The following is a 56,023-nucleotide window of genomic DNA, read 5'->3' as shown; positions in this document are numbered from 1 at the left end:
ATCTGGAGACCGAGCAGTCGGTGCTGACGCGGGCGTCCGACCGCCGGCAGGTCGCCAGCCTGCGGGACCTCGACAAGGCGAAGGTCTGCACGCTGGGGACGTCCACGTCGGAGCAGCGCCTGCGCGAGGCGGGCGCGAACCCGATCGGTCGCAACCGGATCAGCCAGTGCGTCCAGGCGCTCTACGACGGCGAGGTCGACGCCGTCACCACCGACGCGGCGATCCTGGCCGGCTTCGTGGGCCCGCGTCCGCCCGGCGAGCTGCCGCCGGCGACGAAGCTGCTGCGGCGTACGGAGCTGCGGCACTGGGACATCGGCGCGGACGCGGCGGAGAAGTGGGGGGTGAACACGGGGCCCAACCCGGCGATGCGGGACCTCGTCAACCTCTCCCTCTACCAGTCTGCGAAGGGCCCGGACGGCGACCGGTGGAAGGCGGCGTTCGACCGCTATCTGGCCTCGGAGCAGCAGCACAGCAACCCGCAGCAGGTGGCGGTCGGCCGGCAGCCGGAGCCCGAGGAGAAGGTGGAGGTGCGGCAGTGGCCGTGGGAGAGATGGGCGCTGCCGTCTCCGAGCCGGCCGCCGTCGGGCGTCCGGACCGCCGCCCGGGCACGAAGCAGGCGCAACAGGCGCAGCAGTGGCTGCTGACGCTGCTGCCCGCGTTCCCGGTGCTGCTGCTCGTGCTGCGGCTGTGGCGGCTCAGCCGGCAGGACATGCCGACGATGCTGCTGCTGGTGCAGTACGTCAGCCCGCTCGGGCTGCTCAGCGCCCTGCTGATCGCGCTGGTGTGGGCGTTCCCGCTCGTCGTGCTGGTGCTGGCCGCCCTCGGCCGGCTGCTCCAGGTCAGCGCGCCTGACCGGTTCGACCCCGAACGCTCGCTGCTCGCCTACGGCACCGTGCGTACCCCCGGTTGGGTCCTGGTGGCGGCGATCGCGCTGGCGGCCCTCACCTGGCAGTTGCGGTTCCTGCCGCTGCTGCTGATGCTCGCCCTCTGGCTGCTGGCGCTGCGGACCCGGCTGCGCCACCCGGACCGGCCCCGCCGGCTCCTGGTCACCGGCCTGGTGCTGCCCGTCGTCGCGGGGGCCGCGAGCTACGCCTGCCTGGCGCCGGCCGTCGTGGCCGCCGGCCGGCAGGGGGAGCTGGCCACGGCCCTGCTGCTGGTCGTGCCGCCGGTGGGGGCGGCGGTGCTCACCGGCCCGGTGCCGCGCCCGGTCGCCCCGGCGCTGACCCGCACCCTGGCGTACGCGGTGGCGGCGGTGGTGCCGCTGGTGATGGGGGTGGTCTTTCTCCGGGTCCCGCTGCTGCCCGCCGTCGCCGTGGAGGTCGGCGCCGAGTCGGGCCCGGCCCGGGAGGTGGTACGCGGCCAGGCGGTCACCGTCACCGACCGGATGACGATCGTGCTCGACGGGCGGGGCGAGGTGCGCTTCCTGCCCAACGACCTGGTACGCGGCCAGCGGCTCTGCCCCGACCCCGGGCGGATCCCGGTCAGCCGGGTCGACGTGTACGGCTGGCACGTGGAGGAGACGGCGCTGGACTGGATGATCCCCCGACAGCCGGTGGGCCGGCCGGACCCGCGCTGCCTCGGCCGCCTGCCGGCCCCCGGTCCCGCCGCCCCGCCCACGCCGCCCTCCCCGGGCCCCCGCTGACGGAGTCGACCAACGCGGGCCGCGCGTCCGCGCCGCGGCGACGCAGCGTGACGCGACGCCACCGCAGGCGGCGAACCAGGGAAGAGGTGGCGGCGGCGGTCAGCCCCGCCGGGCGGTGCGGCCCTTGAGGCGGCGGCCCAGCTCGCGGGCGATCTCCCGGTCGGCGTCGCGCGCGGCCAGCGCCTGCCGCTTGTCGTACGACTTCCGGCCCTTGGCCAGGGCGAGTTCGACCTTCGCCCAGCCGCCCGCGAAGTACATCGACAGCGGCACCAGGGTCAGCCCGCCCTCGCGGGTCTTCTCCAGGATCCGGGCGATCTCCACCCGACGCAGCAGCAGCTTGCGGGTCCGTCGGGGCGCGTGGTTGGTCCAGCTGCCGAAGCCGTACTCGGCGATGTGCAGGCCGTGCAGCATGAGCTCGCCGTCGTGTTCCTGGGCGAACGCGTCGACCAGCGACGCCCGGCCCTCGCGCAGCGACTTGACCTCCGTGCCGGCCAGCACGATGCCCGCCTCGTAGGTTTTCAGGATCGTGTAGTCGTGCCGCGCCTTCTTGTTCGAGGCGATCAGCGTGCGCTCGGTCTGCCGGCCCGCGTTCACCCGGTGGAGGATATCCGCCCGGCGCCCCGGGTGACGGGCCTGGTCGCCGTGTTCAGAGCCGGCGGGCCTCCCCGGCCAGGCCGGCGAGCAGGCGGGCGACCGTGGGCGGGTGGTGCCGCCCGGCGGCGGTGGCCGCGTACACCCGGCGGGCCGGGGCGTCGTCGGCGTGCAGGCGCAGCAGGGCCAGGTCGGCCGGGGCGGCCCGGACCGCCAGCGCCGGCACCAGCGCGACCCCGAGACCGGCCGCCACGCAACCCAGCTTGCCGGTCCAGTCGGCGGCGACGATGTCCACCCGGGGCCGGAAGCCGGGCGGCATGGTGGCGCGCATCAACGGGTCCTCGCCGTTGGGCGACCCGGCGACGAACGGGTCGTCGGCCAGCTCCGCCAGGCGCACCGTGCGGCGCCGGGCCAGCCGGTGCTGCCGGGCGACCGCCACCAGCAGGCGCTCGTCGAGCAGGTGGTGCAGGTCGAAGCGCCCGGGGTCCAGCGGGCGGTCGGGCGGCGCGCTCACCACGGCGACGTCGGCGTCGCCGGCGAGCAGCCGCTCCAGCAGGTCCGGCGTCCGCCCCTCCACCACCGACAGGGCCACCCGCGGGTGCGCGTCCCGGAACCCGGCCAGCGCGCGCGGCACGAGGGCCGCCATCGCGGTCGGGAACGCGCCCACCCGCAGCCGGCCGCCGCCCAGCCCGCGCAGCGCGTCGAGGTCCCGGTGCGCGGTGGCCAGCCGCTCCAGCACCGCGTCGGCGTGCGGCAGCAGGCACCGCCCCGGCTCGGTCAGCGCGACGCCGCGCGGAAGGCGGTCGAACAGCACCACCCCGAGGTCGGCCTCCAGCGCGGCGACCTGCCGGGAGACCGCCGACTGCGTGTAGCGCAGCTCGCGGGCGGCGGCCGTGATCGAGCCGTGCCGGGCCACCGTCCGGAACACCTCCAGGGCCAGCGGTTGCATCCCGCGAGCGTACGCCGACCCATGCGCGTCTCGCATGGCGGCTATCGGAAAGATTCGTTGGTCGCATGGCGGCGCGCTGCCTACGGTTTCCGCATGACGAAGATCGCCGTACTCGGCACCGGGCGGATGGGGGCGTCGATCGCCCTGCGCCTGCTCGACGCCGGACACCAGGTGACGGTGTGGAACCGCACCGCCGCCCGCGCCACCCCGCTCGGGCAGGCCGGCGCGGACGTGGCCCGGACGCCGGCCGGGGCCGCCCGCGACGCCGAGGTCGCCATCACGATGCTCACCGACGCCGCCGCCGCCGAGGCGGTGCTGTTCGGGCCGGACGGGGCCGCCCCGGCCCTCCCACCGGGCGCCTGCCTCGTCGAGATGTCCACCATCGGCCCGGCCGCCGTCCACGCTCTGGCGGCGCGGCTGCCCGCCACCGTCGACCTCGTCGACGCCCCGGTGGGCGGGAGCGTGGCCGCCGCCCGCGCCGGCCGGCTGCGGGTGCTCGCCGGTGGCACCGACGCCGCCGTCGCCCGGGTCACCCCCGTCCTGGCGGCGCTCGGCGCCGTACGCCACTGCGGCGGCACCGGCAGCGGGGCCGCGCTGAAGCTCGTGCTCAACACCGCGCTGCTCGTGGCCCTCGGCGGGCTGGCCGACACCCTCGCGGTCGCCCGTGCCGTCGGCGTCGACCCGGCCGCCGCCCTCGACGCGCTGGCCGGCGGTCCGCTCGGCGGCGTGCTCGGGCGGGCCGCCGCCCGCGACGCCGACTTCCCGGTCGCCCTCGCCGGCAAGGACCTCGACCTGGCCCGCGCCGCGCTCGGCGCCACGGCCGCCCCGCTGGTCCGGGCGACCCGCACCGTGCTCGACGCCGCCCCCGACCCCACCACCGACATCGCCACCCTCGTCAGCCTGGAGCGCTCGTGAACCTCACCCTCGACAACCCGCCGGCCGTCGCCGCGCCGTTCGGCGACCGGTTCGCCCACGTGGCCCGCCTCGACCTGCCCGGCGGCGCCCTGCTGGTGCTCGCCGGCCAGGTCGCCGTCGACGACGCCGGTCGCCTGGTCGGGCCGGGCGACATCGTCGCGCAGTCCGAACGGATCTTCGAGATCGTCGGCGGCGTGCTGTCGGCCCACGGCGCGGGACTGGCGGACGTGCTGCACATCCGGACGTTCATGACCGACCTCGGCGACCTGCCCGGGTACGCCTCGGTCCGGCGCCGGCTCTTCACCGCCACGCCCCCGCCCGCCAGCACGACGGTGGAGGTGAACCGCCTCTTCCTGCCGGGCGCGCTGATCGAGGTGGAGATAACGGCCGCCGTCACCGGTCCGGGCGCCGCGGCCTGATCCATGCCGGCCCGGTCACATCCGGCGGTGGCCGGGCCGGCGGGCGTGGTCGCGGGCACCCCGGGTCGACCGTAGGGGCGGGACGTCGCCGGACCGGCCGGGCGGCGGCGCGGCCGCCCCGCGACACGCCGTTAGCACGCTCGTTCGACACGCCGACCACATGGAGACATCGCGCGATCGCAGCCAGTAGTCTCGGGCGGTCCTCGCCGGTCGGACGCGTCACGGCCACCCCGCCCGGCGGGGGCATCCGGTCAGCCCCGCCGCCCGAGGAGCGTCCGTGGAGTCGATGACCCGCCAGCGCCAGCCGTCCGGGGAGGACGACCACCCCGACGACGCCTCCGCCACCGCGCTGCTGCCGGAGCTGGAGGACGCGGACTGGATGCACCACGCGCGGGAGTTCGCCCACACCAGCTTCTGGGCGGTCGCCCGCCGACTGCCCCGGCTGGTCCGGGAGGCGGTCGCGCTGGCCTGGGCCACCAGCCGCCGGGACACCGTCGCCTCGATCGGCCTGAACGTCGCCGCCGGGGTGATGACCACCTTCGGGCTGCTCGCCACGACCAGCGTCCTGCGCGAGCTGTTCACCGCCGGGCCCACCCCGGACCGCGTCCGCGCCGCGCTGCCGGCGCTGACCCTGGCGGCGGCGGCCGTGGCGGCCCGGGGTGGGCTGACGATCGCGGCCGGCTGGGCGCAGGCCCGGCTGACCCCCCAGATCAACTACGAGGTCGAGCTGCGGCTCTTCGAGGCCACCACGGCGGTCGACCTGGCCGCGTTCGACGACGCCGGGTTCGCCGAGGAGATGGACCGGGCCCGGGACCGGGGCATGGGCGAGGCGGCCTACATCGTCGACCACACCGTCAACCTGGTCACCGGGGTGGTGGGGATGCTCGCCACCGCGGTGGCGGTGACGGTGATCCAGCCGGTGCTGCTGCCCTGCCTGCTGCTCGCGGCGGTGCCGCAGGCGGCCACCGCCGTCCGGATCGCCCGCCGGCAGTATCTGGCCATGCTGGCCAGGATCACCCGGCAGCGGCGGATGCGGATGCTGGCCCAACTGATGGCCAACCGGCACACGGCCGCCGAGGTCCGGTCCTACCAGATGCGCGACTTCCTGCTCGCCGAGTATCGCGCCATGATGACCGTCGAGACCCGCGCCCACCTGCGGCTCGTCCGCGCGCAGACCACCACCCGGGTGGCCGGCGCGACCGCCGCCGGCCTCGCCGCCTTCGGCGTCTACGCGGTCCTCGCCGCGCTGCTGCTGAACGGCATGGTCGCGCTCGCCGCCGCCGCGACCGCCCTGTTCGCCCTCCAGTCCGCCCGCACGAGCCTCAACGTCGCGGTCCTCGCCACGAACTCGCTCTACGAGGACGCCCTCTACTACCAGGACTACCGCGACGTCCTCGACCGGGCCGGGGCGCGGGTCCCGGCCGGCGGCGGGCGGGCGGTGGACGGGTTCGACGCGATCGAGCTGGACCGCGTCAGCCTGCGCTACCCGGACACCGAGCGGCCGGCCGTCGACGAGGTCAGCCTCACCGTGCGGCGCGGCCAGGTGGTCGCCCTGGTCGGGGAGAACGGCTCCGGCAAGACGACCCTGGCCAAGCTCATCGCCGGGCTCTACCGGCCGACCGGCGGCGCGGTCCGCTGGGACGGGGTCGACGCCCGCGAGCTGGATCCGCGGGCCACGGGCGGACACGTGGCGGTGATGACGCAGGACTGGTGGAGGTTCCCGTTCACCGCCCGGCAGAACATCCGCATCGGGCGGCACGACCGGGCGCCCGAGCGGCCGGGGCCCAGCGTGCACGACGCCGCGCGGGCGGCGGCCGCGCACGACATGATCGCGGGCCTGCCCTTCGGGTACGACACCCTGCTCGACCGCGAGTTCAAGGACGGCCAGGACCTCTCCGGCGGGCAGTGGCAGCGGCTCGTCGCCGCCCGGGGCCTCTACCGGCACGCCGCCCTGTTGATCTGCGACGAGCCGTCGGCCGCCCTGGACGCGCGGGCCGAACACGCGCTCTTCCAGCACCTGCGTCGCCGTCCCGACCGGGCCGTCGTGCTGATCACCCACCGGCTGGCCAACGTCCGGCACGCCGACCAGATCTTCGTGATGGAGCAGGGCCGGCTCGTTCAGCAGGGCACCCACGACGAGTTGATGTCGGCCGACGGCCTCTACCGGGAGCTGTTCGACCTGCAGGCCAGCGGCTACCTCGCCCGTTCCCCCGCGGCCGACGACGGCCTGCCCCGCTGACCGACCGCCCCGCGCTGACCGACCGCCCCGCGGGTGGCCGGGCGGTCCGCTGGCCGGCGGCCCGACGTCGGCGGCGAGGCGCGCCGGAGACCGACCGGCGGCCCGGGTGGCTCCGGTGTTGACTTCCAGCGCACTCGAATTCCTAACGTGGCCCGGACGCCCGGCGGACCCACGCCGGGCGCGGCGACACGAGGAGCACGAGCATGCGTTACCGCGTCCTGGGCGGCACCGGCATCGAGGTGAGCGTCCACGCCCTCGGCACGATGATGTTCGGCGCGGCCGGCAACCCCGACCACGACGACTGCGTCCGGATCATCCACGCCGCCCTCGACCGCGGCGTCAACCTGGTCGACACCGCCGACATGTACTCGGCCGGCGAGAGCGAACGCATCGTCGGCCGGGCGCTGCGGGGCCGCCGGGACGACGTCGTGCTCGCCACCAAGGTGCACTTCCCGATGGGGGAGGGGCGCAACCGGGGCGGCAACTCCCGACGCTGGATCCTGCGGGCCGTCGAGGACAGCCTCCGCCGGCTCGACACCGACTGGATCGACCTCTACCAGGTGCACCGCCCCGACCACACCACCGACATCGAGGAGACCCTCGGCGTCCTGAGCGACCTCGTCCGGGCCGGCACGATCCGGGCGTTCGGCTGCTCCACCTTCCCGGCCGAGGAGATCGTCGAGGCGCAGCACGTCGCCGAGCGGCGCGGCCTCGGCCGGTTCCGCACCGAGCAGCCGCCGTACTCGATCCTGGCCCGGGGCATCGAGGCCGACGTGCTGCCGGTCTGCCAGCGGTACGGCATGGGGGTGCTCGTCTGGAGCCCGCTCGCCTCGGGCTTCCTGTCCGGCCGCTACCGCCACGGCCGTCCCGTCGACCTGGCCGCCGGGCGGCCCGCGCTCACCCCGGCCCGGTTCGACCCGTCGATCCCCGGCAACGCCGCCAAGTACCAGGCGGTCGAGCGGCTGGTCGAGCTGGCCGGGGAGGTCGGCTGCTCGCTGCCGGAGCTGGCCGTGGCGTTCACCGTGGCCCACCCCGCGGTCACCTCGACGATCCTCGGGCCGCGGACGATGGAGCAGCTCGACGGCCTGCTGGCCGGCGCCGCGCTGACCCTCGACGACGCCGCGCTCGACCGGATCGACGAGATCGTCCCACCCGGCACCGACCTGTATGCCCCGGACGGCGTCTGGCGCCCGCCGGCGCTCACCGACCCGGCCCGCCGTCGCCGCCCGACCCCCGACCGGCCCGCCGCCTGACCGCCCAATCGCCTGGCGCGGATCATGCTCGGGGAGGCAGACTTCGGGGGTGGATCATCGGGCGATGGTGGGGCTGAGCAAGCGGATGTCCCTGGCGTTGCGGCACCAGCCCGCCCGGTTCGGCCTCGTGCCCGACGGGGCCGGCTGGGTGCCGGTCGACGACCTGCTCACCGCGCTGCGGGTCGACCGCGTCGACCTCGACGCCGTCGTCGCCGGCAACGACAAGCAGCGTTTCGCCGTCGAACGCGGCCCCGACGGTGTCGAGCGGATCCGGGCCAACCAGGGGCACTCCATCCCGGTCGACCTGGGGCTCACGCCGTGTCCGCCGCCGGCGCGGCTCTACCACGGCACCAGCAGCGTCGCCCTCGACTCCATCCGGGCGTCCGGCCTGCACCGGGGCGGCCGGCACCACGTCCACCTGTCACCGGACGTGGCGACCGCCCGGCAGGTGGGCGCCCGCCGGCGGGGAGCCGTGGTGATCCTGACGGTGGACGCGGCGGGGATGGCCCGCGACGGGCACGCCTTCTACCGCAGCGCCAACGGGGTCTGGCTCACCGACGCGGTCCCCGCCCGCTACCTCGCGGTCTGACCGGCCACGCCCCCGAGCCCGACCGGACCGGCGCCGGACGATACGGGCCGGGTCGGGCCGCGCGTCGTGCCGGCCCGGGTCAGGCAACGCGGTGCCGGCCGGGTAGGCCGCGCGGTGCCGGCCGGGTAGGCCGCGCGGCGCCGGTCCGGGTCAGGCTGCCCGCCGCGCGAGGAAGTCGGCGAGCACCCGGGTGTGGGTGGAGAAGGCCAGATCCGTCGGCTCGGTGAGCACCAGCCACTCGGTGGCCTCCTCGGTGGGTGCCGAGGGTGGCAGCGCCTCGGCCCGCTGCTCGGGCAGCTCCCCGAAGACCATCATCGTGCCGCCGGCCAGGGCGCTGTGCACCGCGAAGAGGCGGGCGTCGGCGGCGTCGGCGCGTAGGCCGGTCTCCTCCCACAGCTCCCGGACCAGGGCCTCCTGCCACTCCTCGCCGTACTCGATGAAGCCGCCCGGCAGCGCGAGCAGGCCGCGCGCCGGCTCGATGTCCCGGCGGACGACGACCACGCCGAGGCCCGCGTCCGTGCGGACCGGCAGCACCGCCACCGCGACGGGCAGCGGGTTGCGCCAGACGGTCTCACCGCAGGCCCCGCAGACCCGCGGCCACCCGGCCGCCGCCGGGTAGGCCACGCCGCAGAAGGAGCAGTGGGAGTACGCGGCGGCCGTCATGCCGAAGCACGTTACCCGCCCCGGAGCCGCCGGCAGCGGTCCCGCGGTCAGGGAGCGCCCGTGCGGAGGGCGTCGCGGGCGTCCATCAGGGCGAAGCCGAGCAGGTTCGCGCCCTGCCATGCCTGCGGATCCTCCGCGCGCGGATCGTCGGCGGCCAGCCCGATGCCCCAGACGCGGTCCACCGGGCTGGCCTCCACGAGCACCCGCTCGCCGGTGGCCAGCAGGAACGCCCGCAGGTCGTCGTGCTGACCGAACTTGGCGACGCTGCCCGCCACCACGATGTCGTAGCGCCGGGACGCCCAGGTCGCCTCGTCGAAACCGCGCACGCGGCGGCCGAGCGACTTGGCGCGGTGCGGGTGCCCGGCCGCCAGGACCTGGGCAGCGACGTCCGCGTCGCCGAACAGCACCGCCTTGTGCCACATCATCCAGTGCTCGGCGGTGGCATACGTCCGGCCGCCGTCGCGGAACGGCGCGGGCCACCACTGGCTCAGGCAGCCCGGCCCGACGCCGCCGTCGCGGCGCGGCCGGTGGCCCCAGAAGTGCAGGTAGCGGACCCTCTCGCCGGCCTGCGTGGCGGCGACGAGGGCGGCGACGGATCGCGGCGACATGCCGGAGAGTCTGCCCGACGGCTCCGACAGAACGCCGCACGTCTCTCCGGCGGCGTCCTCAGCGGTCGCCGCCGTCGTCGGGCGCGTCGCCGGGGCGCCCGCGTAGCCGCCGTTCGCGCATGCCTCGGGCGAGCTCGGTCGCGAGGGCCTGCAGGGGCGGCGTCCAGAACCGACGGAAGTGGTCGAGCCACTGGTCGACCTCCCGCAGGGGCCGGGGGTCGACGGCGTAGAGCCGTCGGGTCCCCTCCGCGCGCACGGTGGCGAAGCCGTTGTCCCGCAACACCTTGAGGTGCTGCGAGACGGCGGGCTGGGAGATCCCGAACTCGCGCCGGATCACGTCGCACAGCCCACCGGCGGTCATCTCACCGTCGGTGAGCAGTTCGAGGATGCGGCGCCGCACCGGGTCGCCGAGCACATCGAAGGCGTGCACCGGTCATTTATATCAACTTCAACTTAATTAGGCGAGACCTGATGTACGCGGGTCGGTGTCGGAGACACGACGCAGGTCGTACGCCCGTGCCGCCCTGACCGCGACAAACCGCGACACCCCGCGCCGGCGATCGTCGCCCCTGGCGTCGCCGGCCCCCGGCGACGATGTCGGACCCGTGGTCCATGATCCTCGTCGTGACGGCGACGCCGGGTCCATCCGGCGTCGGCGTGGTCACGGCGGCGCCGCGCGGCGGCGGACGGGAGGTTCGGACAGTGGCGGACGCGGAACAGGCCGCGTGGAGACGGCGCAGCACCGTGCGGGTGGTGCCGCCCGCACGGCCCCGCAAGCTGGCCAAGGTGCCCTTCGTGGAGCTGGCCGACGGGCGGTTGCAGGGCGTGGTGTCCAGCGGGTCGGACGTCGAGCGGGTCTACGTGTCCTCGATCGCGGCCGGCACCCACGCCTACCACTGCAGCACCAACAACAACCGCCCCTGCGGCGGGCTGCGCGGTGTCCTGTGCAAGCACCTGCACGCCCTCGTGGACGAGGCCGTCCTCCAGTACGGCGTCAACCGGGTCGCCCGCTACCTGCGGGTCGAGGCCGGCGACGGGGCGAGCACCGGCGGGGACCTGATCGCCGCCCTGGACGCGCGGCACGAGCCGACCCCCGCCGCGGTCGTGTTCAGCCGCTTCCTGCGCCACCTGTCCTATCTGGAACTTCCCGGCAGCACGGCGCCCCTGCCCGAGCTGCACTGGTTCCCGGCCACCGGGGCGGGCCGCTGATGCTCGGCACGCAGCTCGCCGTCCTGCGCGACGGCGCACCGACCGGTCTGACCGACGCCCTCGACCTCGTCGCCGGCCTCGACGACGCCCTGGTCCGCGGGTTCGCCCGGGTCAACGAGGAGGACGCGGCGGCGCTGGCCGCGCTGGCCGGAGCGCTCGCCCCCACGCCGCTCGGTGACCTGGTGGCCGAGGCGGTCGGCAAGGTGACCGCCGGTTCGGTGACCGAGGAGCATCTCGTCGCCCTCGCCGGTGCCCGGTGCGCGCTGCTCGGCGCGGCCCACGACGCGCTGCTCGGGCAGCTCGACACCGCCCTGGGCCGGGCGCGCGCCCCCTGGGCGCCGGGCCCGCCCGGGCCCGCGGCGGACGCGCCGCCGCCGCTCGCCGGCGTCCGCGCGTGGCTGCACGAGCTGGCGCTCGCGGGGTGGGGCGGCGTCGACCACGAACTCGTCGCCGCGGCCGCGACGCCGATCGAGGCCGCGCTCGCCGAGCCGGGCCTGCGTCGGCTGGCGGTGCTGCTCGACGGCCTGGCCGCCGAGCTGCGGGCCTGCGCGCCGGTCGCCACGATGGCGCATCCGCCGGTCCGGCGCTGGGCCGACCTGTGGGCGCGGGGCCTGCTGCTCGCCCAGGACGCGGCGGCCGTGACCGCCCCGCCGGCCGTCGAGGAGGTCTCCGGGCGGCTCCTGGTGCTCGGTGTCGACGTGCACGAGCACGACACCGCCGTGCAGGCCCAGGTGCACGGGATCCTCGAACCGGCCGACGGTGCGGCGCCCCGCCTGGTCCGCGCCACCGTCGGGGCGGTCAAGGTGGAGACGATCGTCGGGCCGGCGCTGTGGCGCCTGCTGGACGCCCACCCCGTGCTGTTGGCCGCGCTGGCCGAACGGCGGGGCCTGACGGTCAGCGGCCTTGCGCTGCGCGGCGCGGATCTGATCTGGCGTGACGACCGGGCGCGACTCGGCGAGGCAGCCGACCCGTTCGCCACCGCGCGGGTCCTGCTGCCGGCGGCGGTCGCGGCGGCGCCGGCGCCGCTGGACCGGCACCCGGTCGGGATCGCCGAGCCCGTCCTGCTCGAGGGCTACACCGTCCGCCACGACGACGGCGCGCTCACCGTCGAGCTCGACGGCCACCCGCTCGCCGTCGCGGTCGACCGGCTGCCCTCCTGCGGCCCGCTCACGCCCGACCTGATCGCGGCCTCGTCGGCGTGTCTCGGCCTGGTGCGGTGGGACGACGGCCGGTGGCTGCTCCAGCCGCTGGCGGTGCAGGCCACCGTCAAGCGCAAGCCGGTCGGCGCGCACACCGGCGACTGGGCGTGCGGAGTCACCGACCCGAAGGCCGCCAAGGCCGACGCCAAGGCGGGCGACGCCGTGGCGGTGCTGCGCGAGCGCGCGGGACGGTTGCTGCGCCGATGACCGACTCCCTCGCCCCCGCGGGCCATGCCGACGCCAACCGACGCCAGGTGCTCTACTGGCGCCTGCTCGCCCGGCTCTTCGACCCCGACGAGCAGCCCGCCCTGGAGTCGGCCAGCATGGCGGTCGTCGACGACCTCGGCCTGCCGGCCGCCCTGCTGGACCCGGCGGTGTCGGTGGACACCGTCGTCCAGCGCTTCCCGGCCCTCGCCGCCGAGCTGCGCGGCCTGCTCCGATCCGGGCAGGACGCGGGCGCGGGCCCACCGCCGGACGGCGGGCCCACCCCGCCCGGCCCCGCCGCCACGACGGACGCCGGGGCCGGCGCCGACACCGGATCGAGCGCCACGACGGGCACCGGGCCGGGCGTCGACCTCGGGTCCGGCGTCGACCCCGGTTCCGGCGTCGACCCCGGTTCCGGCGTCGACCCCGGTTCCGGCGTCGACCCCGGTTCCGGCGTCGACCTCGGGTCCGGCGTCGACCTCGGGCCCGGCGCCGACACCGGGTCGGGCGGTGCGGAATCGGGCGGCGACGGGCCGGCGGCCGGGCCGGGCGCCGCGGAGGTGCGCCGCGCCGCGCTGGTGTCGAAGCTGCTGCTCAACGTGTTCGCCACCGGCCACGGGGCGGTCGACGCCGGCCAACTGGCCCGGTGGCAGTCCGACGCGGGCTGGTTCGAGCAGGCGCTCGGCCTGGAGCCCGGGGAGCTGCGCCGGCAGGGCGGCACCGACGGCCTCGGCGGGGTGCTCGCCGGCCTGGAGGGCGACCTGGTCCGCCGGATGCACCTGCGGGAGGTGCTGGCCGACCCGGCGCTGGCCAGCCGGCTGACGCCGAGCATGTCGCTGATCGAGCAACTGCTGCGGGACAAGGCCAACCTCTCCGGCGTGGCCCTGGCCAACGCCAAGGCGCTCATCCGCCGCTTCGTCGACGAGGTCGCGGAGGTGCTGCGTACCCAGGTCGCGCAGACCAGCGTCGGCGTCGTCGACCGGTCCGTGCCGCCGAAGCGCGTGTACCGCAACCTCGACCTCGAACGCACCATCTGGCAGAACCTGACCAACTGGAGCCCGGAGGACGAGCGCCTCTACGTCGACCGGCTCTACTACCGGCAGACGGCCCGCCGGGTCACGCCGGCCCGGCTGATCGTGGTGGTGGACCAGTCGGGCTCCATGGTCGACTCGATGGTCAACTGCACCATCCTCGCGTCGATCTTCGCCGGGCTGCCCAAGGTGGACGTGCACCTGATCGCGTACGACACGCGGGCGCTGGACCTGACGCCGTGGGTGCACGACCCGTTCGAGGTGCTGCTGCGTACCAACCTGGGCGGCGGCAACGACGGCCCGGTCGCGATGGCGATGGCCCGCCCCAAGATCGTCGAGCCGAAGAACACGGTCATGGTGTGGATCTCGGACTTCTACGAGTTCGGCCGCTCCCAGCCGCTGTTCGACGGCATCGAGGCGGTGCACCGCTCCGGGGTGCGGTTCATCCCGGTCGGCTCGGTCAACAGCTCGGGCCAGCAGAGCGTCAACCCCTGGTTCCGGCAACGCTTCAAGGACCTGGGCACGCCGGTGATCTCCGGCCACATCCGCAAACTCGTCTTCGAGCTCAAGAGCTTCCTCACCTAGGAGAACGAACCCCTCATGTCCGAGATGCTGCGTGCCCCCGCCGAGGTCAAGTACGCCGAGGAACTCGACTACCTGGAGTCGGTCGACACCGACCCGAAGCCGTTCTCGTGGCGGCTGAGCCCGCGGATGGTGCGACTGTTCGTCCTCGGCTCGGAGCGGGCCGACGGGCTCGACCGGGAGATCCCGCAGAAGTGGTTCGGCGACCGTACGTTCGTCGAACGGAGCATCGTGACCCTGGCGTCGGACCGGGGCCTGCTGCTGATCGGCGACCCGGGCACCGGCAAGAGCTGGCTCGCCGAGCTGCTGGCCGCCGCAGTCTGCCGCAACTCGACGCTGGTGGTGCAGGGCACCGCCGGCACCACCGAGGACCACATCAAGTACTCGTGGAACGTGTCGATGGTGATCGCCAGGGGACAGTCCCGGGAGTCCATGATCCCGTCGCCGATCATGACGGCGATGGAGCAGGGCGTGGTCGGCCGGTTCGAGGAGTTGACCCGCTCCACCAGCGACGTGCAGGACGCGCTGATCTCGATCCTGTCGGAGAAGTACGTCTCCATCCCGGAGCTGGACCACGACAACATCGTCTTCGCCAAGCCCGGCTTCTCGATCATCGCCACCGCGAACAGCCGGGACCGGGGCGTGAACGACCTCTCGTCCGCGCTCAAGCGGCGGTTCAACTTCGTCCGGATCCCCGTGGTGACCAACAAGCGCAGCGAGGCGGAGATCGTCCGCTTCCGCACCGAGGAGCTGCTGCGCCGGCACCAGATCACGCTCGACGTGCCGCCCACCCTGCTGGACATCCTGTTGCAGAGCTTCGCCGACCTGCGTGCCGCCGCCTCCTCGGCGACCAGCGACGACGAGAAGCTGGAGTCGGCGCTGTCCACCGCCGAGCAGATCGGCGTCCTGGAGGACGCCATCCTGCACAGCCAGTTCTTCGGCGACCGCACCCTGCGCGCCGCGACGCTGGCCGGGTCGCTGGTCGGCTCCCTGGCCCGGCGCAGCCCGGAGGACCTCGCGATCCTCAACAAGTACCTGCACGGGGTGGTGGAACCGCGCGCCAAGCAGGACGGCGGCCCCTGGGAGGGCTTCCTCGACGGCGGCCGCCAGGCCATCGCCTCCCTGTCGTGACCGCGCCCACCGAGGCCGGGCCGTTCGGCGAGCTGCGCCAGCAGCTCGCCGCCGCCGCCACCGCCTTCGCCGACAGTCCGGGCGCCGTCGCCGACATCCTCGCCGGCATGGTCGACGACGTCGACCGCGCCCTCGGCGAGGAACTGGAGATCTTCCCGGTCTGCCACCACTCGCCGGCGTCCGCGCTGGCCATGGTCCGGCGGCTGCGCGTCAAGCAGCCGAAGGTGATCTACCTGGAGCTTTGCGAGGACCTCCAGCCGCTGCTGGGCGAGCTGCGCAACTGCCGCCTCCCGGTGGCGGTGCAGGCGTTCGCCTCGGAGCTGGAGGGCTTCCCGGCCGACTGGGGGCCGCTCAGCGTGGTCGCGCCGATCACCGAGGCCAGCGCCGAATACCAGGCCATCGCGTACGCGCTGGAGACGCCCGGGGTCGAGCTGGTCCTGGTGGACCGCTCCACCGACCACGTCTTCCAGTGGCTGCCCCGCCCTCCCGGCACGGCCGACGAGGCCCCGGTCGGCGGGGACGTCGAGCCGACCGCGCCGGCGGAGGAGGAGGCGGCCCTGCACGGGGACGCCGTCGGGGTCGAGATCGGGGACCTGCGGCCCCGCTTCGCGGAACTCGAGGCGTACCTGCTGCACCACGGCAAGGTGCGGCACTGGTCGGAGTGGTGGGACCAGTACGTCGAGCAGCCGCTCGCCGACGCCGACCACGACACCTACCGGCAGGTGATGGTGCTGATCGGCAGCCTGTTCCGGCGGCTGCGCCCGGCCGGGGCGGACCGGCGTGACCGCGACGAGGACCGGGAACGCTACATGTGGACCCGGATCCGGGAGCATCTGGCCAGTTCGGGTGCGGATCCGGCGGAGTGTCTCCACGTCTGCGGGGCGTTCCACGCCGCCAGCCGGGTCGAGCAGTTCGGGCTGCGCGCCGACGCCCCGTTCGAGATCACCCCGCGCACCGGCACCCGGTGGCACTACGGCCTGATCCCCTCCAGCCACTCCGCCATCGAGGCGCAGTTCGGGCTCGCGGCCGGTTCGGTGTCGATCGCCGCGGCGACCTGGACGAAGGCGGTCGCCCGGTCCGGGCTGTCGCCGTTCCAACTCGAGGGGCAGCGCGGCACCCGCACCCGCGCCGGGCGCCGCCGCGCCGCACCGGCCCCCGTGCCCGCGGCCCCGGTCGCCGACCGGCTCTCCGGCTACCTCGGGCGGCCACCGGCGGTGCAGGGCCTCGACGAGGCGGAGCTGCGGGGCTGGTGCGTCGACATCGTCCGGCTGGCCCGGCGCAACGGCTACCTGGCCAGCACCGCCGACGCCATCGCCGTCTTCGAGACCTCGATCCTCCTCGCCGGCCTGCGCAACCGGGCCCGCCCCACGCCGTACGACTTCGCCGACGCGGCGGTCACCTGCATCGAGAAGGACGTCGTCCCGGGCCGCCGGGACGTCCGCCGGCTCTGCGAGATCCTGTTCGGCGGCGACCGGATCGGCCAGGTGGGCTACGAGGCCCTTCCGCCGCTCGCCCGCGACGTCCACGACCGGCTCGCCCCGCTCGGGCTGGACCTGGAGAAGCGCCAGGTCCAGCGGGCGCTGCTGGACCTGCACGCCGACCCCAAGCTGGCGCCCTGCTCCGACCTGCTCTGGCGGCTGCGGCACCTGCTGCCCCCCGACGCGGTACGACCCATCATGGGCGAGCGCCGGTTGGGGCACCGCTCGATCCAGGAGAGCTGGGACCTGGCCCTCGGCCGCCACCAGCGGGCGCTGATCGAGCTGGGCTACGAGGGCGTCACCGTCGAGCAGGTGCTGGAGCAGCGGCTGCGGCGCGCAGTCCGGGGACCGGACGCCACGGCCTCGGTCGCGCTGGAGGCCGTCGAGGACGCCGTACGACTGCTCGACAGCCCGCGCCTGGTCGACGAGCTGGGCAACCGGGCGGTGGAGCTGCTCGCCGCCGAACGCACCGTCGACGACGCCCCCGAGGTGCTGCGCCGGATCCGGCGGCTGCTGGCCCACCATCGCGCCACCGGGCCACTGCCGGCCTGGTGCGAGGCGTTCGTGACCACCGGGTACGCCCACTACTGCACGCTGCTGCCCACGGCGTTCGTCGACGAGGGGAGCGGGGTCCGGCAGGTCGGCGCCATGCTCGGCTTCCTGTTCGGCATGGAGAGCCTGGCGCTCTCCCTGGGCTGCGACCGGTCCCAGCTCGAACTCGCCGTCGCGCAGTCCCACCCGGAGGCGCCGGCCAAGGTCGCGCTGCTCTGGGTCGCCCGGCACCAACTCGGCCTGCTGACTCTGGCCGAGCTGCGCCGGCGGTGCGCCGACCTGCTCGGCAACCCGCTGGTGGTGCCCGCCTTCCCGCAGTACCTCAGCGGCTTCGTGCAGGCCCTGGAGTCGGTGCCCGGGCTCGCCCCGTTCGTCGTGGAGGTGATGTCGTCCGCGTTCGCCCGGCTGCCCGACCCGGTTCTGCTGCCCTGGCTGCCCACGCTGATCACCACTCTGCGCGACCACGGCCCGGAACTGGTGCCGCTGCTGGTGCGGGAGGCGGGCCGTACCTTCCCCGCGTCGCTGCCCGCGCTGGACTCCTGGGTGCCGCCGTGGTCGGCGTCGGCGTCCCCGCCGGCGCCGGCGGTCCCCGCCGTCGCGTCCGGTCCGGTGGCCGCCCTGCTGTCCGGCCACCCGGAGGCCGTCGACGCCGTCGCCGCCCTGCTCGGCTGCGACGGCGGGTGGCGCGAGGAGGCCGCCGCACCCGCCACCCCGCCGGGCCTGACCGCCCTGCTGGCCACGCATCCGGCCACCGCCGACGCCGTGGCCGCGTTGCTCGCGGGCGAGCCGGGCTGACGGCGGGCCGGTGGGAGGTCCGAGCCGCACGACGGGCCGATGGCGCTCGTCGGCCCGCGGGCGCGGACCACCGCCGGCGAGCCGGATCTCGCGCGCGGGTTGTCGATCCGGGCTCGCCTCGTTCGTGTGGAGGGTGAGAGGCCGGCGGTGGCGCCGGCCGTCGACGCGAGGAGAGGCCATGAAGGAGTACCTGCTCAGCATCTACCAGCCCGGCGGCGAGGAACTGGTGGACCCGGACTTCCTGGCCGGGGTGATGCGCGAGCTGGGCGCGATCCGCGAGGAGCTGGAGGCGTCCGGGTGCTGGGTCTTCGGCCAGGGGCTGCACGCGCCGGACACGGCGACCGTGCTGCGGCCGTCCGACGGCGACGTGCTGATCACCGACGGGCCGTTCGTCGAGGGCAAGGAGTACCTCGGCGGCTTCACCATCATCCGGGCGCCCGACCTGGACGCCGCGCTGGCGTGGGGCCGCCGGTACGCGCTGGCCACCACCCTGCCGATCGAGGTGCGCCCCTTCCAGGGCGAGGACTGAGCGTGTCCGACGTGGAGGCGGCGTTCCGCACGGAGTACGGCCGTGCGGTCGCCGTCCTGGTCCGCCTCCTCGGCGACCTCGACCTCGCCGAGGAGGCGGTGCAGGAGGCGTTCACGGTGGCGGTGGCGCGGTGGCCCGAGACGGGGCCGCCGCCCAGCCCGGCCGGCTGGATCATCACGACCGCCCGGAACCGGGCGATCGACCGGCTGCGGCGGGAGGCGTCGCGGGCCGACCGACACGCCCAGGCCGTCCTGCTGCACACCCGCGACGTACCGGCCGGGGAGGGACCCGTGCGCGACGACCGGCTTCGCCTGATCTTCACCTGCTGCCACCCGGCGTTGGGTCAGGCCGCCCGGGTCGCGCTGACCCTGCGGCTGCTCGGCGGGATGGGCACCGCCGAGATCGCCCGGGCCTTCCTGGTTCCGGAGGCGACGATGGCCCAGCGGATCGTCCGGGCCAAGGCCAAGATCCGCGACGCCCGCATCCCGTACCGGGTGCCGGGGGACGCCGACCTGCCGGACCGGCTCTCCGCCGTGCTGGCCGTGCTCTACCTGATCTTCACCGAGGGGCACACCGCCAGCTCCGGGGACCGGCTGGTCCGCGACGACCTGTGCGCCGAGGCGATCCGGCTGGGCCGGCTGCTGGTGGAGTTGATGCCGGACGAGCCGGAGGCGCTGGGGCTGCTGGCGCTGATGCTGCTCACCGAGGCGCGCCGCCCCGCCCGCACCACCACCGACGGCGTGCTGGTCCCGCTGGGCGAGCAGGACCGCCGCCGGTGGGACGCCGGGCTCGTCGCGGAGGGGCAGGCCCTGGTCCGCCGCTGCCTGCGCCGCGACCGGCCCGGTCCGTACCAGATCCAGGCCGCGATCGCCGCCGTGCACAGCGACGCGCCCAGCGCCGCCGGCACCGACTGGGCCCAGATCCTCGCGCTGTACGACCAGCTCACCGCGTGTGCCCCCGGCCCGGTGGTGGCGCTGAACCGGGCCGTCGCGCTGGCCGAGGTGGCCGGGCCGGCGGTGGCGCTGGCCGCCGTCGACCGCCTCGACCTGGCCGGATACCACGTGTTCCACGCCGTCCGGGCCGACCTGTTGCGCCGACTGGGCCGGGCGGGGGAGGCGGCCGAGGCGTACCGGACGGCTGCGGAGCGGACGGACAACGCGGCCGAACGCGCCTTCCTGGCCGCGCGGGCGGTCTCGGCGCGATCAGGCGGATAGCGCCGCCCGACGGCGTTCGGCGGTCGTCACTTCGGCGGGGGAGCCACCAGGCATACCGCTGGCGACGAGGCGCCCCGGCTCGCCGGCGCGCTTCCGGCTCGCCGGCGCGCTTCCGCGCCGCCGGAGAGCGCTGCGGGGCCGCCGGAGAACGCTGCGGGGCCGCCGGCGGCCGACGGGCACCGCGGGCCGGTGGAGGCCTACCGGCACTGGCCGAGGCGGCCGGCCGGCGCCGGTGCCCGGCGTTTGCCCGCTCCCGGGGCCGGGAACGCGGGTCTTCCGGCAGCGCGGCGCCCCGGCGCGCCGCCCGACGAACGGATGCCGACGGCCCATGACGTACCGCCCGGCAGTCACCACCGCGGTGCCCGACCTGGCCGCCCTCACCCTCGGGGTCGAGGAGGAGTACCTGCTGCTCGATCCCCGGACGGGGGAGAGTCTTCCAGTCGCCGACCGGGTGCTCGCCGCACTGTCCGGGACGGCCCGGAACCAGAGCCGCCAGGAGTTCCGGCACAGCATGGTGGAGATGGTCACGCCGGTCACCGCCGACCTGACCGAGCTGCGCGCCCACCTGGTGGCGCTGCGCCGTTCGGCCGCCGACGCGGCCCGTGCCGCCGGGGCCCGGCTCGTCGCGGTCGGTGCCACCCCCGTGCACGAGCCGCACCGGACGGTGCCGGACAAACCTCGCTACCACGCCATGTCCCGCCGCTTCGGCCCGGTCGCGCACGATCCGGCGGTCTGCGGCTGCCACGTCCACGTCGGGCTGCCCGACCGCGAACTGGCCGTCCAGGTGTGCAACCACCTGCGCCCGTGGCTGCCGGTGGTGCAGGCGATCACCGCCAACTCGCCGCTGCACGACGGCCGCGACACCGGACACGCCAGCTGGCGCTCGATGCAACTGGAACGCTGGCCCAGCATCGGGCCGACCCCGCACTTCGACTCGGCCGCCGACTACGACGCGACGGTGGACGACCTGATCCGCGCCGGGATCATGCTCGACGCCGCGATGGTCTACTGGTACGCCCGCCCTTCCACCGCGTACCCCACCGTCGAGATCCGGGTGGGCGACGTCTGCCCTGGCGTGGACGACACGGTGCTCGTCGCCGGCCTGGTCCGGGCGCTCGTCGCGACACTGGCCGACGACGTCCGCGCCGGGGTTCCCGCCCCCCGGATCCGGGGCTGCCTGGTCTCCGCCGCGCACTGGCGGGCCGCCCACGACGGACTGGAGGGCGACCTGATCGACCTGCGCTCCGGCGGCGCCCGCCCCGCGTGGGACCTGGTCGACGAACTCGTCGCCACCGTCGCGCCCGCCCTGTCGCGCCACGGCGACCTCGACCACGTACGCGAACAGGTGGCCCGGGTGCGCCGGGACGGCACCGGCGCCGCCCGGCAGCGCCGGGTGATGGCCCGCACCGGCAACGACGTACGGGCCGTCCTGGACCACCTGGCCGCGGAGACCCTCGCCTGCTGACGCCGCCCGGACCCCGGGTGCCACCCCGCCACCCGTGGCGTTCCACCCGTGAGCGCACCGGCTGGGCTCAACCCCAGCCGGGGTTGGCCGCGGGGTGTGACGCTGCCGGGGTCGCCTCTACCGTGACCGGGTTGTGGGATCGGAGGGGTGCGGCCGAGGCGGGCCGGGGGGTGCCGGTCAGCGGATGTCGTGGGACTGGAGCCACAGCTCCAGCAGGCCGAGCTGCCACAGCTTGTTGCTGCCGGCGGCGGCCTGCGCCCGGTCCGGCACCGCGAGCAGCTCGTCGAGGTACTCGCGGCGGAACAGGCCGCGTTCCCGGGCGGCGGGGGCGGCGAGGGCCTCGGTGACGAGCTGCCGTACGGGGCCGTCGACGTTGCGCAGCGCCGGCACGGGGAAGTAGCCCTTCGGCCGGTCGACCACCTCGGCCGGCAGCACCTCCCGGGCGATCTCCTTCAGCACGCCCTTGCCGCCGCCGGCCACCTTGTGCTCGGGCGGGCAGGCCGCCGCGAGGGCGACCAGATCCTGGTCGAGAAAGGGCGTGCGCACCTCCAGCCCCCACGCCATGCTCATGCTGTCCACCCGCTTCACCGGGTCGTCGGGCAGCATCAGGTGGGTGTCCAGGCGCAGCACGGCGTCCAGCGCGGTGTCCGCCCCGCTCGCCGCCAGGTCGGCGGCGAGCAGTTCGCGGCTGGCGTCGCGGTCGCAGGCGTACGCGGGGCTGACGACCCGGCACAGTTCGGCGTGGTCCCGGTCGAAGAACGCGTCGGCGAAGGCGTCCGCCGCGCCGTCGCGGGGCACCCGGGCGAGGGGCTGGTGGTAGCCGTAGCCGGCGAAGACCTCGTCGGCGCCCTGCCCGGACTGGGCCACCTTGACGTGCCGCGCGACCTGTTCGGACAGCAGGTGGAAGGCGACCACGTCGTGGCTGCCCATCGGCTCGGTCATCGCGTGGACGGTCCGGCGTACCGCCGGGACCAGGTCGTCGTCGGCGAGCCGGATGCGGTGGTGGTCGGTGTCGAAGGCGCGGGCGACGAGGTCGGAGTAGTGGAACTCGTCGCCGACCTCGCCGCCGCGGCTGTCGAAGCCGATGCTGAACGTCTGGAGGTGGTGCTGCCCGGCCTCGGCCAGCAGCGCCACGATCATGCTGGAGTCCAGGCCGCCGGAGAGCAGCACGCCGACCGGAACGTCGGCGACGAGCCGCCGTCGGACCGCCGTGCGCAGCGCGCCGCCGATCGCGGCCCGCCAGTCTCGCGCGTCCATCCCGTCGTGGGCGGGGTCCCGGGCGTAGTCGGGCCGCCAGTAGACGTGCTCGCGGCTGCGCCCGTCGGCCTCCACGACCCGTACGGTGGCCGGCGGGAGCTTGCGCACGCCGCGCAGCACGGTGCGGGGCGCCGGCACGATCGAGTGCCAGGACAGGTAGTGGTGCAGCGCCACCGGGTCGATCGTGGTGTCCACGTCGCCGGCGCGCAGCAGCGCGGGCAGGGTGGAGGCGAACCGCAGCCGGCCGGGGGACTCGGCCAGGTACAGCGGCTTGATGCCGAGCCGGTCGCGGGCCAGCACCAGCCGACGCCGCTGCCGGTCCACGAGGACCACGGCGAACATGCCGACCAGGCGGTCGACGAAGCGTTCGCCCCACTGCGCGTACGCCGCCAGGATCACCTCGGTGTCGCTGGTGGAGTGGAAGGTGTGCCCGGCCGCCCGCAGTTCGTCGCGCAGTTGCGGGTAGTTGTAGACGCAGCCGTTGAAGACCAGCCCCAACCCGAGGTCCTCGCGCACCATCGGCTGGCCGCCCGCCGCGGAGAGGTCGATGATGGTGAGGCGGCGGTGCCCGAGGGTCACCCAGCCGTCGTTCCACAGGCCCTCGCCGTCGGGGCCCCGGGACCGCATCGCCTCGGTCATCCGGGTCACCGCGTCGGCGTCGGGGGGCGACCCGTCGAACCTCGCCTCGCCACTGATGCCGCACATCGTCAGCGGTCACCGGCTTTCGGGGGAACCGGACCCACCGTAACCACTCCCGTCGGCGTCGCAGGTGGCGGACCACCCGCTCGCAGGGGCCCGGTCCCGTCGCCAGGACGGGCGGCTGGGCTACCCGGCCCCGGGCGGGTCAAACCCCCGGGGAGTGGCCCAGGGCGGCCCGCGGGGCGGTGCCGGCGCCGTCGGCAGCCGGTCAGTCGCGCAGCGTACGCAGGATGCGGGCGAGCTGTGCCCGGTCGGCCGGCGCGAGGCCACCGAAGAGGTCCTCGGCGGCGGCCCGGCGGGCGGCGTGGATGGCCTTGCCGGCCCGCGTGCCCTCCTCGGTCGGGGCGACCAGGGTGGCGCGCCGGTCCGCGGGGTCGGGACGGCGTCGCACGAGGCCGCGCGCCTCCAGGTCGTCGACGACCTCGGTGGCCGAACGCGGGGCGATGCGCAGGTGCTCGGCGAGCGCGCCGGGCCGCAGCGCGCCGTGCCGGATGAGCACGCCGAGCGCCCGGGACTGGCCGGGCGTGACGTCCCACGGCGCGAGCGCCTCCCGGGTGCGGTGCCGCAGCCGCCGGGTCACCGCCCAGAACGCCTCGGCGAGGCCGTCCCCGGCGTCGTCGGTGTCTCCGGTCACGGGGAATACGGTAGCAGGAGGAGCTGTTGTTCCCTCATGTTGAGGTAACCTCAGCATCTCCGACGTGAGGGAGCACCCCTTGGAACCCCACCCCTCCGGCCGCGACCGCGGCCCCCGCAAGGTCAGCGCCGCCGAGAAGGCACAGGCCCGCCAGGTGTCGCTGCGGCGCATCGGCGGGCTGTTCGCCCGGCACCGCAGCGCGCTCGCCACGGTCACCGCGATCATCGTGGTGTCCTCGGTGCTCGCCATGGCTTCCCCCTTCCTGCTCCGCGCCGTGATCGACCGGGCCCTGCCGGAACGCGACCTGGCGCTGCTCGTCTGGCTGGTGGCCGGCATGGTCGCGGTCGCCGCGGTGACCTCGGTGCTCGGCGTCCTCCAGACCTGGATCTCCACCCGGGTCGGGCAGCAGGTCATGCACCGGCTGCGCACCGACGTCTTCACCCACCTGCAACGGCAGTCGCTGACGTTCTTCACCCGCACCCGCACCGGCGAGGTGCAGTCGCGGATCACCAACGACATCGGCGGTATGCAGAGCGTGGTCACCTCCACCGCCACCTCGATCGCGTCCAACCTGACCACCGTGGTGGCCACCGCCGCGGCGATGGTCGCGCTCTCCTGGCGGCTCTCGCTGGTCTCCCTCGTCGTGCTGCCGCCGGCGGTCTGGCTGACCCGCCGGGTCGCCCACCTGCGCCGCGAGATCACCGCGCGACGCCAGCGCGAACTCGCCGACCTCAACGTCACCGTCGAGGAGGGGCTGTCGGTCAGCGGCGTACACCTGGCGAAGACCCTCGGCACCGGCCCGGCGCTGGCCGCGCGCTTCACCGCCTCGTCGGCCCGCCTGGTCGACCTTGAGCTGCGCTCCGAACTCGCCGGCCGCTGGCGGATGGCCTCGATGAGCGTCGTCTTCGCCGCCATCCCGGCGGTCATCTACCTCAGCGCCGGCCTGCCCGGCGCCGCCGGCACGCTCAGCATCGGCACCCTGGTCGCCTTCACCGCGTTGCAGGGCGGGCTGTTCCGGCCGCTGATGGGCCTGCTCAACGTGGGCGTCTCGGTGACCGCCTCGTTGGCGCTGTTCGCCCGGATCTTCGAGTACCTGGACCTGCCGGTCGAGGTCGACGACCCCGCCGAGCCGGTCGACGTCGACCCGCGCCGGGTCCGGGGCGACCTGCGGTTCACCGACGTCACCTTCAGCTACCCGGGCAGCGACACCGCCGCCGTCGCCGGGATCACCCTCGACGTGCCGGCCGGCACCGGCCTCGCCCTGGTCGGCGAGACCGGCTCCGGCAAGAGCACCCTGGCCGCGCTGGTCAGCCGGCTGCACGACCCGACGAGCGGCCGGATCACCGTCGACGGCGTCGACCTGCGCGACCTGCGCCTGGCCGACCTGGCGGCGATCGTCGGCGTGGTCAGCCAGGAGACCTACCTGCTGCACACCACCGTGCGGGAGAACCTGCGCTACGCCCGCCCGGACGCCACCGACGCCGAGATCGAGGCCGCCGCCCGCGCCGCCCGGATCCACGACCTGATCGCCGGCCTGCCCGACGGGTACGACACGGTCGTCGGCTCGCGGGGGCACCGCTTCTCCGGCGGCGAGAAGCAGCGCCTCGCCATCGCCCGCACGCTGCTGCGCGATCCGCGCATCCTGATCCTCGACGAGGCCACCAGCGCGCTGGACACCGAGACCGAACGCGCGGTGCAGCGGGCGTTCGACGAGGTGGCCCGGGGCCGCACCACCATCACCATCGCCCACCGGCTCTCCACCGTGCGGGACGCGGACCGGATCGCCGTGCTCGACCACGGCCGTATCGTCGAGTCCGGCACCCACGACGACCTGCTGGAGCGCGCCGGCCGCTACGCGACGCTGGCCGCCTGACGGCCGGGGCTGCCGCCGGCGGTGTGCGTCGACCCCGACCCCGGGCCGCCCGCGCGGCCGCTGGACGATCACAATCAGGCGGTGCAGCGTCGGGGATGGACATGGGCCCTGCTCGTCCTCGTGGCCGTCGTCGCGGCGGCCGGGACCGCCTGGGTCTGGTTGCGGTACGACTTCGAGAAGGTCAACTGGGCCTGGGGCGTGATCGCCGGTGTCATCGCCGTCTACGTCGTGCTGGACCAGGTCCTCACCAACCGGCAGGCCGCCTCGGCAGCGGCGGCGGTCCACCGCCGGGCGGCCGCGGACGAACTCTTCGAACTGGTCCGGCGCGAGCCGGGCGACGAGGCGCTGCTGCGGGCGGTCGACGAGCCGTACCCGCTCCCGGTGACCTGGCGCACCGCCGCAGAGCGGCTCCTGCCGTCCTGGCGGGCCATCGGCCGATCCAGCGAGGCCGGTCCGATGGACCTCTCCGGCCGCCACGGGACACTGTGGAGCCGCTACCGGAGCATCCCGTCCGGGCGGTTGCTGGTGCTGGGGCCGGCCGGGTCCGGCAAGTCGGTCATCGCCCTGCGGATGGCGCGCGAGCTGCCGCCGAGCCGGGACCCCGAGGCGCCCGTGCCGGTGCTGCTGCCCGCCGCGTCGTGGGACCCGACCGTGGAGACGTTCCGCGACTGGCTGGTGGACCGCCTCGCCCGGCGGTACACGCAGCTCGCACCCCGCCATCCCCGTCGCGTGGCGGTGCTGCGCGACCTGGTCGAGACGGACCTCGTCGTGCCCGTCCTCGACGGCCTGGACGAGATGCCCGAGGAGCAGGTGACCGCCTGCCTCGAGGAACTCAACGAGCTGCCCACCCAGCGCTTCGTCCTGACCTGCCGGACGTCGGTGTACGAGAGGTACCTCGCCCAGGGCGAGAAGGTGCGCGGCGCCGCGGTGGTGGTGATCGATCCGCTGGTTCCGGACGAGGTGGCGGAGTACCTGGTCGACGCCGCGCCCCTGCACCAGGCCGGCAACTGGTCGACCGTCGCCGCGCGCATCGACGGCGACACGGAGCTGAGCGGGGCGCTGTCCACGCCGTTGATGGTGGCGATGGCCCGTAGCGCGTTCGACCAGCCCGGCACCGACCCCCGCGACCTCGTGCCGCTGGCGGCCAGGCGGGGGCGGGGCGCCGTGGAGGACGAGCTGCTGTCCCGGGCGGTCGACGCCGCGCTGCGGTCCCGCCTGGGCGCCCAGGGGCTGCGCCGGTGGGAACCGGACGTGGCCCGGCGCTACCTGGCCTTCGTGGCCGCGCACCTGGAGTCGCTCGACGTCCGCGAGTTCCGCTGGTGGCAGCTGCCGGCTGCGCTGCCCCGGTTGTTCTGGGCCGTCGTCGACGGCCTGCGTACCGGGCTGGCGGTGTGGCTGGTCCTCGCTCTCGCCGGGGAGGCGCTCCGGTCGGTGGCCGGGATGGTCGCCGACCCGGGCACCCGCGAGCTGCTCACCGCCCTCGCCGACCACCCCGCCGACCTGGGGGCGGCGGCCGCCGCGCTGGCCGTGCCGGCCGCCGCGCTGGGCGGCGGCGCCCGCGACCTGGGCCGCCGGCCGAAACGGGTGCTGTTCGTCGGCGGCCGGGGCGCGCTGCGCGACGGCGTGCTCGACGGGCTGGTCCGGGGAGCGTTCTGGGGCTTCCTGACCTGGTTCGTGCTGTGGCTGTTCACCCCACCGCCCGAGCTGGTCGCCGCGACGGGCCGACTGCCCGGGCTGGCCGGATGGCCGGTCGAGCTGCGGGCCGCGGTCGTGCTCGGCGCCGTCTGGTTCGCCCTCGTCGCGGTCCGGTCCGCGCTGCGGGTGGACGTCGCCGCCCCGGCCGCGGAACTCGGGGCCACCGGCGTGGTCGAGACCGTCCGGGCCGACCGCGCGGCGACGATCGCGTCGGTGGTGCCGAGCGTCGCCGCCGGGTTCGTCGGTGTGCTGGCCGGCTCCGGGCTGCTGTGGGTGACCGGCCTGCTGCCCCGGCTGCCCTCGCCGCAGGCCCTCGGCTACGCCGGGCTCGGCGCGGGGCTGGGCTGGTGGGTGCACACGCGCGGGGACGGCGCGTGGGTCCGGTTCTGCCTGGCCCGGATGGCGCTGGCGGCACGCGGCCGCCTGCCGCACCGGCTGCTGGCGTTCCTCGGCCACGCCGAGACGGTCGGCCTGTTGCGGCACGGCGCGGGGGCGTACCGGTTCCGGCACGGCCGCCTGCAGAGCAGGCTGGCGGCGGGCTCGCTGGCGGGGCGGCGGGGCGGCCGGCCGCGCGAGGAGTTCGGTGTCGAGCTGGCCCGGGCGGGGTTCTGGCCGGAGGCGCTCGGCGTGTTCGCCGCCGTCACGCGGGCCCGCGCGGCGAACGTCGAGCCGGCCGACGACCTCACCCTGGCCTCGCTGCGCAAGGCGCTGCTGGTGGGCGCCGCCGCCGGGGAGTGGAGCCGGTTGGGGGACCTGCTGGCGCCGATGCCGGCACCGCTCGCGTCCACCGGGGCGACGCCGCTGGCGGCGCAGCGTCGGCGGGTCTCCGAGCTGGTTGCCGCCGCCGCGCCGTTGGCCGAGTTGCGGGCGGCCGGCGACGAGCTGCTGCGCGGGGAGGAGCAGGCGGGCTGGCCGCTGTCCGCCACCCGGGAGTTCGTGGCGGTCGTCCGCTACGCGCAGGGGGACGTCGACGCGGCTCGGCAGCACCTGGAGCGGCTGCTCGCGGCGGAGAGCGACGACGACGGCCCAGGTCGGTCGATGCCCCTCGGCGCGGGAGTGCTGGCCCGGATAATGCTCGACGGGGACGGGGACCCCGGCGCGGCCCTCGCCCTCTGCCGCGAGCAGCTGCTTCTGGCCGACGGCTACGACGGCTCCGATGACCGCGCCGACCCGCTGCTGCTCGGGCAGGCGTGGGGCTGGTCGGTGGCGGTGATGCGACGCGTCGTCGACGAGCGGGCAGAGGTGCGCGACCGGCTCCGGGCCGTGCTCGCCGAGCGGCGGGCCCGCGGGCGGCGGATCGAGCTGGGTCGACGGGAGCTGGCCGAGATCGGCCTGCAGGCGTGTCACGCGGTGGTCGGCCACCCGACGCTGGGGGCGCCTGCGGTGGCCGCGGCGCGCAGGCTGGTCGCCGTGTTGTCCGCCCCGGACATCGCGGCGCGGACCCTGCGCCGCGGCGCCCCGATGTGGCACGACGGCTGACCGACCGGCCTCTGCCGACGCCGTCAGGGGAGCACGGGCAGTCCCGGGTCGTGCAGGTGCCGGTGCCGCGGGCACACCCACAGGAACTCTCCGGCCGGCGTGAACACCCGGCTCAGACCGCCGAAGTTCTGTGCGGGGTCGAGCTGCGAGAGCAGCACCTTGAACGACCGCAGTGCGGCGCCCTCCGCCGGCGACAGCGTGTGCCGGGCGTCCGTCCCCACCGGTGCGGCGTCGTCGACGACGGCGGTCGGCAGCGTGTCGATCAGCGCCTTCATGAGGTTGAGTTCGCGCTGGACGTGGCTCAGGTCGGGGGTGACGAAGGCAGCCATCGAGGTCGCCACCGGGTGCACGAGACGCAGCGTCTTGAACATCAGGTTCAGGTACGGCGCGGAGGCGCGCAGCCACTGGCGAGGCTGGTCGAGTTGGTAGCTCGCGCCGTCCCAGGTGTGCCACTGACCGGGATGCTCACACCAGAGCGTGATCCGGATGGGGCGCCGGGTGAACCGGAGCCACCGCCACCCGGTCGGCCGGAGCGCCGTGACGGTGAACAGCCGGGGGCAGTCGGTGACCTCGGTGCCGACGGCCGTGACCAGCCGGCGGAGGTGGTGCGCGGAGTCGGCGGCGAAGGAGGCCGTCTCGGCCATGTGGTCGCCGATCTGGCCGACCTCCCGGGTCAACGTGCCGAGCCGTCGTTCCAGGCGGTTCAGCTCGTCGCCCAGGAGCGTCGGTGGGACGAAACCGGTCAACAGGCCGGTGACGTCGTGATCGTGTTGACAGGTCAGGCAGGGCAGGCTGAGCCGGTGCATCGGGTCGCGCTCCGGCCGCCCTCCGACGGCGGTGGTGGACCCCTGGAGCGGCGCGGGCGAGGCCGAGCGTTCCCGGAACCTGATCAGCCCGTCGAGGGGGAACCGGCCGGCGCACCCGGCTCCGTCGGCGTCGCGGGTGGGGCAGGGTACGAACAGCTTGAAGGTCAGCCCCGGCCAACGGGTCGTCAGCAGCCGCTCCAGGCTGTCCCGGAGCACGTTGAAGAACAGGTCGGGCGACGGCGCCCGCACCTCGATCGTCAACGTCTGGTCGGTGTGCATCTCCACCAGGGCCTCGGACTGGTAGGTGTCGATCGGATGCCGGAGGAAGACGCCACGTCGCCAATGACGTCCCGTCGACGCGTCGTGGTGCCGTACGGTGATCCAGGCGACCAGGCCGGGCGGCGCGCTCTCGTCGAGCTCGCAGGTCAGTCGCAGCACGCGGAGGTGGTCCGCGACGGGGGTGGCCGCGTTCCAGGGCAGGACGGGCCGCTCGAACGGGACGAGTTGGGCGATCAGGCTGCGCTCGCCGTCGTCGAGCCGATAGGAGACGTCGAACTTCTCCATCAGGCGGAGGAAGAACGGGTGGTGCGTCCGGTCGTAGGAGAGGTCGTCGTCATGGCGGCGCCAGATCCGCCGCAGTTCCCGGTGGTCGAGGATGCCGTCGCCGTGGCGGACCGCCTGGTCCTCCAGCACATGGCTGATCGCCTTCGTGAGCCACTCGGGGTTGAGGATCACGATGTCCCGCAGGCCGTCGTCGTCGCCGTAGAAGATGACCTGCCCCAGGTCGTGCAGCAGTTCCGCGAGGTGGTGGATCTCGCCGTCCCGGACCCCGTGCCGGCGGCAGATGGCGGCGAAGTCGTCGAACGGGATCTGTGGTTCGGCGGCGGCCCGGGTCAGGACCGCGTCCCGGGCGTCGGCCCACCGGCTGCTGATGAGCTGTCCCATCTGCGGCAGCCGGGCCGCTTCCGCGGCGATGGCGCGCCGGAGCGCCGGTATGCCGTTGTCCGTCTCGCTGTCGACCGTGTACTGCCCGGCCAGCATGCCGGGAAAGGCGTCCCGCAGCCGGGGATAGTCCAGCTCCGGTCGGCGCTCGTCGCCGTGGGTGGCGACGACCACGACCGTGGCGTCCGCGCCGACCCGGAGCCGGACGCGGCGCAACCAGCCCTCCACCTCGCCCTGCTCCTGCCCCTCGCGGGGGTGCCAGACCAGCAGGTACACGGCTCGCCGGCTGAAGAAGAACTGGTGGGTGACCCGGTAGATCTCCTGGCCCCCGAAGTCCCAGGTGCGCAGGGTCAGCATCTCGTCCTGCCCGGGGTGGGGCAGGCGCAGTTCCCGGATCTCGATGCCGTGGGTGGTGGGGCGTCCCTTGACGAACTGTTCGTTGTTGAGCGCCGCCACGAGCGAGGTCTTGCCGACGTTGCCCTCTCCGACCAGCAGCACCTTGGCCTCGAACTGGGGGACGCCGTCCGCCAGGCTCTGCAGGTAGGCGCCGAGCGCCCGGCTGCCCCGGCCCAGGGTCCGGGCGACGGCCTCGTCGAGGGGATTGCCGTCCAGCCGGATGGTCAGTTGACCTCTGACCAGCAGCGGCGCGAGCGACGTCGGCAGCGTGGTGAGCTGGTTGTCCCGCAGGTCGAGCAGGTGCAGCTCGGGCAGTTCACCGATCTGCGGCGGCAGCGCGGTGAGCAGGTTGCCGCCCAGGTCGAGCTCCCGGAGCCGCTTCAGCTCGCCGATCTCCGCCGGCAGCGTGGTCAGGCTGTTGCCCGCGAGGTCCAGCCTCTCCAGCCGGTGCAGCTTCCCGACCTCGGCCGGGAGTTCGGCGATCTCGTTGTGGTAAAGGACCAGAACTTCGAGATCCGCCCTTGCGAGCAGGTCGGGGGGAAGCGTGGAGAGCCCGGTGCGGCTGAGGTTCGCTACGGTGTCCAATTGTCGCCCATCCTCGCGGCTCAGGATCTCCCACCACTATGGACGCCGTGTCAACGAGCCCGTCGTCCGCTTCCCGTGCCGCTCCTGGCCGGCCCCCGCCGTGGACGACGACGCAGGAAGGACCGGATCTGTCGCATAACCGTCTCATATCTCGTCTCAATATCACGCCTGAGACAAGCCGAGATTCCGGTAGACGGTCGCCCGGGACACGCCCAGCGCGGCGGCGATGTCGTCCGCGGAGTGGGTGCCCGCGGCGTGCATCTGCCGGGCGTGGTCGACCTGCTCGTGGCTCAGCGTCCGGGGCCGGCCCGGCCGGCGCCGCCGGGGCGCGCCGTCGTCGCCCGGCGGCGCGCCGTCCAGCAGGCGGTGTACGCCGTCGAGCATGTCCGCGCGCAGCACCTCGTCGGGCACGTCGCTGAAGAAGACGACCGGGTCGCTGCACATGGCGACCGCCTGCACCGCCCGGACCCGCTCCCGCCGCCCGGCGTCGGGCCCGGCGATGAGGTTGTTGGCGCGCATCGCGATCCGCATCAGGCGGTGGTACGTGTCGCCGCGCGTGATCAGGGCGATGTCGTGGAAGAGCATGCCGAGCGGGCGGCGGTGGGTCAGCATGGTGTCCACCCAGCCCTCCAGGACCGTCCGGCGCGCCCGCTCGGCCGGCCCCGCCTCGGCCGTGTCCAGCAGCGCCTCCAGGTCGGCCACCAGCGGCTCGACCAGGGCCGTGAGCAGGTGCTCCTTGGTGGGGAAGTGGTAGAGGATCGCGGCCTTGGTCAGCCGCAGCCGCTCGCCGATCTGGCGCAGCGAGGTGCGCTGGTAGCCGTGTTCGGCGAACAGGTCGAGCGCGGCGCGCAGGATCCGGGTGCGCGTGTCGTCGGGTGCCTCGACGGTCATGCCGGCAAGCCTAGCCGCGTCTGACCGGTGGGTGACACCACCGTTGATTCGACTGACCGTCGGTCAGTACAGTGGGGACGGTCGGCACCGCCAGTGGCAGGAGGGGTCATGCCCGTCATCTCCATCGACAACCTCGTCAAGACGTTCGGCAGTGTCCGGGCGCTCGACGGACTGGACCTGCGGGTCGAGGCGGGGGAGGTGCACGGTTTCCTCGGCCCCAACGGCTCCGGCAAGTCCACCACCATCCGGATCCTGCTCGGCCTGCTGCGCCGTGACGCGGGCGACGCGCGGGTGTTCGACGCCGACCCGTGGCGGGAGGCGGTCGCCCTGCACCGCCGGCTGGCGTACGTGCCGGGCGACGTGAACCTGTGGCCGAACCTCTCCGGCGGCGAGGCGATCGACCTGTTCGGCAAGCTGCGCGGCGGGCTCGACCGGCGCCGCCGCGACGCCCTGCTGGAGCGCTTCGACCTCGACCCGACGCGCAAGTGCCGCACCTACTCCAAGGGCAACCGGCAGAAGGTGGCCATCGTCGCGGCCTTCGCGTCCGACGTCGAGCTCTACGTGCTCGACGAGCCGACCTCCGGGCTGGACCCGCTGATGGAGGCCGTGTTCCAGGACGAGGTCCGCCAGCTCAAGCGCGACGGCGCCACCGTGCTGCTCTCCAGCCACGTGCTGGCCGAGGTCGAGGCGCTCTGCGACCGGGTCAGCATCATCCGCGAGGGCCGGGCCGTCGAGTCCGGCACCCTCGCCGAGCTGCGCCACCTCACGCGTACGGCGGTCACGGTCGAGACGGCGCGGCCGGCGACCGGCCTGGCGGCCCTGCCGGGCGTCCACGAGGTGCGCGAGGTCGACGGCCGGATCCACCTGGAGATCGAGCCCGCCCACCTCGACGAGCTGCTCGGGCACCTCGTCCGCTTCGGCGTCCGCGCCCTGACCAGCGCCCCGCCCACCCTCGAGGAGCTGTTCCTGCGCCACTACGGCGACGAGCGCGCGGCCGTCGCCGCCAACGGTCACCGGGCCGGCACCGAGCGGCAGGCGGGCGCCCGATGAGCGCGTTCACCGGCACCGGGCGGCTCGCCCGGCTCGTGCTGCGCCGCGACCGGGTCCGGCTCGCCGTCTGGGTGCTCGGCACGCCCCTGCTCGGCTACGCCCTCGCCGGCAGCGTCAAGGAGTTCTACCCGGACGAGGCGTCCCGGGTCGGATACGCCACCACGTCGGCGTCCAGCCTGGTTGCCCGCGCGTTCAACGGCCCCATCGCCGGCACCGAACTCGGCGCGGTGGTGGTCGCCGAGACGTACGTGACGCTGGCCCTGCTCGCCGCGCTGCTGAGCACCTTCGCGGTGGTCCGGCACACCCGGCAGAACGAGGAGACCGGCCGGGCGGAGCTGCTGGGCGCCTCCGTCGTCGGCCGGTACGCGCTGCTCACCGCCGCCCTGCTGGTCGTCGTCGCGGCGAACGTGCTGGCCGCGGTCCTGCTCGCCGTCGCCCTGGCCGGCGCCGGCCTGCCGCTCACCGGGTCCGTCGCGGCGGCGGCCGCCGTCGGCGGCGTCGGGGTGTCGTTCACCGGTATCGCCGTGGTCACCGCCCAGGTGTCGGTCACCTCCCGGGGCGCCAACGCGCTCGCCGCCGCGACCGTCGGGGTCGCCTTCCTGCTCCGCGCGGCCGGCGACGTGCTCGGCGAGCAGACCGACGGCGGCCTGCGCGTGGTCAGCGCCTGGCCGTCCTGGCTCTCCCCGCTCGGCTGGGGCAACCAGGTCCGCGCGTTCGCCGGCGAACGGTGGTGGGTGCTCGCGCTGCCCGTCGCGCTGCTGGTCGCCGGCGTGGCGCTCGCCTACGCCCTCGCCGAGCGGCGGGACGTCGGCGCGGGGCTCGTCGCGCCCCGACGGGGGCCGGCGACGGCCACGCCCCGGCTGCTCAGCCCCGCCGGGCTGGCCTGGCGGTTGCAGCGCGGCGCGCTGCTCGGCTGGGCGATCGGGGTGGCGGTGCTCGGGTTGTCGATGGGCATCGCCGGGGACGAGTTCAACGCCATGATCGAGGAGAACCCGGCCGCCGCCGAGGCGATCAGCGCGATGGGCGGTGGCGCGAAGCTGATCGACGCGTACCTGGCGGCGATGCTGGGGCTGTTCGCGCTGACCATCGGGGCGTACGTCGTGCAGGCGCTGCTGCGCACGCGCAACGACGAGGCCGGCGGCCCGCTGGAGGCGGTCCTGGCCACGGCCGTCAGCCGCACCCGCTGGCTGACCACCCAGGTGGTCGCCGCCACGCTCGGTGCGCTCGCCCTGGTGCTGCTGGGCGGCCTCACCACCGGGCTCGGCTACGGCCTGGTCACCGGCGACCCGCTCGGGCAGACCGCCGAGCTGGGCGCGGCGGCGCTGGTGCGGCTGCCGGCGCTGCTGGTGGTGGCCGGGGTGGTGACGGCGCTGTTCGGGCTGCTGCCCCGCTGGTCGGTGGCGCTGTCCTGGGCGGCGCTGATGGGGTTCCTGCTGCTCGGGCAGCTCGGCGCGGTGCTCGACCTGCCGCAGGCGGCGCTGAACCTGTCCCCGTACACGCACGTGCCGTCGGTGCCGGCGGTCGACCTGGCGGCGCTGCCGCTGGTCGTGCTGACGGGGGTGGCGGTGGTGCTGCTGGCGGCCGGCGTGGCCGGCTTCCGCCGCCGCGACGTCCCGAGCTGACCTCGGCCACGCGACGCCGGCCGCCGTGGACGGCTGACCCCTGGGAGGAAGGGCGCCAGGCGCCCTCGAAGGGAGCGGGGCGTCCGGAGGTGTTCCCCGGTTCGGGCGGGCGGGGGCACCTCCGGACGCCCCGCGGTCGGCGGGCCGGCGGACGGTCAGCCCAGCTCGGCGAGGACCTTCTCGACCACGGCGTCGGTGGCCAGGCCGTACCTGTCGTGCAGCGTCGGCAGGGCACCGGCGGCCAGGAACTCGTCCGGCAGCGCGACCGGCACGACGCGCTTGCCGAGCCCGGTCCGGACCACGGCCGAGGCGACCGTCTCGAAGAGCCCGCCGACCACCGTGTGGTTCTCCAGCGTGAGCACCAGCCGGTCGGTGTCGACCTCGGCCAGGACGGTCTCGCTGTCGAACGGCTTGATCGTCGGCGTGTGGACGACCGCCACGTCGACCCGGTGCCGGGCCAGCCGCTCCGCGGCCTGCAACGCCCGCATCGTCATCAGGCCGCTGGAGACGAGCACGACGTCGGCCCCGCCGCGCAGCACGGCCGCCTTGCCGAGCCGGAACGTGTAGTCGTACTCGTCGAGGACCGTCGGCACCTTGCCGCGCAGCAGGCGCAGGTAGGTCGGCCCGTCGCTCGCGGCGAGCTGGGGCACCGCCTGCGCGATGTCGACCGAGTCGCACGGGTCGACGATGGTCAGGTTCGGCATGCCCCGGAAGATCGCGATGTCCTCGGTCGCCTGGTGGCTGGGGCCGTACCCGGTGGTGAGGCCGGGCAGGCCCCCGACGATGTTGACGTTGAGGTTCGGCTCGGCGATGTCCAGGCAGAGGAAGTCGTACGCCCGCCGCGCGGCGAACACCGCGTACGTCGAGGCGAACGGCACCAGGCCGACTTCGGCCATGCCCGCCGCCGCCCCCAGCAGCAGCTGCTCGGCCATGCCCATCTGGAAGAACCGCTCCGGGTGGGCCTTGGCGAAGATGTGCATGTCGGTGTACTTGCCCAGGTCGGCGGTCAGCCCGACGACCCGCTGGTCCTGCTCGGCGAGGGCGGCCAGGGCGTGGCCGAAGGGCGCGTCCGCGGTCTTCTGCCCGGGGTCGGCGAAGGACGCGATCATCGCCGACGTGGTGAGTCGCTTCGGTGCCGTCGCGCTGGTCATCGTGCCTCTCCTGCCTGGTGTCCTGCCGTCAACTGCTGGCGGCACAGTTCCCACTCGTCCGCGTCGATCCGCATGAAGTGGGCCTTCTCGCGGGTCTCCAGCAGCGGCACGCCGCGCCCGATCCGGGTGTCGCAGAGGATCACCGAGGGGCGTCCGTGCGGCTCGGCCTGCGCGGCGACCGCGTCGAAGGCCGCCAGCAGCGCCTCGACGTCGTTGCCGTCGACCCGCTGCGTGAACCAGCCCGACGCCGCCCACTTCTGCTCGGCCGGCTCGATCTGGAGCACGGACTCCGTCCTGCCGTCGGCCTGGAGGGCGTTCATGTCGACCAGCGCGCTCAGGCGGCCCAGCCGGTGGTGCGCCGCGCCCATGGCGGCCTCCCACGTCGAGCCCTCGTTCAGCTCGCCGTCGGAGAGGAAGTTGACGACCCGGGCCGCCCGGCCCTGGTGGCGCAGGCCGAGCGCCATGCCCACGGCGACGGTCAGCCCGTGCCCCAGCGAGCCGCCGGAGATCTCCATGCCCGGGGTGTACGAGGCCATGCCGGACATCGGCAGGCGCGAGCCGTCCGAGCCGTACGTCTGCAGCTCCTCGACCGGGACGACGCCCGCCTCGGCGAGGGCGGCGTAGAGCGCGATGGCGTAGTGGCCGGTGGAGAGCAGGAACCGGTCCCGGTCCGGCCAGTGCACGTCGTCGGGCCGGTGCCGCAGTTGGTCGACGTAGACGGTGGCCAGCAGGTCGGCGGCGCCGAGCGCCTGCCCGACGTAGCCCTGCCCCTGTGCCTCGCCCATGTCGAGGATGTGGTGGCGCATCCGGTATGCCGCGTCGCGCACCCGCGCGGCCCGCGCCGGCAGGGCGAGCCGGTCGTCGGATCGCGGTTCGCTGATGGTGGTCACGTCGTTCACGTCCTTTGTCTCAGACGAGGGCTGGCTGGGACTTGGCCGGTGTGGCCTGAGGGTCGCCGACCTTGGCCGGGGCGGTTTCGGGCGTGAAGGCGGCGGCGGCCGTCGAGACGACGCCGAGCAGGACGAACAGCACCGCCGGCCCGATCCAGCCGATCCAGCCGTAGAGGGCGGTCGCCCCGAAGGGCAGCAGCCCGGCGACCAGGGAGGCCCCGTTGTAGCCCAGCGAGATGCCCGAGGACCGGACGTCGCGGGGGAACTGCTCGGAGAACCAGGACGACTCGACGGCGAAGATCGGGTCGTGGCTCAGCAGCAGCCCCAGGGCCACCGCGACGATCACCATGATGACCGCCCCGGTGTTGATCAGCAGGAACATCGGGATGCCGAAGGCGATGGTGAAGACGGATCCGATCAGGAAGACCGGCTTGCGGCCGACGCGGTCGGAGAGCGCGCCGAAGAGCAGGTGGCTGCCGAGGCCGAGGGCGGAGCCGACCATGGTGCCGATCAGCACGTTCTGCTTGTCGGTCAGCTCGGCCAGCACCACGTACGAGAGCATGAAGCTGGTGGTGACGTAGTAGCCGCCGGTCTCCGCCAGGCGCAGCGTGATGATCTTGAGGATGACCCGCCAGTCCCGCCGGATCACCTCCAGCGCCGGGGCCTTGCGGATCTCGTTGTTCGCCTTCATCTCGGTGAAGTCGGGGGACTCGGCGACCCGCATCCGGATGAACAGGCCGACGGCGACCATCACGATGGAGAACAGGAACGGCGCGCGCCACACCCAGCTGCCCTCGAACAGCGCCTCGCTGAGCAGGAAGGCGCCGTTGGCCAGCAGCAGCCCGGCGGGGATGCCGATCTGCGGCACCGCGCCGAAGAAGCCGCGGCGCCGGGCGGGGGCGTGCTCGACGGCCATCAGGACCGCGCCGCCCCACTCGGCGCCGAAGCCGATGCCCTGGACGATCCGCAGCAGGATCAGCAGGATCGGCGCGACCACGCCCGCCTGGGCGTACGTCGGCAGCACGCCGACCAGGACGGTCGCCACGCCCATGACAACCAGCGACCACATCAGGATGGTCTTGCGGCCCAGCCGGTCACCGTAGTGCCCGGCGAGGTAGCCGCCGAGCGGGCGGAAGAGGAAGCCGATGGCCAGCGTCGCGAACGACGCGAGCACGCCGACGAGTTTCTCCTCGGTGTGGAAGAAGACCGTGCCGAAGTACGCCGCCGAGGCGGTGCCGTAGATGAAGAAGTCGTAGCTCTCGACGGCCGTGCCGATCATCGAGGCGAAGGAAACCTTGCCGGGGTTGTCCGGGCGTGTGGCCACGCCGGTGGCAGCACTCATTGTCCTGCTCCTTGCTGTTACCGATGGGGGTCGGTGGGGGACGGGTATGTCTCGATGACGCGCGAGTCGTCGCGCGTCGCCAGGCCGGCGTCGGCGGCCTGTTGGTAGCGCGCCCGGGCGATGTCCAGCAGCGGGGTGTCCGCATCGGCGGCACGGGCGGCGGCGGCCACGAGGCCGCTGTCCTTGACGAAGATGTTGATCGTGCTGGTGACCTCGACGTCGGTGCCCAGCAGCATCCGGGGCCCGCGGTCGGAGAGCATCCAGGAGCCGGCCGCGCCCTGCTCGACCAGGGACAGCACCTGCTCCCGGTCGAGCCCGAGCCGCCCGGCCAGGGCGAGCGCCTCGGCCGCCGCCACGATGTGCACCGCGCAGAGGTGCTGGTTGACCACCTTGATCGCCTGGCCGTCGCCGACCGCCGCGCCGACCGGCCGGACGGTGCCGAACCGGTCGAGCACGACCCGGGCGGCGTCGACGTCGGCCGCGTCGCCGGAGGCGAACAGGGTCAGCTCGCCGGTGCGGGCCCGCGCCACCCCGCCGGTCACGGGCACGTCGACGACCCGCGCGCCGGCCGCCGAGAGCCGGGCGGCCTCCTGGCGTACGGCGTCCGGGCCCACGGTGCTCATCACGATCCACCGCTGCCCGGTCAGGTCCGTGGCGACCGCCTCGGTGACCAGGTCCGCGAGCTGGGCGGGGGTGGCGACCATGACCACCACGAAGTCCGCCCGGGGCGCGGCGGCGAACCGGTCGACGGCCGTCAGCCCGGCGGTGGCGGCCCGTTCCCGGGCGGCTGGCACCGGGTCCACGCCGGTCACGGGGTGGCCGGCGGCGACCAGTCGGCTCGCCATCGGCAGCCCGATGGCGCCGATGCCGACGAAGACGACGCTGGGGTTGCTCATCGCTGTCCCTCCGGTTCGGCGCCGGGTGGGCGCCCTGTGCGGTCAGGCTGTTTTCGGGTAGCAGCCACCCGGTGCGCGGCCAGGATCGCCGCGTCACGCGTGGGTGTGCAGTTCTGTGGGCGGCAGGTGGCGGGCCTACCAGCGGGGCTTCCCGGCCGGGCCTACCGGCCGGGCTTCCCGTCCGGCGCACCGGCGGCAGGGGAGGCGGTGAGCGAGGACCAGACCGTGAAGTGCCGGCGCATCGCGATCCGGGCGCCCTCGCCGTCGCGCTCGCCGATCGCCTCCACGATCCCGTAGTGCACGGTGTCGATCACCCGGGTCTTGCCCGCCTGGAGGGGCTCCCGCTCGACGGCGCGCCGGCGGCGCTCGACCACCTCGCTGCGCAGCGCGTGGCTCAGGCCGTCGTGCAGCAGCGTGAAGATCGGGTTGTCGACGATCCGGTAGAGCCGGCGGTGGAACTCCAGGTCCGCCTCCAGGGCGCGGTCGTCCTCACCGGCTGCGCTGGCCTGGACCATCTCGTCGACCAGGCCCCGCAGGGCGTCGACGTCGTCGGCCGTGGCCATCCGGGCGGCGGCCTCCGCGACCGACACCTCCAGCATCTCCCGTGCGGAGGTGAACTGGTCGTTGCTCAGGTGACCGAGCTGCCGGCAGAGGTCGAAGTAGAGCTGGATGAAGCTGGCGTCGGGCACGTCGAGGTAGGAACCCCGGCCCTGCGTACGGTCGAGGAAACCGAGGATCTCCAGCATCGACAGTTGCTCCCGCAGCGCGCCCCGGCTGACGTCCAGCGACGCGACCAGTTCGCGCTCGGTGGGCAGCCGGAGGCGGCCGGTCTGCGGCTCGGGGTTCGCCCGCTCGGCGAGGCTCTGCACCAGCAGTGCCAGGTCGGTGCCCATCCGCCCACCTCCGTGTGAGATTGGTCGTACCAATGCCCCGAGGTTATGTCGGCGTTACGTGCGCGTCAACAAATTGGTCCAACCTTTCTGGGTCGGGGGTGGGGCGGGCGCACCCCGGCGGCGCCACCGGCCGAGGGTGGGTCGAACGCATAGAGTAGTCTGTCCGTGACTTGGGGTAGTTGCCGTTGGGGTCGGTTCGAGATGCCGGTGCAGAAGCACGATGCCCGTCCGGTGGAGCGGCCCTCGGGTCTGGTGCCACCGGCCGTCGCGCTCGACGGCGTGACGGAACTGCGGCTGCACGGGGTCGGGGGCACGACACCGGAGAACCTGCTCGCCGACGTGGCACCGCAGCTCGTCTCCGGCGACGGGGTGGCCGGCTTCTTCCGCACTGCCGACGTCAAGGGGCGCCACGTCGAGGCGTACTCCTGGGGTGGGCTGACCTCGCGCAGCGCCACCCGCGCGCTGTGGTTGCTGCTGCTGCCGTTCACGCTGGTCAACGTCGCGGGCTGGATGTGCACGCCGACGGCGTGGCGCGGCGCGCTCCGGTTCCGGGTGCACCGCGCCGTGGTCCGCTGGGCGGCGCTGGGCCTGACGGTCAACCTGCTGCTGCTCGTCGCGATGACCACGATGGACGTCGTCGCCTACCAGTGCGGCGTCCGCGTCGCCTGCGCCGACCGGTGGTGGCTGCGGTGGCTGCACACGGACCCATTCGTCGACCATCCGGCGCGCCGGGTCCTCGTCGGCGCCCTGGTGCCGTTGCTGGTCGCGATCGGACTGCTGGCCCTCAGCGGCCGGTCGCTGTCCCGCTACGAGCAGGTGCCGCCGCCGCAACGGGGTGAGTCGCCGCGGGCGATGAGCGACGTGACGCCCGCCCGGCCCGGGGTGGGCCTGACCGACCCCGACTTCTGGAACGGCGGCGGCAGCGTCGCCCGGCTCGCGCTGCTGCACCTGGGCGCGGCCTGCGGCTTCGTCGGCTGGATCACCGCGTACACCGCCCGGTCGATCCCCCTGGCGGCGGGTGTGGCGCCGGCGTACGACGGATTGGCGACCCTGGTGACCTGGCTCGCGGCGGCGGCCGGCCTGGGCGCGGTGCTCCTGCTGACGCCGGCCCGGATCGGGCGGGCGGCGGCGCTCTCCGTCACCGGACTCGGCCTGCTGGCGGTGACCGGGGCGGTGGTCGTCGCGCTGGCACAGCCGGCGGTCGCCCCGCCCGGGGCCGACCGGTGGGCGCCGCTGCCGGGCATGCAGACGGCGGTGGACTGGACGTACGCCCTCTGCCTCGGCGCGACGGCGGCCGTGCTCGCGTCGGCCGCCGTCAACGGGCACCGGCGCGGCGCGTTCCGCTACGCCGGCCCGTTCGCGCTGACCGTGCTGGCGGCGGTGGTGCTCAACGCGGTCGGGATCGGCACGATGATCCGCGTCGCCGACCTGCTCGGCACGGTCTCCAACCCCGGCACCGGCGACGGCCGCCCCGACCGGCTCTACGTCTACGACATGGTCTACGCCCTCACGCCCTACCTGACGCTGCTGCCGATCGCGATCGTGGTGGGCTTCGCGCTGGTGCAGGCGGTGGTGCTGTGGCGGGCGGCCGGCCCCGACCGCCGCCGGCGCATCCACGACGAGTACGCCGCACTGTCGACACCGGATCCGCCGAGCGCCTGGGACGCGTCCGCCCTGAACGAGCCGGCGCGCCACACCCGAGCGTGGCCCGGCGGCTGGACGGCCCGGATCGCCCGGGGCCGGCAGCTGGCCGTGCTGGCCCGGGACGTCGACCTGCTGTTCAGCCTCCTGACCGTCGCCGCCCTCGCCGTCTGCGGGTACGTGCTGGTCACCGCCGGGGTCCACCACTCGCTGCCGTGGGCGCCGCGCGGCGCGCTCACCGTGTCGACCTGGCTCGCCGCCGGGGCGCCGGTGGCGGTGCTGACCCTGATGCTGCGGGGCTGGCGCGGGCTGGCGGACCGCCGCCACCTCGGCGTGCTGTGGGACATCGGCACCTTCTGGCCCCGCGCCTACCATCCGCTCGCCCCGCCGTCGTACACCGAGCGCGCGGTGCCGGACCTGCAGCGCCGGCTGTGGCGCGTCCACGACCACGGCGGCGCGGTGGTGCTGGCCGCGCACAGCCAGGGCACCGTCATGGCGGTCGCCGCGCTCCTGCAGGAGAAGAGCCGGCCGCAGCGCGAGGGCCGGCCCGCCGGCCACGTCGCGCTGGTCACCTTCGGCAGCCCGCTGACCAAGCTGTACGCGTGGGGCTTCCCCGCCTACTTCGCCGACGGCGCGCTGGGCGCGGACCGGCCCACGGTGTGGCGGTGGCGGAACTTCTACTACGAGACCGACTTCATCGGCGGCCCGATCTTCCCGGACGATCCGGCGAACGAGGTCGACCAGATGCTCACCGACCCACCGACCGCCTGGTACGTGCACGGCCAGCAGCCACCCGTCCTCGGCCGCCACTCCGGCTACTGGACCGACCCCCGCGTCTGGGACCTGGTCGACCGCTACGCCGAGGAGTTGCCGCTGCCCGGGAGCCCGCCGCCCGCCCGCTGACCCGCGGTGAACGGGGGTTCCCACCACCTGCTGACCTGCCCCTAGGATCGTCCGCATGCAGGAGGGCCGGTGGACGACGATCACGCCGTCGCAGTTCACGCACGAGCGGGAGGCGCTGGCGCACGTCCAGGCGCTGCTGCCCGACACCGAGCCCTACCGCGCCTGGTCTAACTTCACCTTCACGGCCCAGACCGGCCACCTGGACGGTGCGGTGGTGCGGGTGGGCGACAACGAGTGGATCGCCCTACCGGACGCCTGGGTCGTCAACGCCCACCGCAGCGCAGTCACCGCCTGAGGCATGGCCGTCCGCCGTGGGCTCGACGCTCCGGGCCACGTCGTTGCCGGGCGCCTGAAAGGTCGTGCCCGTGTAGGCAGGGGCCTCGTGCGCGAGGGCTTCCATGTTCTCCGGCGCGCGGGCGACGGCGAGGGCCGGGGAGCCGTGCAGCCCCCACACGCCGGCCTCGACCCAGCAGAGCTGGCGGTACTTCCCCGGCGCCATGGCCTGCGAGCCGAAGTCCCAGCCGACGGCTGACACGGGCTTGCCGCCGAACTGCCGTCGGGCCCGTTCGCGGTAGGCGTCCCTGGTGACTGTCGCGGGATGCAGGAAGGACAGGTCGAACCCGTTCTCGGCGAGCCCGAACGCGGCCAGGCCGAAGAGCATGGTGCACTCGATCCCGCTGTCGGCGCAGTAGTCCGCGATGCGTGCGGCACCGTGCAATGCGCCAGCGTACGACAGCACGTACAGGCGGCGGACCGGGTGGAACCGCCGGTATTCCCGCAGCGCCGCCACGATCGTCGCGCCGGAGGCGACCGTGTCGCCGATCAGCAGCGTCGAGCCGCCGGCGTCGAAACGCGCGTAGGACACCTCGACCGTGGCGTCGTCCGGGGCCACGGCCACCCTGCTCGTGGAGACCAGGTTCGCCGGCAGGTTCCGGCCGGCCTCCAGGGCGACCGCCTCCGCGAGCTGGTAGACCAGGCCCTTGCTCAGGATGACCAGCTCGGCGATGTCGGCGCCGTCGAGTTCGTCCCGGATGTGCCGGACGAACTCCCGGCTGCCGGCGAGGCAGGCCCGCCGGAACGGCAGGTCCGTCAGGTTGCGGTCGAACAGCAGCGCTTCCAGGTGCCGGTTGTGCACCAGGTGGAGACCGGTCACACCGGTCCTGGCGCCGATCGGCTCGACGGCGCTGGACCCCGTGTCCTCGATCATGCCGTCGTGCTGGGCACTCGCGACCCGCAGGCCCTGATCCTTCGTAGCGCGTCGAGCATCGGCCTGTCGATGTCGAGCACGTTGTTCTCGTATTCGTCGAGCGCGGCGGACAACCAGGCAGGGCGAGGTTGGGTCGCCTTGGGGCGCTCGGCCAGCGACACGAGGGCACGACCGGCGGCGGCGAAGTCGTCGACCACCTCGGTGGCGAGCGCCGCCACGTGCGGGTGCACGTAGTCGGTCACCCGCACACCGCGATACTCCAGGACGTCGCTGCGGTACTGCGAATTGCGGGGAGCGACCACGACCACCGGCGTTCCCAACGTGACCGCCGCCGCCATCTCCACCCCGATGCCGATGCCGCGGCGTACCCGTGCGTCGACGACGACCGCCGTCGCCACCATCACCTGGTACATGTCCCGGCCGAACTGGCCCAGCGTGTTGCCCGCGTCCGGTATCGGGTCGTCGGGATTGAGGAAGACGACGTCGCAGGGAGCAGCGCCGCCCGCGACCTCCTCCCGCTCCACATCCGTCCAGCAGAGACGTTGCTGGTCGCCAGCCCCTTTGATGATCGATCCGGAACAGTAAACGGAAATCACCATCATCATGCCCTTCGGTCGGGATCCGTCTGGTTCAACGTGACATCGAGCTTGCTGGCGACGACGGACACCACGGTGTGTGCCTGCTGAACGGTCGTCGCGTTCTGGAGCTTGATGCGCTTCCGCCCTCGGATAACCGCCTCGCGGAGCCGCGCCCGGAGCACCGGGTGTTGCGTGGCGGTGGCGATGGCGCCGAACTCGGCGGTGGAGCGCAGGGAGAGCAGGTCGCGCCAGCGGGCGCCGCGGTGGACGAATTCGTGGATGCCGAGCCAACGAAGGCCGAGGTCGAACGAGCGGGCGGAGAGCACCCGGTCCGCGAGGGGCGCCTGCATCTGCCGTACCCCGCAGGAGAAGTCGCCGAAGTCGAAGTCGGCGACGATGGCGGCGTCGAGGTCGCGGAGGTAGCTGGCGAGGTATTCGCGGGACAGGAACATGTCGACCCTGGCCCGCTCCTCGGCGTCCAGCGCCACCGGGACGGTCGCGCGGACGAACCGGCTGATGAACGCCTGCCCGTCGAGCCGTTCCGGCACCTCCCGCAGGTGTGTTTCGACGTCACCCAGCCTAGCCGGCCAGCGGCGGGCGATGCCGGTGAGGGTCCCGGCCAACTGGCCGTCCGGCTCCAGCGCGGCGCGCCAACTCTCGCCGATGTCGGTGGCGGTGTTCTGCGCGTAGCGGGGTCGCCACACGAGGCCGTCGGTGAGGCTGCGGTGCGGGGTCAGCTCGTAGGGATTGCGGACGTCGCTGCGGTATTCGACGGCCTTGTGTTCCACGTACGAGTCGAGGTCGGCGATGTGCGACGAGTAATGGACCGTGCCGCGAACCACGAGCGACCTGATCCGGGTCAGGAAGACCGACAGGCTCGGCACCTCGAACAGGTACGACGCCGGAAGGATCAGGTGCTCGTCGGTGGCGAGCACGGCCAGCCGCGTCGCGTGCAGCGCCTGCGACAGATCCGTTTCGGTGAAACTGGCCGTCGGCGGGCGGCCGTAGCAGGACCGGATCTCCGGATTCAGATACTGCACGGAGATCGGCCGCGCGCGATCGTAGGTCAGCGGCGTGGCGAAGCGTTCCTCCGGATAGAGGCTGAGCTGTTGCCCCGCCACATGCAGGTGCAGGTCCCGGCCTGCGACATAGCCGTCACGCCGCGCGCTGACGTCCTGCTGGGGCACGGTCACGCGTCGCTCATGGTGTTCGATCGCGGCGATCCACGGTGAGATCACGGCCTGCGGTGTACGCGTCCCGGCCTGCGGTCACGTTTTGCTGCACGGTGGTGGACTGGTCGACGGGACCGCCGGCCGCCCGGACCGCCGCGAGCAGGTCCCGTACCGCGACGGCGAAGCCGGGGTCCTCGTCGAGCCGGGCCTGCAACCGGCCCTCCCACCGGGCCGCCTCCAGAACGGACGCCTCATCCCTGCGCTCCGGTGGAGCAGCGACCAGCCGTCCGCGCGAATCCTCCAGCACTCGGTCGGCGCGGGCCACCGATGCTGTCTCGTCGCGACCGAGAATGCGTGCCGCGTGGGCTTTGACGTCGAGCCACACGTCCGAGACCATGGCCTGAATGAGAGCCGCGCTCGCTGCGGCGGCCAGGCCTGCTGCCGACAGGTCGTCCATGGATCACCGCATCTGTTGTGATTGCGCACGCCGGGAGAGCGGTCACGGCCCAGTATGCCAACGCCTAAATGCCTGTCAAGGACGGTTCGCTCTTCCCGATATTGATCACGCTGACGATGAATCGACGTTTGCGGGGAATCGTCTATTGCTTGTGCACCGGTCGGTGTGGAAGCTGATCGTAGGCGGGCCTCGCGTGTGTCGATATCACGACAGTTCGCTTTGGGCGGTGCGACCAACCGTCGACGCTTCGCATGGTTATTCGCCGCCGCCGGCGGCCGAGTGGTGGGAGCGGGCTACCCGAACAGCGACAACAGCGCGGCCTGCTCTGGTGTGAGGCGAATCGGGGCGTTCGCCCCGGCGGTGGGGAAGACCTGGGCGACGTCGAGGTCGCCTCTGCGAATGCTCGTCGCGGTTTCGATCTTCACGCGCCTGGCGGTCAGGGTTTCGAGCAGGCGTCGGGCATCCAGAAGGTACGCAGCGGAGATCCGCCGTCGGTGGTGCCGCACGGCGCCCGGGGGCCGGGCTGGCCCGCTGAGGACCAGGTAGAAGTCGCAGGCGTGCGGGCTGATGTCGATGCCGGCGAAGGCGTCGCCGTAGGTCTTGACGTTCACGGTCCGGCCGGCGAGCGGACCGGATCGGAAGATGCCGTCGTAGCCGGCCTGTGTCGCCGTACCGGCCAGTTCGATGTCGAAGACCTGTGCGGCGATGAACTCGCCGATGTCGCCCGGCCGCGCCGATCGCCCGGTGAGCGCCGCGATCTGGGCGTCCAGTTCGTCGCGAGCCCGCAGCAAGGCGGCCAATTGGTGCAAGGTCCCGGTCACGAGGTTGATTCTTCGCGTTGCGCGCTGGCCGGACCAGTCACGCGTCGCTAACTTCTCGTCATGACGACCTCCGCACGGCAGCGCGTCGCGGCAAGCGACACTCTCGCCACAGCCAGGCGCGTCGAGAGGCTGCGCCAGTACATGAGCGCGCAGGTGCTCGGCTCGTCGGGTGAGTGCGTCTGCCGGAAGCTGGGCAGTTGTCGGCGGAGCGTCCTGTTCGACGGACGCGGGGCACCACGGCCCGAGGTGTCCTTCGCCGCCGGGCAGCTCTCGCACGTCGGCCGTCACTACGACCTCACGTTGGGCGGAGTGCCGTGCCGCATCTTGGTCGTCGCCATGGACACGGTGCGACCGAGAGAGCACGTGACTCTTGAACAGCGCCACGCCGAGGTCATGGAGTCCGCCGAGCTGCCGTTCAACCGCCGGAATCCGCACATGAAGGGCACTGCCAGTGCGCTCCGGCTCGCCGTGGGGCGGGAGCCGGGCAGCGACCGCGAAGGCGAGCAACTCCACCTGAGCGGGGTACGGCAACCCGTGCATCTCTTCGACGCGTACGCCATGGCGAACCTGCGACTTTGCTCGGCCACGGCCGACGGACAGAGGTCGTTGAGCAACGCGACCATGAGCCGCAACTGTCTCCCGCACCTGGCAGCGACGATCATGATCCTGGAGCCGACGCTGTGCATCGTGCAGGGCGTCCAGGTCGGCAAGGTGCTCACTGAGCTGATGAGTCGGCGTCGGAACCTTGCCCCACGCCTCGAACGGGCGCGAATCGCGGGCGTCGACACCCTCGTCGCGGCGTTCACCAACCCCTCCGCGCGGGGCAGCTACCGGTGGGGAGGGCTCAACGGCGTTCCCTACCTGTACGAGACCGTGGCGCCGGCGCTCCGGGTCGCGCACCAGTTGGTGGTTGGTGCGTCCGCACCGGCCGGCAACGCCACCGTGCACCCGCAGCGGCGGCCGGCCGACGCCGATCGTCAGCCGCCAAGGTAGCGGCCCTATCGGTGGGGGCGGTCGCCTCGACGTACTCGGCACCGGCTGGCGGCACGTGCCACCCGTAGCGCCGACGGCGTCACCCGGCGTCAACGCCGGCAGGCAGCCCCGAGCGGGCGCGGGTCGCGGCGCTGTCCTGATCACGCCGCCGAGCAGGGGACGAGGCCCGGCGGGACCGTGGGGTGCGGCGGGCCGTGGGTTCGGGAGGGCGGGCCGGGCGGAGGCCGGCGAGCTGGACGTAGATCTCGCGCTTGGCGGTCGCGTTGCCGCGACGGTCGAGGACGTAGCCGGTCAGCCAGATCCAACCGGCGTACGTCGGTTGGCCGGACACCGAGACGACGCGGAAGGTCAGGGCGCGGTCCCCGGCGAACTGCACCGAGGCGCGGCCGTCGACGACGAGCAGGTCGCCGGGGGAGGGGCGCGCGGTCACCAGTGACCGGAGTTGTGCTGGTACTCCTGCGGCGGCCGGCACTCCCGCGCGTGCATGGTCTGCCAGTCGCGCAGCGCCCGCTTGATCCGGTCGTTCTCCTGGCTGAGCAGCCGTACCGCCTCGTTGAGCATGGCCAGCTCGTCGGCCACCCGGGCCTGGAACTCGCGTACCTCCACCGGGTCGACGCCGCGCCGGCGCGCGGCGAACTCGCGGGTCCGCACCTCGTGCGGCGTCAACCGGCCCGGATAGCCGGCCGGGTAGGGCTGGCCGCCTCGATACACCTGAGCCACGACGATCCTCTCTGCGGGCAGGCGGGAGCGCGCAGGCTCCGCGCGGTGGGTCTGGAAGGGCGGGTCGTCCGCGTGGGGGCCGCGGACGACCCGCCCGCTCCACCGCCGCAGCTCGATTCAGCGGTACGACAGCAGAGCCGCCCGGTGGGTCGGGACGGGCACGGGCACCCGCCCCGACCAGGGGGATGCCTCTACGCCTTGTTGCCACGCAAGGGGAGAGGCGGTCATCAACTTAGCTGTCCCAGTCACCTGAGTCAAACGATGAGTTGTTGCGAGGTGTCGTTGCGTGATCGAATTGGCGTGCCACGCAGGGGGAGTCATGCCGATCACCGCCGACTACATCCGCATCGCCGACGAGATCGTCGCCGATATCAGAGCGAAGAAGCTCAAGCCGGGCGACAAGCTGCCGTCGATTACGCAGCTTGCTGCGACGCACAAGGTCAGCCCGTCCACCGTCAAGCAGGTCTACGTGCGGCTTGAAGCGCTGCGGGTGATCTGGCGGCACCAGGGCAAGGGCGTCTTCGTGAACGATCCCAAGCTCTGGATGCGGGAGCCGTAGGTAGCGGGCCGAGTCGGTCGAGGAGGTGCGCCTCCGCCTGCGTGGCGAGTACGACCACGCCTTCAAGGTCGGGCGTACCGCCACGTGGGCGGCCTGGCGGGACGAGCGGGTGACGCAGGTCGCCGTCGCCTGGGTGCTCGGTACCGCCTTCGTGCGCTTCTGCGAAGACAACGGCCTGCTGCCCCTACCTGGCGGGACCGGGGGACCGGTTGCTCCTAGCCGAAGAGGCCGAGGCGCAGTTCTTCCGCGATCAGCCCGACAAGACGCTGCGCGACTGGCTGCACCAGGGCTTCGACGCCATCGCCAGCACCCAGGCCGGTAAGTCACTCTTCGACAGCGGCACAATCCGCTCTACCAGATCCCGCTGTCTACGACGAGGCGAAGAACGCGATCGCCTTCTGGCGTCGACGCACGGAGCAGGGCGTTCACGAGATCGGTGATCGGTGCGACGTGCGGCGTTCTGAGCATGAGGGCGTCAGTGTGGTTGCCGGCTGCGGACGGTCGGATGACGGCGGGCGGAGGCGCTCACAAGGTTCGCAGATTGGTGCCAGAGCGACGGGTAGTCGACAGTATCGACGTACGCGCACATGTTGTGTCACACCCGGGCGGGAAGCTGATTGTCCCCTCTTGGAGGTGCCGCATGCCGTATGTGAGGTCGCACATCCGCCGTGACGGAGCCCGGGTCCGGGCGCACTATCGCAAGCGGCGCCGCGCGGGCAGTGGAGGATCTGCGCGACGGGGTCGATCCGCAAGCAGTTCGCGAAATGGCTGGGGCCTCGCCTTCTGGGCGGTGTCCGCTCTCATCGCGGTCGTCCTGGTCGTCGACTTCGTCCAGCGGCATCCGTACTGGTCGGCCTTCCTGGCCGTGGTCGTCGTCGCGGCCGCAGGCGCGCTGCTGTCGATCGGGGTGAAGCGGCGGGCACGCCAACGAGCCGAGCAGGCCGAGCGGGACAGGGCGATCGCGGTGACCGACCCGATGACGGGTCCCGAGTTCGAGCAGTGGTTCGCCCGGTTGCTCGGGGCGTCCGGGTTTCGGGACATCCGGGTCCGGGGTGGCTCCGGGGACCGGGGTGCCGATGTCACGGCGATCGCCCCGGACGACCGCCGCGTCGTCGTCCAGTGCAAGCGGCAGAGCACGAAGAACCGGGTCGGCAGCGCCGCCATCCAGCGGTTCGCCGGGACCTGTCGCGAGGTGCACGGAGGTGAACTGTGCATGATCGTCACAAACGGATTTTTTACCGCCGGCGACGGCGTGCAGCTCGCCCGACAGCTCAACATCGTCCTGGTCGACCGGCAGGTGTTGGAGCAGTGGGCCTGGACGCGTACGCCGCCCCGGAGCATCGTCGGCAGGTGAGCTGACCCGGTTTCGTAGCTCGACCCCTCCCGGTAGCGGCGCTGTCGTCGGTCTTGCCGGCGGATGGCAGGCTCGACGCCATGGGAGGCGTCGTCGCACAGTTGCCCGCACTTCTCGGCGTGCTGATCGGCACGATCGGCACGATCGTCGCCACCTCCATCGCCGACCGCACACGATGGAAGCGGAACCAGACCGTCCGCTGGGACGACCGTCGGGTGGACGCCTACGTCGAGTTCGCGCAGGTGCTGAAGGAGATCCACGCCATCGCCGTTCGGATGCTCGCCAATGCCCGCCCCAACTCCCGAGGGCACCGGATCGACCAGGAGGAAGGGCTGGCACGGTTGGCAGACGCCGACGTCCGGCACACGCTGGCCTGGGAGAGCGTCTTGCTGCTGGGGGACGCCGCGACGGTGTCGGCGGCACGTGGCTGGCGCGACGCCGTCTGGGCGATCGAGCGTGCCGCTCGTGGCCTGACCGGTCAGGACGACGTCGGCCATCTGTTGCACCGGGCAAACGAGGCGCGCGACCACTTCTACAGCGCCGCCCGTGGTGGCCTGGGCGTCGGCGGCGGCTCGGTCGCTCAGGCGATGCTGCTGTCAGGGCGACTCGCGCAAGCGCTACCGAACAGGATGTCGTCACAGACGACCGCCCGGCCCGCGCCAGCCGACCGGTCGGGGTAGGGCGGTGGTGCGTGTCGACCTGCTCGGGTCATGACGCGGTGGCTCTCACAGGTCCGGGCTTTCGGGCGCTGCCCCCGTCGGTCTTTCCGACCGTTCAGGCGTCTCTTGCCTCTGGCTCGGCGGGGACAGCAGGTCCACTGGGGTCAGCGGGTCGAAGACGGCGCCGTCGGGAAACCGGTCGCAGAGCAGGTCTTCGATCCACTCCGCGGCTGACTCCTGCAGGTCCAGCATGTGCTGTAGCGCGTCGGCGTGCTCCTCGTTCCCGGTCGCCGCTCCGCCAGCGGACGCGCCGTCGATGTGCTCTCTCAGTATCGACACCCATCGCCGGCTGAGCCGTTCGGCGTACTGCGCCCGCCTCAGGTGCTCGTCGTATCGGGACGCCAGGGCGATGTGGCGCTCCCAGTGGGGTTGGAGGGCCTGCTTGACCCGTTGGTCCAATCTCACCCAGGCGCCCGGCTGACAGGTGACGACCACGTCGCCCCGCTCGTAACGCCAGGGGGTCTGCTCGGCGAGCGCCCGCTGGAGCGCCACCTCCATGTCGCCGGCCCGGTGCGGTGAGAACTCGCGCGCCCGCTCCGCCGCGAGGCGGGTCAGTTGCTCGATCGCCTGGGGCATGAAGTACTGCGCGTACCAGTTCAGCGCCTCCGGCCGTAGGCCCTCCGATGACCAGGTGAAGGTCGCGCGGACGTGGAAACAGAACACGTAGCCCCGGGCTGGCACGGTGATCGGACCCGCCGGGTCGCGCTGTTCGGTGTGTCGGCCGGGTCGGGGCGGTGGAGGGTACGGCGCCGGGAAGGAATCCTCGTCCTGCAGGTAGGCGACCAGCCGCCGCCAGCGCAGCAGCAACGAGCGACCGGATTGGAGGCTCGCCTTCCCGGCCGTGACGAGGCCCCGGGTGGCCCGCCGTCGCCACCGGTGGAAGGACGTCGACTGCCGGTCGGAGGCGTCCGTCATGTCACCCTCCCCTCAGCACGGTTCGGTCCGCGTCAAGCCGATCCACCCGCGTTGCCGGACGCCGTGTGGTGGATTGCGGATTGACGAGGTGCCGTCGCGCGAGGGGTGCGCAGAACAGCTTCAACCCCATGACGTGTCGGTGGTCTGTGCCCTCACGCTAACCGGGAGGCGTCTCATTCGGGCGCAGCCGCGCCGAGGCGGAGAGCGGGGTGGCCGGGCCCGCCCGACCGACCGTAGCGGTCAGTTGGCCTGGGCGGGCTGGTCGAGGATGGCGCTGAAGCGCTCCTCGGCCAGGTCGAGCTGGTCGAGGATGTGCCGCTTCACCGGCGCCGACAGGGGAGTGTCCGGCCGGGTGACGAGGTCCCGGTAGACCGGCACCAGTGGCCGGTACTTCGCCGCCGACGAGGCCACCTTCGGCCCGACGGTGTGGATGACGCCCACCCCGTTGTCGGTGAAGTCGGAGATCTTGATGACCCGCGCCCACGGCTCCCGGGCCAGGCTGGCCGCCACGTGCTCGCGGTACTGCACGTGCTTGTCGCGCCCCGGGTCGTACGCCGGGTTGGTGACCGCGCCGACCAGGCGGGCCACGCGCGGGCCGAACCGCTCGGCCAGGACGGCCAGCGCGGCGGCGGTCGCGTCGTCGCCGGCCTGCTCACCGGCCAGCTCGTCGGGGTGGTCCTCCACCGCGTCGTGCAGCAGGCCGGCCACGATCACGTCGACGTCGCGGACCTGGTAGTGGTGCATCATCCGGATCGCCACCCGCAGCAGGTGGTTCAGGTAGGGCTCGCGTACCCGCCGGTCGTCGCGGTGCAGCTCGGCGGCCAGGTCGAGGGCCTCGGTGAGCCGCTCCCGGGCGGCCTCGTCGAACGCGCGCAGCTCCAGCCGGAACCGGGCCAACAGGCCGGGCTCGCCGTGGATCTCGGTGATCGCGTGCATCGGCATGGTGGCCAGGTAGGCGGGAAATTCCATGCGCCACTTATAGCCGATCTTCACCATGTCGCGGGCCCCTGCCGTCGGGTGCCCGACGCACCGCCCCGCGCACGAGGTCCGTCGCGCGGCTCAGGCCCGGCCGCCGCCAGAGCCCTCGGTGACGGCGCCGGTGACCCGGACCGCCTTGACGACGGCCGGGATCGAGCCGATCAGCAGCACCAGCCCCCAGGCGAGGGCGACGACGGCGAAGACCAGCGCCCCGAGGTCGTCGACGACGCTGACCAGGATCACCGGCACCAGGCGGTGCAGGAACTCCAGCACGACGGTGCACAGCAGCGTGGTGAGGGCGAGCAGCACCAGGCCCTTGTTCTGCAGAAACCGGGGTTGGGCCGCCACGAGCAGCCCGGCCCAGGCGAGCTTGAGCAGCAGCACCAGCCCGAGCAGGACCGAGGCGTCGCCGACCGGGAAGAACCCCCACAGGGCCAGGTAGGCCAGCGTGCCGAAGGGCGGGGCCAGGAACAGCGACACCATGACGGTCAGCTCGACGAAGGCGACCAGCAGCGCGACGAACGCCACGACGATCAGCACGATCGAGAAGACCAGCGTCGCGGCGCCCTGCACCCGGCCCTGGACCCGGTCCGGCAGCACCAGGCTCAGGCAGAACAGCCCGGTGCTCCAGACCGCGACCGCGTCGACCAGCGCCAGGTAGCCGGTGCCCCGGCCGGACGGCTCGCTGACCCCGGACACGTCGGCGACCCGCACGTCGAGCGCCCCGGCGCTGTCCCGCAGCGCCGCGCCGGCGTCCCCGCCGCCGACGAGCAGCCCGGCGCCGATCTCGACACCCAGCGCCAGGCCGACGGCGAGCATCGCCAGCAGCAGGAACGGCTTGCGCAGCTCACCCATGTCGGGCCTCCGATGGGTCAGGACGTGGTGACCGTGACGGCGCAGCCGCCGACGCGGGGGCAGTTCAGCAGCACGTCGGTGGCGCGGTCGACGGCGATCCGGGCGACCGCCCCGGTGCCGTCGGTCGCCGGGGTGACCTCGTCGCGGACGGTGAACTCGGCGTCCCCGGGTGCCGGGGCCTCGACCGTGAACGGGGCCGGGCTGCGCAGGACCAGCGTCCGCAGCCCGCCCGGGTCGGCCACGCGCAGCACGCAGGTGCCGGTGAAGACCAGCCGGCCGGCCTCGGCGCAGTCGGCCCGTACCGTCGCCGGGTCCACCGCGGCGCGCTCGCCGCCGAGCCGGCCGAGCCGCTCCACCAGCCCGGAGGGGGCGCCGGGGTCGCCGGTGTCGTCCCGGCCGGCGCCGACGGCGACCGCGAACAGCGCCGCGAGCAGCACGCCCAGTGCCGCGAGCAGCGCCTTCTGCCCGCCGCTCATCGGGCGTCGGACGGCGCGGGGACCTCGGTGAACCGGATCGCGTCCACGCCGGCGAAGTAGCGGTCCGTGCCCTGGGTCTTGCCGACGACGACGAGCGTGACCCGGTGCGGCCCCCGGGTCAGCGCTACCGTGCCGACGTCGACCCAGTCCGTCTTCCGCACCTCGGGGGTGAAGCCGAGGAAGGCACCGCCGACCTGGGCGCCGTCGATGGTGAAGACCGTGTTGGCGTAGTCGAACGAGGTGGTGCGGACGGCGGCGAACCGCCAGGTGCCGTCGGCGGGGATCTCCACCGTCACGCTCACCTGGTCGCCGATCGCGCGGCCCTGGAAGAACAGCTGGGCGTCCCCCGACCAGGTCACCCCGCAGCAGTTGGGCTGGACCTCCACCGCCACCGACGAGCCCATCGGCGGCCCCAGCACCGCACCGGCCACCAGGCTCTCCGCCTCGACGGTGACCACCCGCGGCTCGCCCGGCGCCGGTTCCCCGTCGCGGGCCAGCAGCCAGACCACCGCCGCGCCGACGACGAGGACCAGCGCCGCCGCGGCGGCGATCCACGGCCACGGCGTACGCCGGGGCGGGGCGACCGCCCGCACCTCGTAGGTGACCCGCCCGCTGGAGCGGGAACTCTCCTCCGGCGCGGTGTTCGCCGAGTACGCGAACCCGGTCATGTCGTAGCGCCGGGGCGCGGTGCCCGGCGGCACGGTCAGCCGGACCAGGAAGGAGACGGAGCCCTGCCCGGGCACCACCCGCTGCGGTTCGGTGACGGTGAACCAGGACCGCTGCGAGCCCTCGCCGGGCGCCACGTCGAAGACGACGGTGTCCGGGGCGGCGCCGGGGTTGGAGACGGTGAACGTCAGCTCGCCGGTGTTGCGGGTGTCCAGGGTGAACTGCTCGGCGGCGGCGACGACCGCCCACTCGGTGGTCATGGTGGCTCCTCTGCGACGACGATCTCGGCGGTGGTCGACGCGGGCTTCTCCGCCTCGACGATGCGGGTGATCACGGCGAGCTGCCCGGCCGCGGCCGGCGGCACGGTGACCACGACGTGGAACGGCCGGTCCCGGGGCTCGTCGATGGCGAAGCCGCCCGTCCCGGTGGCGACCTCCAGGGCCCTCCGCATGCCGTACGGGGTGCCGCGCCAGCGGGCCAGCAGCGCGCCGTGGGACACCAGGTCCCGCAGGCGGCCCAGCGGCAGCGGCGGCGGGGCGTCCGGCCGGGGCGAGGCGACCACGTGGTCCATCGCCACCCAGCGGGCCAGGTAGGCGACCATCCCGTCCGGGGCGCGGTACGGGTCGAACAGCGCGTCGACGTCGGCGAGCA

Annotated in this window: 51 protein-coding genes and 1 pseudogene (2 of these 52 running past the window's edge); 25 read left to right on the top strand and 27 right to left on the bottom strand. The window is 73.9% G+C overall.

Features of this window, described 5'->3' with window-relative positions; genetic code table 11:
- A protein-coding gene (locus ACZ6O2_RS19840; RefSeq protein ID WP_466023844.1) for a transporter substrate-binding domain-containing protein crosses the window boundary here: on the top strand, positions 1-644 show its 3' portion. 490 nt of this gene lie to the left of the window's left edge; 644 of the gene's 1,134 nt are visible here — the last part of the coding sequence; the start codon falls outside the window, past its left edge; the stop codon is at positions 642-644.
- Positions 536-1,642, top strand: coding sequence for a hypothetical protein (locus ACZ6O2_RS19835; protein ID WP_466023843.1), 1,107 nt, complete (start codon positions 536-538; stop codon positions 1,640-1,642). The genes ACZ6O2_RS19840 and ACZ6O2_RS19835 overlap by 109 nt, the downstream gene beginning before the upstream one ends.
- 99 nt (positions 1,643-1,741) lie before the next feature.
- On the opposite strand, the gene smpB is transcribed toward ACZ6O2_RS19835, so the two are convergent.
- Positions 1,742-2,236 carry an SsrA-binding protein SmpB gene (gene smpB, locus ACZ6O2_RS19830; protein WP_350707279.1) on the bottom strand — a complete coding sequence of 165 codons (495 nt, stop codon included), beginning with the start codon at positions 2,234-2,236 and terminating at the stop codon, positions 1,742-1,744.
- 52 nt (positions 2,237-2,288) lie between these two features.
- Positions 2,289-3,182: a LysR family transcriptional regulator gene (locus ACZ6O2_RS19825; RefSeq protein WP_466023842.1), complete on the bottom strand. Its 894-nt coding sequence runs from the start codon at positions 3,180-3,182 to the stop codon at positions 2,289-2,291.
- A 93-nt stretch (positions 3,183-3,275) separates the two neighbouring features.
- Between ACZ6O2_RS19825 and ACZ6O2_RS19820 the strand changes: the two genes are divergently transcribed.
- The 5 genes from ACZ6O2_RS19820 to ACZ6O2_RS19800 all read left to right on the top strand — a co-directional run bounded on the left by ACZ6O2_RS19820 (position 3,276) and on the right by ACZ6O2_RS19800 (position 8,597).
- A complete protein-coding gene (locus ACZ6O2_RS19820; RefSeq protein WP_466023841.1) occupies positions 3,276-4,097 on the top strand; it encodes an NAD(P)-dependent oxidoreductase in 822 nt (273 codons plus the stop codon).
- The gene (locus tag ACZ6O2_RS19815; RefSeq protein ID WP_350707285.1) at positions 4,094-4,516 is read left to right on the top strand and encodes a RidA family protein; all 423 of its coding nucleotides are present in this window, start codon (positions 4,094-4,096) and stop codon (positions 4,514-4,516) included. The genes ACZ6O2_RS19820 and ACZ6O2_RS19815 overlap by 4 nt, the downstream gene beginning before the upstream one ends.
- Positions 4,517-4,802: 286 nt before the next feature.
- On the top strand, positions 4,803-6,755 hold the full coding sequence (locus ACZ6O2_RS19810) for an ABC transporter ATP-binding protein (RefSeq protein WP_466023850.1): 1,953 nt from the start codon (positions 4,803-4,805) through the stop codon (positions 6,753-6,755).
- A gap of 203 nt (positions 6,756-6,958) precedes the next feature.
- Positions 6,959-8,008 (top strand): aldo/keto reductase, encoded by a 1,050-nt coding sequence (locus ACZ6O2_RS19805; protein ID WP_466023840.1) that lies wholly within the window; start codon positions 6,959-6,961, stop codon positions 8,006-8,008.
- Between the two features lie 49 nt (positions 8,009-8,057).
- A complete protein-coding gene (locus ACZ6O2_RS19800) occupies positions 8,058-8,597 on the top strand; it encodes an RNA 2'-phosphotransferase (protein ID WP_466023839.1) in 540 nt (179 codons plus the stop codon).
- 150 nt (positions 8,598-8,747) lie between these two features.
- Here ACZ6O2_RS19800 and ACZ6O2_RS19795 read toward each other — a convergent pair whose 3' ends face one another.
- The 3 genes from ACZ6O2_RS19795 to ACZ6O2_RS19785 are packed head-to-tail and all read right to left on the bottom strand — an operon-like array spanning position 8,748 to position 10,298.
- Positions 8,748-9,260: an NUDIX domain-containing protein gene (locus ACZ6O2_RS19795; protein WP_466023838.1), complete on the bottom strand. Its 513-nt coding sequence runs from the start codon at positions 9,258-9,260 to the stop codon at positions 8,748-8,750.
- Positions 9,261-9,307: 47 nt separating this feature from the next.
- Positions 9,308-9,868 (bottom strand): NADAR family protein, encoded by a 561-nt coding sequence (locus tag ACZ6O2_RS19790; protein WP_466023837.1) that lies wholly within the window; start codon positions 9,866-9,868, stop codon positions 9,308-9,310.
- Positions 9,869-9,926: 58 nt separating this feature from the next.
- Complete coding sequence (locus ACZ6O2_RS19785; RefSeq protein ID WP_466023836.1) at positions 9,927-10,298, bottom strand: ArsR/SmtB family transcription factor; 372 nt, start codon at positions 10,296-10,298, stop codon at positions 9,927-9,929.
- A gap of 272 nt (positions 10,299-10,570) precedes the next feature.
- Here ACZ6O2_RS19785 and ACZ6O2_RS19780 point away from each other — a divergent pair, with 272 nt between their 5' ends.
- From ACZ6O2_RS19780 to ACZ6O2_RS19745, 8 genes are all read left to right on the top strand, one after another.
- Entirely contained in the window at positions 10,571-11,077 is a 507-nt protein-coding gene (locus tag ACZ6O2_RS19780) for a hypothetical protein (RefSeq protein ID WP_466023835.1), read from the top strand.
- A complete protein-coding gene (locus tag ACZ6O2_RS19775) occupies positions 11,077-12,483 on the top strand; it encodes a hypothetical protein (protein WP_466023834.1) in 1,407 nt (468 codons plus the stop codon). The genes ACZ6O2_RS19780 and ACZ6O2_RS19775 overlap by 1 nt, the downstream gene beginning before the upstream one ends.
- Complete coding sequence (locus ACZ6O2_RS19770; protein ID WP_466023833.1) at positions 12,480-14,096, top strand: VWA domain-containing protein; 1,617 nt, start codon at positions 12,480-12,482, stop codon at positions 14,094-14,096. The genes ACZ6O2_RS19775 and ACZ6O2_RS19770 overlap by 4 nt, the downstream gene beginning before the upstream one ends.
- 15 nt (positions 14,097-14,111) lie before the next feature.
- Positions 14,112-15,224, top strand: a complete 1,113-nt coding sequence (locus tag ACZ6O2_RS19765) for an ATP-binding protein (protein ID WP_350707300.1) — start codon at positions 14,112-14,114, stop codon at positions 15,222-15,224.
- Entirely contained in the window at positions 15,221-18,049 is a 2,829-nt protein-coding gene (locus ACZ6O2_RS19760; protein ID WP_466023832.1) for a DUF5682 family protein, read from the top strand. The genes ACZ6O2_RS19765 and ACZ6O2_RS19760 overlap by 4 nt, the downstream gene beginning before the upstream one ends.
- A gap of 178 nt (positions 18,050-18,227) precedes the next feature.
- Positions 18,228-18,578 carry a YciI family protein gene (locus ACZ6O2_RS19755; RefSeq protein ID WP_350707303.1) on the top strand — a complete coding sequence of 117 codons (351 nt, stop codon included), beginning with the start codon at positions 18,228-18,230 and terminating at the stop codon, positions 18,576-18,578.
- Positions 18,579-18,580: 2 nt separating this feature from the next.
- A complete protein-coding gene (locus ACZ6O2_RS19750; RefSeq protein WP_350707305.1) occupies positions 18,581-19,792 on the top strand; it encodes an RNA polymerase sigma factor in 1,212 nt (403 codons plus the stop codon).
- Positions 19,793-20,120: 328 nt separating this feature from the next.
- Positions 20,121-21,257 carry a carboxylate-amine ligase gene (locus tag ACZ6O2_RS19745; protein ID WP_466023831.1) on the top strand — a complete coding sequence of 379 codons (1,137 nt, stop codon included), beginning with the start codon at positions 20,121-20,123 and terminating at the stop codon, positions 21,255-21,257.
- Between the two features lie 177 nt (positions 21,258-21,434).
- Here ACZ6O2_RS19745 and ACZ6O2_RS19740 read toward each other — a convergent pair whose 3' ends face one another.
- On the bottom strand, positions 21,435-23,219 hold the full coding sequence (locus ACZ6O2_RS19740; protein WP_466023830.1) for an N-acetylglutaminylglutamine amidotransferase: 1,785 nt from the start codon (positions 23,217-23,219) through the stop codon (positions 21,435-21,437).
- 202 nt (positions 23,220-23,421) lie between these two features.
- Positions 23,422-23,847, bottom strand: coding sequence for a MarR family winged helix-turn-helix transcriptional regulator (locus ACZ6O2_RS19735; RefSeq protein WP_466023829.1), 426 nt, complete (start codon positions 23,845-23,847; stop codon positions 23,422-23,424).
- A gap of 79 nt (positions 23,848-23,926) precedes the next feature.
- Between ACZ6O2_RS19735 and ACZ6O2_RS19730 the strand changes: the two genes are divergently transcribed.
- Positions 23,927-25,720 carry an ABC transporter ATP-binding protein gene (locus ACZ6O2_RS19730; protein ID WP_466023849.1) on the top strand — a complete coding sequence of 598 codons (1,794 nt, stop codon included), beginning with the start codon at positions 23,927-23,929 and terminating at the stop codon, positions 25,718-25,720.
- A gap of 81 nt (positions 25,721-25,801) precedes the next feature.
- On the top strand, positions 25,802-28,894 hold the full coding sequence (locus ACZ6O2_RS19725; RefSeq protein WP_466023828.1) for an NACHT domain-containing protein: 3,093 nt from the start codon (positions 25,802-25,804) through the stop codon (positions 28,892-28,894).
- 23 nt (positions 28,895-28,917) lie between these two features.
- Here ACZ6O2_RS19725 and ACZ6O2_RS19720 read toward each other — a convergent pair whose 3' ends face one another.
- Positions 28,918-31,623: a COR domain-containing protein gene (locus ACZ6O2_RS19720; protein WP_466023827.1), complete on the bottom strand. Its 2,706-nt coding sequence runs from the start codon at positions 31,621-31,623 to the stop codon at positions 28,918-28,920.
- Between the two features lie 162 nt (positions 31,624-31,785).
- Positions 31,786-32,514: a TetR family transcriptional regulator gene (locus ACZ6O2_RS19715; protein ID WP_466023826.1), complete on the bottom strand. Its 729-nt coding sequence runs from the start codon at positions 32,512-32,514 to the stop codon at positions 31,786-31,788.
- 108 nt (positions 32,515-32,622) lie between these two features.
- Here ACZ6O2_RS19715 and ACZ6O2_RS19710 point away from each other — a divergent pair, with 108 nt between their 5' ends.
- Both ACZ6O2_RS19710 and ACZ6O2_RS19705 read left to right on the top strand, forming a co-directional pair.
- Positions 32,623-33,564 carry an ABC transporter ATP-binding protein gene (locus ACZ6O2_RS19710; RefSeq protein ID WP_350707319.1) on the top strand — a complete coding sequence of 314 codons (942 nt, stop codon included), beginning with the start codon at positions 32,623-32,625 and terminating at the stop codon, positions 33,562-33,564.
- The gene (locus tag ACZ6O2_RS19705; protein WP_466023825.1) at positions 33,561-35,186 is read left to right on the top strand and encodes an ABC transporter permease; all 1,626 of its coding nucleotides are present in this window, start codon (positions 33,561-33,563) and stop codon (positions 35,184-35,186) included. Before ACZ6O2_RS19710 ends, ACZ6O2_RS19705 begins: the two co-directional genes overlap by 4 nt.
- A 155-nt stretch (positions 35,187-35,341) precedes the next feature.
- Here the strand turns inward: ACZ6O2_RS19705 and ACZ6O2_RS19700 are convergent, their stop codons facing one another.
- From ACZ6O2_RS19700 to ACZ6O2_RS19680, 5 genes and pseudogenes are all read right to left on the bottom strand, one after another.
- The gene (locus tag ACZ6O2_RS19700) at positions 35,342-36,337 is read right to left on the bottom strand and encodes a transketolase family protein (RefSeq protein WP_466023824.1); all 996 of its coding nucleotides are present in this window, start codon (positions 36,335-36,337) and stop codon (positions 35,342-35,344) included.
- Positions 36,334-37,227, bottom strand: a complete 894-nt coding sequence (locus tag ACZ6O2_RS19695; RefSeq protein WP_466023823.1) for a transketolase — start codon at positions 37,225-37,227, stop codon at positions 36,334-36,336. Before ACZ6O2_RS19695 ends, ACZ6O2_RS19700 begins: the two co-directional genes overlap by 4 nt.
- A 19-nt stretch (positions 37,228-37,246) precedes the next feature.
- Positions 37,247-38,569, bottom strand: coding sequence for an MFS transporter (locus tag ACZ6O2_RS19690; protein ID WP_466023822.1), 1,323 nt, complete (start codon positions 38,567-38,569; stop codon positions 37,247-37,249).
- 17 nt (positions 38,570-38,586) lie between these two features.
- Positions 38,587-39,477, bottom strand: a pseudogene (locus ACZ6O2_RS19685) (NAD(P)-dependent oxidoreductase); the annotation flags it as partial.
- Between the two features lie 149 nt (positions 39,478-39,626).
- A complete protein-coding gene (locus tag ACZ6O2_RS19680; RefSeq protein WP_466023821.1) occupies positions 39,627-40,358 on the bottom strand; it encodes a FadR/GntR family transcriptional regulator in 732 nt (243 codons plus the stop codon).
- Between the two features lie 207 nt (positions 40,359-40,565).
- Here ACZ6O2_RS19680 and ACZ6O2_RS19675 point away from each other — a divergent pair, with 207 nt between their 5' ends.
- Both ACZ6O2_RS19675 and ACZ6O2_RS19670 read left to right on the top strand, forming a co-directional pair.
- Complete coding sequence (locus ACZ6O2_RS19675) at positions 40,566-42,902, top strand: hypothetical protein (RefSeq protein WP_466023820.1); 2,337 nt, start codon at positions 40,566-40,568, stop codon at positions 42,900-42,902.
- Positions 42,903-42,957: 55 nt separating this feature from the next.
- Positions 42,958-43,197, top strand: a complete 240-nt coding sequence (locus ACZ6O2_RS19670; protein ID WP_466023819.1) for a hypothetical protein — start codon at positions 42,958-42,960, stop codon at positions 43,195-43,197.
- Here the strand turns inward: ACZ6O2_RS19670 and ACZ6O2_RS19665 are convergent.
- The 5 genes from ACZ6O2_RS19665 to ACZ6O2_RS19645 form a co-directional block, all read right to left on the bottom strand.
- Entirely contained in the window at positions 43,147-44,109 is a 963-nt protein-coding gene (locus tag ACZ6O2_RS19665) for a hypothetical protein (protein ID WP_350707337.1), read from the bottom strand. The genes ACZ6O2_RS19670 and ACZ6O2_RS19665 overlap by 51 nt on opposite strands.
- Positions 44,106-44,633, bottom strand: a complete 528-nt coding sequence (locus ACZ6O2_RS19660; protein ID WP_466023818.1) for a hypothetical protein — start codon at positions 44,631-44,633, stop codon at positions 44,106-44,108. Before ACZ6O2_RS19660 ends, ACZ6O2_RS19665 begins: the two co-directional genes overlap by 4 nt.
- A 77-nt stretch (positions 44,634-44,710) precedes the next feature.
- Positions 44,711-45,880, bottom strand: a complete 1,170-nt coding sequence (locus ACZ6O2_RS19655) for a hypothetical protein (RefSeq protein WP_466023817.1) — start codon at positions 45,878-45,880, stop codon at positions 44,711-44,713.
- Positions 45,881-45,887: 7 nt separating this feature from the next.
- A complete protein-coding gene (locus ACZ6O2_RS19650) occupies positions 45,888-46,316 on the bottom strand; it encodes a hypothetical protein (RefSeq protein WP_466023816.1) in 429 nt (142 codons plus the stop codon).
- Positions 46,317-46,609: 293 nt separating this feature from the next.
- On the bottom strand, positions 46,610-47,137 hold the full coding sequence (locus ACZ6O2_RS19645; RefSeq protein WP_466023815.1) for a hypothetical protein: 528 nt from the start codon (positions 47,135-47,137) through the stop codon (positions 46,610-46,612).
- Positions 47,138-47,197: 60 nt separating this feature from the next.
- Between ACZ6O2_RS19645 and ACZ6O2_RS19640 the strand changes: the two genes are divergently transcribed.
- Positions 47,198-48,130: a hypothetical protein gene (locus tag ACZ6O2_RS19640; RefSeq protein WP_466023814.1), complete on the top strand. Its 933-nt coding sequence runs from the start codon at positions 47,198-47,200 to the stop codon at positions 48,128-48,130.
- A 79-nt stretch (positions 48,131-48,209) separates the two neighbouring features.
- Here ACZ6O2_RS19640 and ACZ6O2_RS19635 read toward each other — a convergent pair whose 3' ends face one another.
- Positions 48,210-48,560, bottom strand: a complete 351-nt coding sequence (locus ACZ6O2_RS19635; RefSeq protein WP_466023813.1) for a hypothetical protein — start codon at positions 48,558-48,560, stop codon at positions 48,210-48,212.
- Positions 48,557-48,850, bottom strand: a complete 294-nt coding sequence (locus tag ACZ6O2_RS19630; protein WP_466023812.1) for a DivIVA domain-containing protein — start codon at positions 48,848-48,850, stop codon at positions 48,557-48,559. The genes ACZ6O2_RS19635 and ACZ6O2_RS19630 overlap by 4 nt, the downstream gene beginning before the upstream one ends.
- 319 nt (positions 48,851-49,169) lie before the next feature.
- Here ACZ6O2_RS19630 and ACZ6O2_RS19625 point away from each other — a divergent pair, with 319 nt between their 5' ends.
- From ACZ6O2_RS19625 to ACZ6O2_RS19615, 3 genes are all read left to right on the top strand, one after another.
- A complete protein-coding gene (locus ACZ6O2_RS19625) occupies positions 49,170-49,409 on the top strand; it encodes a winged helix-turn-helix domain-containing protein (protein ID WP_357097455.1) in 240 nt (79 codons plus the stop codon).
- Positions 49,410-50,199: 790 nt separating this feature from the next.
- Entirely contained in the window at positions 50,200-50,763 is a 564-nt protein-coding gene (locus ACZ6O2_RS19620) for a restriction endonuclease (RefSeq protein WP_466023811.1), read from the top strand.
- Positions 50,764-50,843: 80 nt separating this feature from the next.
- Positions 50,844-51,443, top strand: coding sequence for a hypothetical protein (locus ACZ6O2_RS19615; protein WP_466023810.1), 600 nt, complete (start codon positions 50,844-50,846; stop codon positions 51,441-51,443).
- Between the two features lie 45 nt (positions 51,444-51,488).
- Here the strand turns inward: ACZ6O2_RS19615 and ACZ6O2_RS19610 are convergent, their stop codons facing one another.
- From ACZ6O2_RS19610 to ACZ6O2_RS19585, 6 genes are all read right to left on the bottom strand, one after another.
- Complete coding sequence (locus tag ACZ6O2_RS19610) at positions 51,489-52,397, bottom strand: hypothetical protein (RefSeq protein ID WP_466023809.1); 909 nt, start codon at positions 52,395-52,397, stop codon at positions 51,489-51,491.
- A gap of 240 nt (positions 52,398-52,637) precedes the next feature.
- The gene (locus tag ACZ6O2_RS19605; protein ID WP_350707360.1) at positions 52,638-53,366 is read right to left on the bottom strand and encodes an HD domain-containing protein; all 729 of its coding nucleotides are present in this window, start codon (positions 53,364-53,366) and stop codon (positions 52,638-52,640) included.
- Between the two features lie 90 nt (positions 53,367-53,456).
- Complete coding sequence (locus ACZ6O2_RS19600) at positions 53,457-54,230, bottom strand: hypothetical protein (protein ID WP_350707362.1); 774 nt, start codon at positions 54,228-54,230, stop codon at positions 53,457-53,459.
- 17 nt (positions 54,231-54,247) lie between these two features.
- Positions 54,248-54,706 (bottom strand): hypothetical protein, encoded by a 459-nt coding sequence (locus ACZ6O2_RS19595; RefSeq protein WP_466023808.1) that lies wholly within the window; start codon positions 54,704-54,706, stop codon positions 54,248-54,250.
- Positions 54,703-55,632, bottom strand: a complete 930-nt coding sequence (locus ACZ6O2_RS19590; protein ID WP_466023807.1) for a carbohydrate-binding protein — start codon at positions 55,630-55,632, stop codon at positions 54,703-54,705. The genes ACZ6O2_RS19595 and ACZ6O2_RS19590 overlap by 4 nt, the downstream gene beginning before the upstream one ends.
- Positions 55,629-56,023, bottom strand: the 3' portion of a protein-coding gene (locus ACZ6O2_RS19585) for a phage tail protein (RefSeq protein WP_357460080.1). Its footprint extends 121 nt past the window's final position; the window shows 395 of its 516 coding nt (coding positions 122-516); its start codon lies beyond the right edge, outside the window; its stop codon occupies positions 55,629-55,631. The genes ACZ6O2_RS19590 and ACZ6O2_RS19585 overlap by 4 nt, the downstream gene beginning before the upstream one ends.

This window comes from Micromonospora sp. NPDC048040 (assembly GCF_055587185.1).
This window is presented reverse-complemented; position numbering and strand designations above follow the sequence as displayed.

What these genes read in the sequence shown, in the direction of transcription:
- ACZ6O2_RS19825 (WP_466023842.1), bottom strand. Translation starts at nt 3,182, where the DNA reads ATGCAACCGCTGGCCCTGGAGGTGTTCCGGACGGTGGCCCGGCACGGC.
- ACZ6O2_RS19820 (WP_466023841.1), top strand. Translation starts at nt 3,276, where the DNA reads ATGACGAAGATCGCCGTACTCGGCACCGGGCGGATGGGGGCGTCGATC.
- ACZ6O2_RS19810 (WP_466023850.1), top strand. Translation starts at nt 4,803, where the DNA reads ATGACCCGCCAGCGCCAGCCGTCCGGGGAGGACGACCACCCCGACGAC.
- ACZ6O2_RS19805 (WP_466023840.1), top strand. Translation starts at nt 6,959, where the DNA reads ATGCGTTACCGCGTCCTGGGCGGCACCGGCATCGAGGTGAGCGTCCAC.
- ACZ6O2_RS19795 (WP_466023838.1), bottom strand. Translation starts at nt 9,260, where the DNA reads ATGACGGCCGCCGCGTACTCCCACTGCTCCTTCTGCGGCGTGGCCTAC.
- ACZ6O2_RS19790 (WP_466023837.1), bottom strand. Translation starts at nt 9,868, where the DNA reads ATGTCGCCGCGATCCGTCGCCGCCCTCGTCGCCGCCACGCAGGCCGGC.
- ACZ6O2_RS19775 (WP_466023834.1), top strand. Translation starts at nt 11,077, where the DNA reads ATGCTCGGCACGCAGCTCGCCGTCCTGCGCGACGGCGCACCGACCGGT.
- ACZ6O2_RS19770 (WP_466023833.1), top strand. Translation starts at nt 12,480, where the DNA reads ATGACCGACTCCCTCGCCCCCGCGGGCCATGCCGACGCCAACCGACGC.
- ACZ6O2_RS19765 (WP_350707300.1), top strand. Translation starts at nt 14,112, where the DNA reads ATGTCCGAGATGCTGCGTGCCCCCGCCGAGGTCAAGTACGCCGAGGAA.
- ACZ6O2_RS19755 (WP_350707303.1), top strand. Translation starts at nt 18,228, where the DNA reads ATGAAGGAGTACCTGCTCAGCATCTACCAGCCCGGCGGCGAGGAACTG.
- ACZ6O2_RS19745 (WP_466023831.1), top strand. Translation starts at nt 20,121, where the DNA reads ATGACGTACCGCCCGGCAGTCACCACCGCGGTGCCCGACCTGGCCGCC.
- ACZ6O2_RS19740 (WP_466023830.1), bottom strand. Translation starts at nt 23,219, where the DNA reads ATGTGCGGCATCAGTGGCGAGGCGAGGTTCGACGGGTCGCCCCCCGAC.
- ACZ6O2_RS19715 (WP_466023826.1), bottom strand. Translation starts at nt 32,514, where the DNA reads ATGACCGTCGAGGCACCCGACGACACGCGCACCCGGATCCTGCGCGCC.
- ACZ6O2_RS19710 (WP_350707319.1), top strand. Translation starts at nt 32,623, where the DNA reads ATGCCCGTCATCTCCATCGACAACCTCGTCAAGACGTTCGGCAGTGTC.
- ACZ6O2_RS19705 (WP_466023825.1), top strand. Translation starts at nt 33,561, where the DNA reads ATGAGCGCGTTCACCGGCACCGGGCGGCTCGCCCGGCTCGTGCTGCGC.
- ACZ6O2_RS19700 (WP_466023824.1), bottom strand. Translation starts at nt 36,337, where the DNA reads ATGACCAGCGCGACGGCACCGAAGCGACTCACCACGTCGGCGATGATC.
- ACZ6O2_RS19690 (WP_466023822.1), bottom strand. Translation starts at nt 38,569, where the DNA reads ATGAGTGCTGCCACCGGCGTGGCCACACGCCCGGACAACCCCGGCAAG.
- ACZ6O2_RS19680 (WP_466023821.1), bottom strand. Translation starts at nt 40,358, where the DNA reads ATGGGCACCGACCTGGCACTGCTGGTGCAGAGCCTCGCCGAGCGGGCG.
- ACZ6O2_RS19670 (WP_466023819.1), top strand. Translation starts at nt 42,958, where the DNA reads ATGCAGGAGGGCCGGTGGACGACGATCACGCCGTCGCAGTTCACGCAC.
- ACZ6O2_RS19665 (WP_350707337.1), bottom strand. Translation starts at nt 44,109, where the DNA reads ATGATCGAGGACACGGGGTCCAGCGCCGTCGAGCCGATCGGCGCCAGG.
- ACZ6O2_RS19650 (WP_466023816.1), bottom strand. Translation starts at nt 46,316, where the DNA reads ATGGACGACCTGTCGGCAGCAGGCCTGGCCGCCGCAGCGAGCGCGGCT.
- ACZ6O2_RS19640 (WP_466023814.1), top strand. Translation starts at nt 47,198, where the DNA reads ATGACGACCTCCGCACGGCAGCGCGTCGCGGCAAGCGACACTCTCGCC.
- ACZ6O2_RS19625 (WP_357097455.1), top strand. Translation starts at nt 49,170, where the DNA reads ATGCCGATCACCGCCGACTACATCCGCATCGCCGACGAGATCGTCGCC.
- ACZ6O2_RS19615 (WP_466023810.1), top strand. Translation starts at nt 50,844, where the DNA reads ATGGGAGGCGTCGTCGCACAGTTGCCCGCACTTCTCGGCGTGCTGATC.
- ACZ6O2_RS19610 (WP_466023809.1), bottom strand. Translation starts at nt 52,397, where the DNA reads ATGACGGACGCCTCCGACCGGCAGTCGACGTCCTTCCACCGGTGGCGA.
- ACZ6O2_RS19605 (WP_350707360.1), bottom strand. Translation starts at nt 53,366, where the DNA reads ATGGAATTTCCCGCCTACCTGGCCACCATGCCGATGCACGCGATCACC.
- ACZ6O2_RS19600 (WP_350707362.1), bottom strand. Translation starts at nt 54,230, where the DNA reads ATGGGTGAGCTGCGCAAGCCGTTCCTGCTGCTGGCGATGCTCGCCGTC.
- ACZ6O2_RS19595 (WP_466023808.1), bottom strand. Translation starts at nt 54,706, where the DNA reads ATGAGCGGCGGGCAGAAGGCGCTGCTCGCGGCACTGGGCGTGCTGCTC.
- ACZ6O2_RS19590 (WP_466023807.1), bottom strand. Translation starts at nt 55,632, where the DNA reads ATGACCACCGAGTGGGCGGTCGTCGCCGCCGCCGAGCAGTTCACCCTG.